The sequence below is a fragment of the Rhizobium sp. Leaf453 genome (assembly GCF_001425605.1).
In the GTDB taxonomy this organism is placed as follows: Bacteria; Pseudomonadota; Alphaproteobacteria; order Rhizobiales; family Rhizobiaceae; genus Pararhizobium.
Window position 1 is genome coordinate 56292 of record NZ_LMRG01000009.1, and the last position, 55937, is coordinate 112228.

At 60.2% G+C, this 55937-nt stretch carries 56 protein-coding genes and 1 pseudogene (1 of these 57 only partly in view); 39 read left to right on the top strand and 18 right to left on the bottom strand.

What is annotated here, in order from left to right; translation table 11 throughout:
- The first annotated feature begins 117 nt into the window (after positions 1 to 117).
- The 5 genes from ASG68_RS12065 (at position 118) to ASG68_RS12085 (ending at position 5073) form a co-directional block, all read left to right on the top strand.
- The gene (locus tag ASG68_RS12065) at positions 118 to 1365 is read left to right on the top strand and encodes an ABC transporter substrate-binding protein (protein ID WP_082499467.1); all 1248 of its coding nucleotides are present in this window, start codon (positions 118 to 120) and stop codon (positions 1363 to 1365) included.
- 1 nt (position 1366) lies between these two features.
- A complete protein-coding gene (locus ASG68_RS12070) occupies positions 1367 to 2248 on the top strand; it encodes a carbohydrate ABC transporter permease (RefSeq protein WP_062578983.1) in 882 nt (293 codons plus the stop codon).
- Positions 2245 to 3066: a carbohydrate ABC transporter permease gene (locus ASG68_RS12075; protein WP_062578985.1), complete on the top strand. Its 822-nt coding sequence runs from the start codon at positions 2245 to 2247 to the stop codon at positions 3064 to 3066. The genes ASG68_RS12070 and ASG68_RS12075 overlap by 4 nt, the downstream gene beginning before the upstream one ends.
- A 78-nt stretch (positions 3067 to 3144) precedes the next feature.
- On the top strand, positions 3145 to 4314 hold the full coding sequence (locus tag ASG68_RS12080) for an ATP-grasp domain-containing protein (RefSeq protein ID WP_062578988.1): 1170 nt from the start codon (positions 3145 to 3147) through the stop codon (positions 4312 to 4314).
- A 3-nt stretch (positions 4315 to 4317) separates the two neighbouring features.
- Positions 4318 to 5073 (top strand): esterase family protein, encoded by a 756-nt coding sequence (locus tag ASG68_RS12085; RefSeq protein ID WP_062578990.1) that lies wholly within the window; start codon positions 4318 to 4320, stop codon positions 5071 to 5073.
- Positions 5074 to 5350: 277 nt separating this feature from the next.
- Here the strand turns inward: ASG68_RS12085 and ASG68_RS12090 are convergent, their stop codons facing one another.
- Together ASG68_RS12090 and ASG68_RS12095 are read right to left on the bottom strand one after the other, a co-directional pair.
- The gene (locus ASG68_RS12090; protein WP_062578992.1) at positions 5351 to 6010 is read right to left on the bottom strand and encodes a peroxiredoxin; all 660 of its coding nucleotides are present in this window, start codon (positions 6008 to 6010) and stop codon (positions 5351 to 5353) included.
- Positions 6011 to 6177: 167 nt separating this feature from the next.
- Complete coding sequence (locus ASG68_RS12095; protein WP_062578995.1) at positions 6178 to 7227, bottom strand: GlxA family transcriptional regulator; 1050 nt, start codon at positions 7225 to 7227, stop codon at positions 6178 to 6180.
- 158 nt (positions 7228 to 7385) lie between these two features.
- Between ASG68_RS12095 and ASG68_RS12100 the strand changes: the two genes are divergently transcribed.
- The 6 genes from ASG68_RS12100 (at position 7386) to ASG68_RS12125 (ending at position 12904) form a co-directional block, all read left to right on the top strand.
- The gene (locus ASG68_RS12100; protein WP_062578997.1) at positions 7386 to 8267 is read left to right on the top strand and encodes an ABC transporter substrate-binding protein; all 882 of its coding nucleotides are present in this window, start codon (positions 7386 to 7388) and stop codon (positions 8265 to 8267) included.
- A 74-nt stretch (positions 8268 to 8341) separates the two neighbouring features.
- The gene (locus ASG68_RS12105; protein ID WP_062578999.1) at positions 8342 to 9094 is read left to right on the top strand and encodes an amino acid ABC transporter ATP-binding protein; all 753 of its coding nucleotides are present in this window, start codon (positions 8342 to 8344) and stop codon (positions 9092 to 9094) included.
- Positions 9095 to 9104: 10 nt separating this feature from the next.
- Positions 9105 to 9764, top strand: coding sequence for an amino acid ABC transporter permease (locus ASG68_RS12110; protein ID WP_062579002.1), 660 nt, complete (start codon positions 9105 to 9107; stop codon positions 9762 to 9764).
- The gene (locus ASG68_RS12115) at positions 9761 to 10423 is read left to right on the top strand and encodes an amino acid ABC transporter permease (protein WP_062579004.1); all 663 of its coding nucleotides are present in this window, start codon (positions 9761 to 9763) and stop codon (positions 10421 to 10423) included. The genes ASG68_RS12110 and ASG68_RS12115 overlap by 4 nt, the downstream gene beginning before the upstream one ends.
- A 23-nt stretch (positions 10424 to 10446) precedes the next feature.
- Positions 10447 to 11676 carry an Atu1372/SO_1960 family protein gene (locus tag ASG68_RS12120; RefSeq protein ID WP_082478627.1) on the top strand — a complete coding sequence of 410 codons (1230 nt, stop codon included), beginning with the start codon at positions 10447 to 10449 and terminating at the stop codon, positions 11674 to 11676.
- 1 nt (position 11677) lies between these two features.
- Complete coding sequence (locus ASG68_RS12125) at positions 11678 to 12904, top strand: FAD-dependent oxidoreductase (protein WP_062579008.1); 1227 nt, start codon at positions 11678 to 11680, stop codon at positions 12902 to 12904.
- Positions 12905 to 12913: 9 nt separating this feature from the next.
- Here ASG68_RS12125 and ASG68_RS12130 read toward each other — a convergent pair whose 3' ends face one another.
- Together ASG68_RS12130 and ASG68_RS12135 are read right to left on the bottom strand one after the other, a co-directional pair.
- Entirely contained in the window at positions 12914 to 14827 is a 1914-nt protein-coding gene (locus ASG68_RS12130) for a diguanylate cyclase (protein WP_062609738.1), read from the bottom strand.
- A 174-nt stretch (positions 14828 to 15001) separates the two neighbouring features.
- Entirely contained in the window at positions 15002 to 16087 is a 1086-nt protein-coding gene (locus ASG68_RS12135; protein WP_062579012.1) for a LacI family DNA-binding transcriptional regulator, read from the bottom strand.
- A 128-nt stretch (positions 16088 to 16215) separates the two neighbouring features.
- Here ASG68_RS12135 and ASG68_RS12140 point away from each other — a divergent pair, with 128 nt between their 5' ends.
- The 5 genes from ASG68_RS12140 to ASG68_RS12160 all read left to right on the top strand — a co-directional run bounded on the left by ASG68_RS12140 (position 16216) and on the right by ASG68_RS12160 (position 22640).
- Entirely contained in the window at positions 16216 to 18540 is a 2325-nt protein-coding gene (locus ASG68_RS12140) for an alpha-L-rhamnosidase (protein WP_062579014.1), read from the top strand.
- A gap of 42 nt (positions 18541 to 18582) precedes the next feature.
- On the top strand, positions 18583 to 19863 hold the full coding sequence (locus tag ASG68_RS12145) for an ABC transporter substrate-binding protein (protein WP_062579016.1): 1281 nt from the start codon (positions 18583 to 18585) through the stop codon (positions 19861 to 19863).
- 68 nt (positions 19864 to 19931) lie between these two features.
- Positions 19932 to 20810 (top strand): carbohydrate ABC transporter permease, encoded by an 879-nt coding sequence (locus ASG68_RS12150; RefSeq protein ID WP_062579019.1) that lies wholly within the window; start codon positions 19932 to 19934, stop codon positions 20808 to 20810.
- Positions 20807 to 21634 (top strand): carbohydrate ABC transporter permease, encoded by an 828-nt coding sequence (locus ASG68_RS12155; RefSeq protein WP_062609739.1) that lies wholly within the window; start codon positions 20807 to 20809, stop codon positions 21632 to 21634. The genes ASG68_RS12150 and ASG68_RS12155 overlap by 4 nt, the downstream gene beginning before the upstream one ends.
- A gap of 4 nt (positions 21635 to 21638) precedes the next feature.
- Complete coding sequence (locus ASG68_RS12160; RefSeq protein ID WP_062579022.1) at positions 21639 to 22640, top strand: ABC transporter ATP-binding protein; 1002 nt, start codon at positions 21639 to 21641, stop codon at positions 22638 to 22640.
- Positions 22641 to 22661: 21 nt separating this feature from the next.
- Here ASG68_RS12160 and ASG68_RS12165 read toward each other — a convergent pair whose 3' ends face one another.
- Positions 22662 to 23360, bottom strand: a complete 699-nt coding sequence (locus ASG68_RS12165; protein ID WP_062579107.1) for a GntR family transcriptional regulator — start codon at positions 23358 to 23360, stop codon at positions 22662 to 22664.
- Positions 23361 to 23499: 139 nt separating this feature from the next.
- Between ASG68_RS12165 and ASG68_RS12170 the strand changes: the two genes are divergently transcribed.
- From ASG68_RS12170 to kduI, 5 genes are all read left to right on the top strand, one after another.
- Complete coding sequence (locus ASG68_RS12170) at positions 23500 to 25020, top strand: aldehyde dehydrogenase family protein (RefSeq protein WP_413814010.1); 1521 nt, start codon at positions 23500 to 23502, stop codon at positions 25018 to 25020.
- 125 nt (positions 25021 to 25145) lie between these two features.
- Positions 25146 to 26096 (top strand): substrate-binding domain-containing protein, encoded by a 951-nt coding sequence (locus tag ASG68_RS12175; RefSeq protein ID WP_062579024.1) that lies wholly within the window; start codon positions 25146 to 25148, stop codon positions 26094 to 26096.
- Positions 26097 to 26178: 82 nt separating this feature from the next.
- Entirely contained in the window at positions 26179 to 27186 is a 1008-nt protein-coding gene (locus tag ASG68_RS12180; RefSeq protein ID WP_113567481.1) for an ABC transporter permease, read from the top strand.
- Positions 27186 to 27923: an ATP-binding cassette domain-containing protein gene (locus ASG68_RS12185; protein ID WP_062579026.1), complete on the top strand. Its 738-nt coding sequence runs from the start codon at positions 27186 to 27188 to the stop codon at positions 27921 to 27923. The genes ASG68_RS12180 and ASG68_RS12185 overlap by 1 nt, the downstream gene beginning before the upstream one ends.
- Positions 27924 to 27953: 30 nt before the next feature.
- On the top strand, positions 27954 to 28796 hold the full coding sequence (kduI, locus tag ASG68_RS12190) for a 5-dehydro-4-deoxy-D-glucuronate isomerase (protein WP_062579028.1): 843 nt from the start codon (positions 27954 to 27956) through the stop codon (positions 28794 to 28796).
- Positions 28797 to 28839: 43 nt separating this feature from the next.
- Here the strand turns inward: kduI and ASG68_RS12195 are convergent, their stop codons facing one another.
- Positions 28840 to 29652: a class I SAM-dependent methyltransferase gene (locus ASG68_RS12195; RefSeq protein ID WP_062579029.1), complete on the bottom strand. Its 813-nt coding sequence runs from the start codon at positions 29650 to 29652 to the stop codon at positions 28840 to 28842.
- 104 nt (positions 29653 to 29756) lie between these two features.
- On the opposite strand from ASG68_RS12195, the gene ASG68_RS12200 reads away from it, so the two are divergent.
- The 4 genes from ASG68_RS12200 (at position 29757) to ASG68_RS12215 (ending at position 33575) form a co-directional block, all read left to right on the top strand.
- Entirely contained in the window at positions 29757 to 30887 is a 1131-nt protein-coding gene (locus ASG68_RS12200; protein WP_062579031.1) for an ABC transporter substrate-binding protein, read from the top strand.
- Between the two features lie 3 nt (positions 30888 to 30890).
- On the top strand, positions 30891 to 31955 hold the full coding sequence (locus ASG68_RS12205) for a FecCD family ABC transporter permease (protein ID WP_062579033.1): 1065 nt from the start codon (positions 30891 to 30893) through the stop codon (positions 31953 to 31955).
- Positions 31949 to 32701 carry an ABC transporter ATP-binding protein gene (locus ASG68_RS12210; protein ID WP_062579035.1) on the top strand — a complete coding sequence of 251 codons (753 nt, stop codon included), beginning with the start codon at positions 31949 to 31951 and terminating at the stop codon, positions 32699 to 32701. Before ASG68_RS12205 ends, ASG68_RS12210 begins: the two co-directional genes overlap by 7 nt.
- Before the next feature lie 277 nt (positions 32702 to 32978).
- On the top strand, positions 32979 to 33575 hold the full coding sequence (locus ASG68_RS12215; RefSeq protein WP_062579037.1) for a 2-hydroxychromene-2-carboxylate isomerase: 597 nt from the start codon (positions 32979 to 32981) through the stop codon (positions 33573 to 33575).
- 179 nt (positions 33576 to 33754) lie between these two features.
- On the opposite strand, the gene ASG68_RS12220 is transcribed toward ASG68_RS12215, so the two are convergent.
- The 4 genes and pseudogenes from ASG68_RS12220 to ASG68_RS31895 form a co-directional block, all read right to left on the bottom strand.
- A complete protein-coding gene (locus ASG68_RS12220; RefSeq protein ID WP_062579039.1) occupies positions 33755 to 34201 on the bottom strand; it encodes a pseudoazurin in 447 nt (148 codons plus the stop codon).
- Between the two features lie 120 nt (positions 34202 to 34321).
- Positions 34322 to 35014, bottom strand: a pseudogene (locus ASG68_RS12225) (Crp/Fnr family transcriptional regulator); the annotation flags it as partial.
- Positions 35015 to 35139: 125 nt separating this feature from the next.
- Positions 35140 to 35829, bottom strand: a complete 690-nt coding sequence (locus ASG68_RS12230; RefSeq protein ID WP_062579041.1) for an NnrU family protein — start codon at positions 35827 to 35829, stop codon at positions 35140 to 35142.
- 10 nt (positions 35830 to 35839) lie between these two features.
- Positions 35840 to 35995: a hypothetical protein gene (locus ASG68_RS31895; protein ID WP_164491918.1), complete on the bottom strand. Its 156-nt coding sequence runs from the start codon at positions 35993 to 35995 to the stop codon at positions 35840 to 35842.
- 115 nt (positions 35996 to 36110) lie between these two features.
- On the opposite strand from ASG68_RS31895, the gene ASG68_RS12235 reads away from it, so the two are divergent.
- The 6 genes from ASG68_RS12235 (at position 36111) to ASG68_RS12260 (ending at position 41697) form a co-directional block, all read left to right on the top strand.
- Complete coding sequence (locus ASG68_RS12235; RefSeq protein WP_062579043.1) at positions 36111 to 36656, top strand: cytochrome c oxidase subunit 3; 546 nt, start codon at positions 36111 to 36113, stop codon at positions 36654 to 36656.
- Between the two features lie 3 nt (positions 36657 to 36659).
- The gene (locus ASG68_RS12240) at positions 36660 to 36938 is read left to right on the top strand and encodes a cytochrome C oxidase subunit IV family protein (protein ID WP_112408147.1); all 279 of its coding nucleotides are present in this window, start codon (positions 36660 to 36662) and stop codon (positions 36936 to 36938) included.
- 165 nt (positions 36939 to 37103) lie between these two features.
- Positions 37104 to 37556 carry a c-type cytochrome gene (locus ASG68_RS12245; RefSeq protein WP_062579047.1) on the top strand — a complete coding sequence of 151 codons (453 nt, stop codon included), beginning with the start codon at positions 37104 to 37106 and terminating at the stop codon, positions 37554 to 37556.
- A gap of 22 nt (positions 37557 to 37578) precedes the next feature.
- Positions 37579 to 38922, top strand: coding sequence for a nitric-oxide reductase large subunit (locus ASG68_RS12250; protein ID WP_062579049.1), 1344 nt, complete (start codon positions 37579 to 37581; stop codon positions 38920 to 38922).
- Between the two features lie 59 nt (positions 38923 to 38981).
- Positions 38982 to 39794 carry a CbbQ/NirQ/NorQ/GpvN family protein gene (locus tag ASG68_RS12255; RefSeq protein WP_062579051.1) on the top strand — a complete coding sequence of 271 codons (813 nt, stop codon included), beginning with the start codon at positions 38982 to 38984 and terminating at the stop codon, positions 39792 to 39794.
- 7 nt (positions 39795 to 39801) lie between these two features.
- Entirely contained in the window at positions 39802 to 41697 is a 1896-nt protein-coding gene (locus tag ASG68_RS12260) for a nitric oxide reductase activation protein NorD (RefSeq protein WP_062579054.1), read from the top strand.
- 79 nt (positions 41698 to 41776) lie between these two features.
- Here the strand turns inward: ASG68_RS12260 and hemN are convergent, their stop codons facing one another.
- Positions 41777 to 43126 carry an oxygen-independent coproporphyrinogen III oxidase gene (hemN, locus tag ASG68_RS12265; RefSeq protein ID WP_062579056.1) on the bottom strand — a complete coding sequence of 450 codons (1350 nt, stop codon included), beginning with the start codon at positions 43124 to 43126 and terminating at the stop codon, positions 41777 to 41779.
- Between the two features lie 245 nt (positions 43127 to 43371).
- On the opposite strand from hemN, the gene ASG68_RS30580 reads away from it, so the two are divergent.
- The 4 genes from ASG68_RS30580 to ASG68_RS12285 are packed head-to-tail and all read left to right on the top strand — an operon-like array spanning position 43372 to position 45805.
- Positions 43372 to 43644: a DUF2249 domain-containing protein gene (locus ASG68_RS30580; RefSeq protein WP_082478631.1), complete on the top strand. Its 273-nt coding sequence runs from the start codon at positions 43372 to 43374 to the stop codon at positions 43642 to 43644.
- Between the two features lie 27 nt (positions 43645 to 43671).
- On the top strand, positions 43672 to 45009 hold the full coding sequence (locus tag ASG68_RS12275) for a hypothetical protein (RefSeq protein ID WP_156384867.1): 1338 nt from the start codon (positions 43672 to 43674) through the stop codon (positions 45007 to 45009).
- A 3-nt stretch (positions 45010 to 45012) separates the two neighbouring features.
- Entirely contained in the window at positions 45013 to 45516 is a 504-nt protein-coding gene (locus tag ASG68_RS12280) for a DUF2249 domain-containing protein (protein ID WP_062579062.1), read from the top strand.
- A gap of 1 nt (position 45517) precedes the next feature.
- The gene (locus ASG68_RS12285; RefSeq protein ID WP_062579064.1) at positions 45518 to 45805 is read left to right on the top strand and encodes a metal-sulfur cluster assembly factor; all 288 of its coding nucleotides are present in this window, start codon (positions 45518 to 45520) and stop codon (positions 45803 to 45805) included.
- Positions 45806 to 45898: 93 nt separating this feature from the next.
- Here the strand turns inward: ASG68_RS12285 and ASG68_RS12290 are convergent, their stop codons facing one another.
- The 7 genes from ASG68_RS12290 to ASG68_RS12315 all read right to left on the bottom strand — a co-directional run bounded on the left by ASG68_RS12290 (position 45899) and on the right by ASG68_RS12315 (position 51840).
- A complete protein-coding gene (locus tag ASG68_RS12290; protein WP_062579065.1) occupies positions 45899 to 46600 on the bottom strand; it encodes a NapC/NirT family cytochrome c in 702 nt (233 codons plus the stop codon).
- Positions 46597 to 47091, bottom strand: a complete 495-nt coding sequence (locus ASG68_RS12295; protein WP_062579067.1) for a nitrate reductase cytochrome c-type subunit — start codon at positions 47089 to 47091, stop codon at positions 46597 to 46599. Before ASG68_RS12295 ends, ASG68_RS12290 begins: the two co-directional genes overlap by 4 nt.
- Complete coding sequence (napA, locus tag ASG68_RS12300) at positions 47061 to 49565, bottom strand: periplasmic nitrate reductase subunit alpha (protein WP_062579069.1); 2505 nt, start codon at positions 49563 to 49565, stop codon at positions 47061 to 47063. The genes ASG68_RS12295 and napA overlap by 31 nt, the downstream gene beginning before the upstream one ends.
- Positions 49540 to 49821: a chaperone NapD gene (locus ASG68_RS12305; protein ID WP_062579071.1), complete on the bottom strand. Its 282-nt coding sequence runs from the start codon at positions 49819 to 49821 to the stop codon at positions 49540 to 49542. Before ASG68_RS12305 ends, napA begins: the two co-directional genes overlap by 26 nt.
- Positions 49814 to 50314 (bottom strand): ferredoxin-type protein NapF, encoded by a 501-nt coding sequence (locus ASG68_RS30585; RefSeq protein ID WP_082478632.1) that lies wholly within the window; start codon positions 50312 to 50314, stop codon positions 49814 to 49816. The genes ASG68_RS12305 and ASG68_RS30585 overlap by 8 nt, the downstream gene beginning before the upstream one ends.
- Before the next feature lie 4 nt (positions 50315 to 50318).
- Positions 50319 to 50531: a periplasmic nitrate reductase, NapE protein gene (gene napE, locus ASG68_RS30590; RefSeq protein ID WP_062579075.1), complete on the bottom strand. Its 213-nt coding sequence runs from the start codon at positions 50529 to 50531 to the stop codon at positions 50319 to 50321.
- A gap of 79 nt (positions 50532 to 50610) precedes the next feature.
- The gene (locus ASG68_RS12315) at positions 50611 to 51840 is read right to left on the bottom strand and encodes an NnrS family protein (protein ID WP_082478633.1); all 1230 of its coding nucleotides are present in this window, start codon (positions 51838 to 51840) and stop codon (positions 50611 to 50613) included.
- Positions 51841 to 52022: 182 nt separating this feature from the next.
- Between ASG68_RS12315 and nirK the strand changes: the two genes are divergently transcribed.
- From nirK to ASG68_RS12335, 4 genes are all read left to right on the top strand, one after another.
- Positions 52023 to 53159 (top strand): copper-containing nitrite reductase, encoded by a 1137-nt coding sequence (nirK, locus tag ASG68_RS12320; protein WP_062609743.1) that lies wholly within the window; start codon positions 52023 to 52025, stop codon positions 53157 to 53159.
- A 73-nt stretch (positions 53160 to 53232) separates the two neighbouring features.
- Positions 53233 to 54132, top strand: coding sequence for an SUMF1/EgtB/PvdO family nonheme iron enzyme (locus tag ASG68_RS12325; protein WP_156373982.1), 900 nt, complete (start codon positions 53233 to 53235; stop codon positions 54130 to 54132).
- 148 nt (positions 54133 to 54280) lie between these two features.
- Complete coding sequence (locus ASG68_RS12330; RefSeq protein ID WP_062579083.1) at positions 54281 to 55186, top strand: LysR substrate-binding domain-containing protein; 906 nt, start codon at positions 54281 to 54283, stop codon at positions 55184 to 55186.
- Between the two features lie 50 nt (positions 55187 to 55236).
- Positions 55237 to 55937 carry the 5' portion of an HPP family protein gene (locus ASG68_RS12335; protein WP_062579084.1) on the top strand. It continues 409 nt past the right edge of the window, so the window shows 701 of its 1110 coding nt (coding positions 1-701); the start codon lies at positions 55237 to 55239; its stop codon lies beyond the right edge, outside the window.

Consider the following 55937-nt stretch of genomic DNA (forward strand, 5'->3'; position numbering starts at 1 on the left):
ATTGCAGGTTCAAGCCAACGAAGAACAGGCGAACCGGCAGAAGCACAGGAACGATAAACATCCCGGCATGCCCAGAGGAAAAGGGCCATCGCGCGGGACCAAGAAGAGGGTAACGCAATGAAATTATTGTATGGCACTGTTCTTTCCCTGCTGTTGTCGGCGCCCGCGAGCTGGGCCGATACCGAGATCACCTATCAGTTCTGGGGCAGCCCGCAGGAGGTCGAGGCGTGGAATGCCGTCGCCCGTTCCTTCGAGGCCGAACACCCCGGCATCAAGGTCAATGTCGAAGCCTCTGACTGGGACAGCTACTGGGAAAAGCTCAAGGTGAAGATGGCGGGCGGCACGCCGCCGGATGTCTTCGCCATGGATGCGCCGCTCTACAAGGATTGGCAGTCGCGCGGCGTCCTGCTCAACCTGCAGCCTTATATCGACAAGGAGAAGGGCATTCTCGACGGCGTCTATCCGATCACGCTGAAGGCCTATGAAACGCCAGAAGGCTACTTCGGCCTGCCGCGCGACTTCCAGACGATCGTGCTCCACTACAACAAGGATATGTTCGACGCGGCAGGCGTCGCCTATCCCACCGACAGCTGGACCTGGGACGATCTGAGGGCAACCGCCGCCAAGCTGACGCTCGACAAGAACGGCGACGGCAAGACCGACCAATGGGGTTTCTGGGCAGAAGCCTATGACATGGAGCCGCTCTGGGGTGCGCTCGTCTGGGCCTTTGGCGGCGATGTCGTCGATCCACCGGCCGGCAAGACGCTGATTTCCTCACCGGAAGCGACGGCCGCCTTCCAGTTCCTCTCCGACATGTGGTTGACCGACAAGTCTCTGCCGACACAACTGCAACTGCAGCAATATGGCACCGACGGCTTCTACGCCGGTATCGCCGCCATGGGCGTTTCCGGTCACTGGACGGTGCCGGATTACAGCCCGCTCGCTTTCAAATGGGATATCGCGCCCATGCCGAAAGGTCCGGCGGGCCGCGCCACATCGGTCAATTCAGCCGGCTTCGTGATTGCCAAGGGCAGCAAGCATCCCGACGAGGCCTGGGCTTTCGCCAAATATGCCTTCGGCGAAAAGGGCCAGACGGAGCTTGCCAAGATCGGACTGGCGATTCCGGTGCGCCAGGCGATCGCCGAAGGTCCCGCCTATCTCCAGCAGACGACCAAGATCGACCACTCCCTCTTCGTCAAGGCGCTCGATTACGCCAAGCCGAAGCCTGTCTTCAAGGGATATGAAGAATGGTCGAGTGCGGTCGGCGATGCGCTGACGATGATCTGGTCGGGCGAGATGGAGGTTGCAGACGGGCTTGCGGAGGCGGTCGCCAACGGCGACGACGTGCTCGCCCGGAACAAGTAATATGGGCTCGCTCCGGCCGATGGGATCGGAACGCTGGTGGGTGCTGGCTTTTCTCCTGCCGACGCTCGCCGGGCTCTTGCTGGCGAGTTTCGGCTCGATCCTGGCGACGCTCGCTCTCAGTTTCACCGACTGGGACCTGCTGACGTCGCCGGTCTCGGCCGGCCTGAGCAACTATGCCGACCTGCCGTCGGATCGCCTGTTCATGAAGGCACTGTGGAACACGCTGGCGTTTGCTGCACTCTACGTGCCGATGACGGTCGTCCTGTCGATGCTGATCGCGATGGGGCTCAACCGTCCGATAGCCGGCATCGGCTGGTTCCGGGTCATGTTCTTCCTGCCGGCTGTCTGTTCGCCGACGGCGACCGGTCTACTGTGGCAATGGATCTATGCGCCGGATAGCGGTGTGCTGAACGCCGGGCTGTCGCTGGTCGGAGCGGACTCCGTCAACTGGCTGGGGCCGCGCATGGCGCTCTATTCGGTCGTCATCGTCAATGTCTGGGGCGCGATCGGCAGCGGCATGATCATCTTTCTCGCCGGGCTGCAGGCGATCCCGAAAGAGTTCTACGAGGTAACGCGGCTCGATGGTGCGACGGCCTGGCAGCGGCTGCGTTTCGTCACGCTGCCGGCCCTGGCGCCGAGCATCTTCTTCCAGAGCGTGCTGACGACGATCAATGCCTTCCAGGCCTTCGACTATATCTTCGTGCTGACCCGCAGCGGCAACGGCAACTCCACGATGCCGACTTTGGTCTTTTCCATCTATCGCAACGGCTTCCGCTTCTTCCGGATGGGCGATGCCGCCGCGCAGGCGATCGTGCTGACGGCGATGATCCTGCTTCTGACCCTCATCTATTTCCGCATCGAGAAGAAATGGGGCGAGCAATGACGCGCATGCGCCGCAACGACTGGGCCGCGTTCCTTGCTCTCTGCCTGGGAGCGGTCGCCATGTTCGGGCCGTTCGTCTGGTTGCTCTCGACCAGCCTCAAGCCGATGGCGGAACAGTTCGACATGCGGCTTCTGCCGCAGCAGCCGACGCTTGGCAACTACACCCGCCTGTTCGAGATCATGCCGTTCCATCTGTTGATCTGGAACAGCCTGAAGATCTCGCTGATCTCGACGCTTGGCCAGTTGCTGACATGCTCCATGGCCGCCTTCATGTTCGCCATCGTCCGCTTTCCGGGACGCAATATCCTCTTTGCCCTGCTGCTGGTCACGCTGATGGTGCCCGCGCAGGTCACGGCGATCCCGCAATTCATCATCTTCAAGACCATCGGCCTCTATGGCACGCAGGCACCGCTCTATATTCCGTCCTTCCTGGGCGGCGCCTTCGGCACCTTCCTGATGCGCCAGTATTTTCGCACCATCCCGCTGGAACTCGCCGAAGCCGCGCGGATGGACGGGGCCTCCTTGGCGCGGATTTTCTTCACGATCTACCTGCCGCTCGCCAAGCCGGCGCTGGCGGCCTTCGCCATCATCGCCTTCATGGTGTCGTGGAACGATCTGTTCTCGGCGCTGATTTATCTGCCGTCCGACGTGGACAAGACGACGCTGACGGTCGGGCTGGCGCTGTTCCAGCAGCAATATTCCGGTCACTGGACGCTGATGATGGCGGCCTCGATCATCTCGATGGCGCCGGTGGTGATCGCTTTCTTCATGGCGCAGAAACAGTTCGTGGCCGGTATGGCGATGACCGGCTTCAAATGATGCCCGGTTGCTGATGGACATCTACGGGGAGATGAGGGAAGAATTGACTATTAAGTCTATGCAATAAAGGGGAATCCCTTGAATTTCATTTTCTTCTCTCCGCACTTTCCCGCCTACAATGCAGAGTTCTGCTATCATCTAAGCCTCAACGGCGTGCGGGTGCTTGGCATCGGCGATACGCCGTATGATGCTCTCTCCGAAAAACTCAGGGCCTCGCTCACCGAATATTACCGCGTCGGCGACATGGAGGATGATGACGAGGTCATTCGTGCCGTCGGTTATTTCATCCACCAGTATGGCAAGATCGACCGCTTCGAGAGCCTGAACGAGCACTGGCTGGAGCTTGAGGCGCGCATTCGGACGGACTTCAATATCTACGGGACCAAGCTGGATTTCATCGACAATCTCAAACAGAAATCCCGAATGAAGGACTATTTCAACCGCAGCGGCGTCGCCACCGTCGCGCATCTGAAAAGCTCGGACAAGGCGAGCGCGCAAGCCTTCATCGATCAGGTCGGATACCCGATCGTAGTCAAACCGGATCTCGGCTCCGGCGCCAGCATGACCTACAAGATCTCGACGGCCCGGGAGTTCGACAGCTTCTTCAGTAACAAGCCTTCGGACATCTCCTTCATTCTTGAGGAATATGTCGACGGGATCATCCTGACCTATGACGGCCTGATCGACAGGTACGGCAATGTGGAATTCGCCACCAGCCATCGCTTCGAGCAGAGCATCATGGAGGTCGTGAACACCGATTCCCACCTCTACTATTTCTGCCTTCCGTCGATCGATCCCGAGGTCGAGGAAGCGGGCCGCAATATCCTGAAAGCCATGGATATCCGCGAGCGCTTCTTCCACATCGAGCTTTTCAAGCGCAAGCGCGACGGCAAAATCATCGCGCTGGAAGTCAACATGCGGCCGCCCGGCGCCTGGATGACGGATGCGATCAACTATACCCACGATATGGATGTCTACCGTGAGTGGGCCGGCATGGTGGCGCTCAATCGTGTCGGCGGGCCGTTCCCCGGCAAGTATTTCACCGGCTATGCCAGCCGCAAGCATCGACTGGACTACAAATACACCCACCACGAGATCGTCGGCCGCTGGCATGAAAAGCTCGTTAAATATCAGGAGGTGGAAACGGTATTCCGACGTGCTATGGGTGATTTCGCCTACCAGTTCCGGTCTGAGGACCTCGACGAGGTACGGGAGATCGTGGCGTTCATTCAGGAAACCAAAGTCTGAGCCATGCGCGTTTCGTACCATAATGATCATAGCGGGCATCTCGATCGCCCGATGGAATACAAGGTCTACGGCCATGCGGGGCGCCCCTTGCTGGTCTTCCCGACGTCCAACGGCCGGTTCTTTCAGTATGAAGATTCCGGCATGATTGCTGAACTGCAGGGTTTCATCGAGGCAGGCAAGATCCAGGTCTGGACCGTCGACGGGATCGACGGCGAAACGTTCTTCAGCAAGGACGATGATCTCCAGCACAGGATCGAACGGCATCAGGCCTATTTTCGCTATATCAGCGATGAGGTCATGCCCGAGATCGCACGGGTCAGCGGCGAGGCGAACGGTGGCAACGATATCCGGCCGCTTTTGACGGGATGCTCGATGGGCGCGTTTCACGCGACCAATTTCCTCCTGCGCTTTCCCTGGCTCGGCGCCGGCGTCATCGCGCTGAGTGGGGTCTACTCGACCAAGCACTTCTTCGGATCCAGCCTCGAGGGCTCGATTTACTTCAATTCGCCACTCGACTATCTCGCCAACCTGCAGGACGGGCAGGTTCTGCGGCAGATCCGCAATCTACGCCTGATATTCTGCTGCGGGCAGGGGGCGTGGGAAGACGAGATGCTGGAAGAGACGCGCGCGCTCGAAGCCGTGCTGCAACAGAAGTCCATCCCGGCCTGGGTCGATTACTGGGGCAAAGATGTCAACCACGACTGGCAGTGGTGGCGCCCGCAAATGTCGTATTTCCTGGAAAGATGGCTGGCGGGTTGATCGGGGCTAACGATGGGCGCCTCTGGTGAGGCGGCAGACTATTGATATTCCGCAGATTCCACCAGGTCCGTCATTCCTGTGCTTGTCACAGGAATCCAGCCAGCTCAAGTCCTTGAGCTGAAAGAGTCTTTTGACCCGACAGACGTCAGGTCGCTGGATCCCCGCCACGAGGGCGAGGATGACGGAGGATGGGGTCAATCTCCGTCAGATAGTCAGCTTTGAATTGTATCAGCAGTTTGAGCCGCTCAGCTTCTTCAAAGCTTCCGTGCGAACCTTCTCAGGCCGCCGGCTGCTTAGTCTTGCGCAGGTAGGGCAGCACTGTTTCGTAAGCGCCGAAGCGGGTGACGGCATCTTCGTTCGAGACGGCGGCGGTGATGATGACATCGTCGCCCTGCTGCCAGTTTGCCGGCGTCGCGACCTGGTGCTTGCTGGTCAACTGGATGGAATCGATGGCGCGCAGGATTTCCGCGAAGTTGCGGCCGGTCGTCATCGGGTAGGTGAGGATCAGCTTGATCTTCTTGTCCGGGCCGATGACGAAGACGGAGCGAACCGTCGCGTTGTCGGCGGGCGTGCGGCCTTCCGATGTGTCACCGGCGGCGGCTGGCAGCATGTCATAGAGCTTGGCGACCTTCAGTTCCTTGTCACCGATCAGCGGATAATCGACGTCGAAGCCGGTGGCGACCTTGATGTCCTGCTTCCACTTCGAGTGGCTTTCGACCGGATCGACGGAAATACCGATGACCTTGGCACCGCGCTTCAGGAATTCCTGCTCCAGACCGGCCATCGCGCCGAGTTCGGTCGTGCAGACCGGGGTAAAATTCTTCGGATGCGAGAACAGCACGGCCCAGCCATCGCCGATCCAGTCGTGGAAGCTGACTTCGCCGATCGTCGTATCGGCGGTGAAATCCGGGGCAATATCATTGATGCGAAGGCTCATAATCCCATCCACTTTTCGGTTGCCGATGCCGGGATCACGGGCGGGTATTCCCGGCATCATCTTGAAATCCGGTGAAAAAATAGCCGCTGCTTCGGCGATGTCAATTTCTATTATTTTTGTAGAGATAGGATGATCGGCTGCTGGAAATCGCAAATTGCCGAGGACGTTCAGCGCAGAGTGCTGGGTGTCGTTCCATATCTTGCGCGGAAGGCCGTGGCGAAATGGGCGGAATCGGAAAAGCCGGTCTCGAAGGCGATCGAGGTCATCGGCATCGTCGTGTTTTCCACGAGGAAACGGGCATAGCGCAGCCGGGTTTCGAGGATGAAGCGTTTCGGCGTCATGTTCGTATGCTGCTGAAACAGACGGGCGAACTGGCGTGGCGACAGGCCAACGGCCTGGGCGGCCTGTTCCGGCGACACGTCACGGCCCTTTCGGCTTTCGATCAGCACGACGGCGCGCTGGATGCGGGTGTCGCTGAAATTGCGGTAGACGGTCGCCCGTTCCTGGTCGAAGGCGCTCATCGTCTTCTGTTCGGTGAGGGATAACTGGTGCACCACCTTGGCGGCACGATCCGGGCCGCAATGGGTGCGGATCAGGTCGGTCATCAACGACAGGACAGAAATGCCGCCGGGCACCGTGATGCGCGCCCTGTCGATCAGGAAATCGTCGCGCGTCGAGAAGCTGAGCCGCGGAAATGCCATGCGGAAGTCCTCGCCGTGGAAGGGATGGACGCTGGCCTTGTGGCCGGCGAGCAGCCCCTCTTGCGCGAGCACGAAGACGCCGGTGCAGACCCCGATGATCGGCACGCCGGCCGAGGCCGCGACGCGCAGATAGGCGCGATGGCGGGGAGGGGCGGCCCGCAGATGCGGCAGGAGACCGCCGATCACCACGATATAATCGAAGTCGTTCGGATTGGTGTAGGCGGCGTCTGCCTGAACGCGGATGCCGCAACTGGCCACAGCGCTCTGGCCGGGCTCGCCCATGATCGACCAGCGGCAATAGAGCGGGCGTGAATTGTCGGCGAAGTCGGCGGCGTGGCGCAGCGGCTCGACGATCCCTGTCAGCGACATCATCGGGAAGGTCGGCCAGAGAAGAATGCCGATAGTGAGATCGGGCTTGCGGTCCCGCGCCGTCAGCAGGCGTTCCTGCCACAGGCCATCCAGCCAATGCACATAGTCGTCGCCGCCTTCATTGGTTGCGTCTTTCTCGGGACCCATCAACTCTCCGCAGACACCAAAGCAGTGTCGATTTTTCAAAGATTATGTCTGATTTTTAAAATTCTGCCAGCGCTTTTACTGCCAGAGTTTGGCTTGTCGAACACGACAATCCGGCGGTCAACTTCCGGATCGGGGAACCAGAAACAGGGATATGAACGATGAAACTTTCTCTCTCGAGAAGGCTGGTGATGCACGCCCTTTTGGCAGCGGCAACGGGCTTGACAGCCTTTTCGCCGGCCGGCGCCTTCGAGCTTGCGCAGGAAAGCAAGCTGACCGTCGCCTTTACCGGCGACATGCCGGGCTCCGGCTGGCAGGACGGCAAGATGATCGGCTATGACGGCGAGATCATGCAGCGGATCGCCGACAAGCTCGGCCTCAAGATCGAACCGGCGCTGATGGAATGGTCCGGCACGATAGCCTCCGTCGAGGCGGGCCGCGTCGATGTCATGCTCGGAACCATGGGCTGGACCGAGAAGCGCACCAAGATCATGACCCTGTCCGAGCCGATCCACTATTTCAAGAACGGCATCATGCAGTCGACCAAGACCAACTGGGACAAGCTTTCGGATCTCGAAGGCAAGAAGGTCGGCACGATCACCGGATTTTCCTTCGTGCCGGAACTGAAGGCGATCAAGGATCTGCAGTTGTCTCTCTACGACACCTCCGATGCCGCCGTCCGCGATTTGATCGCCGGCCGTATCGACGCCGTGATCGGCGATCCGCCGGTGGTGTCCTATGCGATCAAGCAGAATCCGGACTGGAATATGCAGTTCCTCGCCTTCAGCGACACCAACCCGCAGTTTCCACTGCTGACCGGGCTCGGTCAGGTGGTTTACGGCCTCAACAAGAAGAACGACGACCTGCGCCAGAAGATGGACGCCATCATCGCGGACATGTGGAAGACCTGCGAGATGAAGGCGATCGGTGAGCGTTACGGTCTTTCCGCCGATGTCTGGTACCAGCCGGCCGGTGAAAACTTCCGCGCCGGCGTCGATCGCCCCGCCGATTACAAGCTGCCATCCTGTGCGGCAGGCGGCTGAACCCTGGTTTGGGAGGGCTGCCGGTCGGCGGTCCTCCTTTTATCCGACACATAGAAACAAGACGGGGAATGCTGATGGACGCGCTGTTGAGTGTCGCGGGCCTGCGCAAGAGCTATGGGCCGGTCGAAGTGTTGAAGGGGATCGATTTCTCGGTGAAAGCCGGCGAGAAGATTGCCTTGATCGGCCCTTCGGGGTCGGGGAAATCCACCTGCCTGCGCTGCATGAATTTTCTGGAAACGCCGACGGCGGGCGAGATCCGGCTCGATGGCGAGCGGATCGGCATGCGCGATGGCCGGCTGATGAGCGACCGGCAACTGGCACCGCAGCGCGCCGAGATGGGCATGGTCTTCCAGCTGTTCAATTTGTGGCCGCATCTGAGCGTCGCCGAGAATGTAGCGATCGCCGTGCGCAAGGTGCGAGGCCTTCCGGCGAAGGAAGCCCGTGACCTGGCGCTGGAGATGCTGGCCAAGGTGCACATGGCACACCGAGCGAATGCCTCGCCGCTGGAGCTGTCCGGCGGGCAGCAGCAACGTGTCGCGATCGCCCGCGCGTTGGCCCAGAAGCCGAAGCTGATGCTGTTTGATGAGCCGACCTCGGCACTCGACCCCGAACTGGTGCGCGAGGTGCTGACGGTGATCGAGGAACTGGCGGATGAGGGGCGCACCATGCTTCTCGTCACCCATGAGATTGCCTTTGCCCGCGATGTCGCCGACCGCGTGATGTTTCTCGATGGCGGCGTGATTGTGGAAGAGGGGCCGGCGAGCGCGGTGATCAACACGCCACGCGAGGAGCGGACCCGCAGCTTCCTCAAGCAGATCCGGCATTGAGGATCGCGTCATGCCTGATTTTTCAACCTTTCGCCTGATACTCGAAGGCCTGCTCACCGGGCTTAGCGTCACAGTGATTGTAGCTCTTGCGGCGCTTGTCATAGGCCTCGTCCTCGGCTTCGGCCTTTGCCTTCTCAGGGAGTTTACCCGGATAAGGACGGTGCATTTTACCATCGACGCTTATGTCGAACTGCTGCGCAACATTCCGGCGCTGACGCATCTGTTCATTCTCTATTTCGGTCTTGCCAGCCTTGGCTTGAGGCTATCGTCGATCACAGCCGCAATCGTCGGTCTCGGACTGATCGGCGCTGCCGTGACTTGCGATATCTTTCGCGCCGGTTTCCGGTCTTTGCCGAAGGGGCAGATCGAGGCCGCACTCGCCGTCGGCTTGAGGCCCGGCCAGACAATCGTCTCCATCCTCACGCCGCAGGCGATGCGCATCGCGCTTCCGGGCTTAAGCAATTACGCCGTGCAACTCGTCAAGGACACATCGGTCGTCTCGGCCATCGCCGCGCCGGAGATCATGTTCTTTGCCCGCTCCATGGTCACGTCATCGTTCCAGACGACGCTCATCTATGCGACGGCCGCCGGTCTCTACCTGCTGCTGAGCCTGCCCCTGATGCAGGGCGTGCGTGTTCTCGAAAACCATTATGGAAAGCTCAAGGCATGACCGGATTCCTCCAGCCCTATGTCGAATATGGCAGCGAGTGGTGGCCGCTTCTGGCCGAAGCGATGCTGAACACCGCGCTGCTCACCATCGCCGGCTTCGCTTTGTCGGTGGTCTTCGGACTCGCCTTGCTGCTCTGCCAGACATCCAGTTCGAAGGCGTTGCGAGGCTTTGCCACAGTCTATGTGACGACCTTGCGCGGCGTGCCGCTGCTGGCCATCCTGTTCCTGCTCTATTTCGGCCTGCCGGGTGTCGGGATTACTTTCGATGCCCTCACGGCCGCGGTGTTGGGCTTGTCGCTTTGCTTCGCCGCCCAGGTTTCGGAGCTTTTTCGCGCCGGTTTGAAGGCGATCCCGAAAGGACAGCGTGAGGCGGCAATGGCGGTCGGGTTCACACCGGTCCAAAGCTTCACCTTCATCATCCTGCCGCAGGTGGTGCGGGTCATTCTCTCGCCGATGATCGTGACCTTCGTGTCGCTGTTGAAAGACTCCTCCCTTGCCTCGCTGATCACGGTCAATGAACTGGTGCTGACCGGTCGGGCCATGGCGACCGAATACTTCCTGCCGCTGCAGATCTATGTCGCGGTCGGCCTCTGCTACTTCATGATCGGCTGGCCGTTCTCCATCCTCTCCCGTCGCCTTGCCGCACCCGCAGCCCGCTAGAATATCCAAGGAAAGTCATAAGCATGGATACGCAACCGAAAGGCGGCGGTGAAAACCGCGTCCGTTCCCCTGCCGATGCCGGCTCCTCGCGCCGGCCGGTGATCCTGATCACACCCGATCTTCTCCTGAGTGAGGAAGCCGAGACCGAGCATCAATACGCGGTGCGAACCAATTATGCCGAGGCGATCGGCGAGGCTGGCGGACTGGCTCTGATCCTGCCCTATCATTCCGGCGACATCGCCGATGTGCTTGCCCTGTGCGACGGCATTCTTGTGACAGGTACGCAACCGGGCGCGGATGTGCCAACCATTCGCAGCACCTTCGAGCGGGCGCTTGTTCAGCAGGCACTTGCGGCGAGAAAGCCGCTGCTCGGAATCTGCCATGGGATGCAGTTGATCGGCGAGTATCTCGGTGGCTCGTTTGCCAGGGACCTGCCGGACCTTGCCGGTGATGCCACGGCTCATCTTCCGCGTGCAGTTCCGGATCGCCTGGCGCACGAGATCGCCATCACCCCCGGCAGTCTGCTCGCCGGATGGCAGGGTGGCACGACGGCACGGGTCAACAGCCTGCACCGGCATGCGTTGATGGGCGAAGGCCGGTTCAAGGTGCTTGCGACGGCACCGGATGGCGTAACGGAGGCGTTCGAGGCCGTCGGAGATTCGTTCTGCCTCGGCGTGCAATGGCATCCCGAGTACCGGCTGACGGCGCTCGACCGGCAGATCTTGCAGGGTTTCGTGGCGAAATGCGCGGAGCGGGCAGTGCCACCGCGATCCTCAATCAACCCCCCTTCGTTCAAGGCACGTCTCGATGCTCTCGGGTTGTCTTTGCCTGAAGCCCCCACGCCACCGGGCGCCTTTGTCGGCGCGATCCGCAACGGCACTGTCGTCACAGTGTCGGGCCAGGTGCCCCTGCGCGACGGTAAGGTTATTCGTACGGGGCAGGTGGGAACCACCATTTCGATCGATGAGGCGCGGGAAGACGCCCGTTGCGCCCTGCTAAACGGGCTTGCGCAACTGGAAAAATGTACGGGCGGGCTGGATCGTGTCACCGGCTTTGTCCGCCTTGCCGGCTATGTCAGTGCCACGGCGGGTTTCACCCGTCACGGCCAGATAGTTGATGCGGCCTCGGAATTACTGCGCGATCTCTTTCCCGATCACTGGATGCATGCACGTGTCGCCATCGGCGTCTCGTCGCTACCGCGTGGCGTTCCGGTGGAAATCGAATTGTCGGCGACCGTTATGGAGGACCGCTGAGATGAAGCGCGTGGCCGTCATAGGGGCTGGTGTCGTCGGGGTGGCGAGCGCCTATTTGCTCTGTCGGGCGGGCTATGCCGTGACGCTTGTTGACAGGAATCACGGTCCCGCTTTGGGCACCAGCCGCGCCAACGGCGCTCAACTGAGCTATGCCTATGGCGACGCTCTTGGCTCGCCGTCGCTGCTGCGGCATTTGCCGGAAATCCTGATGGGACGTGACCCGGCTTATCGCGTCCGTTTGCAGGCGGACCCGGAATTCCTAATCTGGGGGTTACGGCTTCTCGCCGAATGCCTGCCAGCCCGTTCACTTGCCAACACGCGGCACCTGCTCGGGCTTGCCTCCGCCACGCGCCGGTTGCTGGAGGATGTTCTCGCCGAATTCGACCTGTCCTTCGACTATCAGGTGTCGGGCAAGATGATCCTCTATTCGACGGCAAAAGCTTTTGAGAGCGGTGCGAATGTGCACCGGCTGAAGCAATCGATGGGAATCCGGCAGGAAGTGCTGGACCGCGACGAAGCGACCGCAATCGAGCCTGCACTCGCGCTCTATCCCGATCCTATCGGCCGGGTCGTCTACAGTCCCGACGACCCTGCAGGCAGGCCCGACCGGTTCTGTGCTGGTCTGGTGGATGGACTTGTCCGGCGTTATGGCCTGCAGACCGTATTCGGGGAGGAGGTGCGCGGTATCCGGAGCCTGAAGGGTCAGGTTACCGGTCTGTCCTTTGCCACGCGTGAGCCGCTGGATTGCGATCTCGTCGTCATGACGACTGGGGGCGGGCTCGACTTATTGCCTCGGGGGGATCGCCCGTTCGCAAGCATCTGGCCGGTGCAGGGATATTCGATGACGGCGAGGGCAAGTGCTTCTGCCATGCGTGTTTCGATCACCGACCTGAAGCGGAAGCTGGTCTTTGCAAGACTGGGCGCTGACGTGCGGATCGCCGGTCTTGCGGATATTGGCGTAAAGCGCCTGCGCTTTTCGGGGGGGAGGTTCGTCACATTTCGATCCGCCTCTATCGAGGCCTTTGGCGGCACGTTCGACCATGGGGCCGATGATGTCTCTCCATGGTCCGGGGCAAGGCCCTGCACGCCGTCGTCCCGACCGATTATCCGGCCCGGGCATTTGAAAGGCCTCTATCTCAATCTTGGCCACGGTACGCTGGGCTGGACGCTGTGTCTTGGATCGGCGCAGTACCTGCTCGATCTGGTGACTGCCGGTCAGGGTGGGTGACCTTGCCCTTCAGCCGTTGGATTTTGCGCGAACCAGCTTCGGTTTCGCGGGCTCCCACGTCCTGACGAGGTCGCGACCGGATGCCTTTGCCAGATAGAGGGCTTCGTCGGCGCGGACGACAAGACGTCCGGCATCGGGGCCGATCGTATGATTGGCAAGCGTCGCAACGCCGATGCTGGCGGTGACGATGCCTTTCTCGCTCCCGGTATGCACCATATCGAGTGCCCTGATACGGTTGCGCAATTCATGCGCCAGCGCGACGGCGCCTTCTTCCGATGTATTGGGCAGGATCAACACCATCTCCTCGCCACCATAACGCGCGGCGCGGTCACCGGCGCGCCGCGCGACGGCACGCAGGCACTCGGCGATCGCCCGCAGGCAATCGTCGCCGGCGGTATGTCCATAGGTATCGTTGAAGGCCTTGAAACGATCCACATCGAGTAGAAGTAGGCTCAGCGCGCCTTCACCACGTCCAACCCGAGCGACTTCCTCCGTCATGACAGCATCGAAGGCGCGGCGGTTGAGAAGGCCGGTCAGGCCATCGGTTTCCGCCAGTTCTGCAAGGCGCATGTTCAGGTCTCGCAGGGCTTGCTCGCTCTGCTTGCCCTTGGTGATATCGGAGCAGACGACGAAGCAGGTGCCATCGGCCGCCGGGCTCGTTCGGGATTCGATCCAGCGGCCGTCGAACAGCGGAAACTGCACGGTACCGGGCTGGCGCAATCGAGAGCAGGCAGCGTTGACCCACTCGGTAGCCTTGTCGGCGGGAATGTTGATCAGTTCGCCGCGGGCGATCGAGGCGTAGAGGATGGATGCGGCGGGTGTGCCGGGCACGCGCAGGTCCGCCGTCAGCGGGAACATCGCGCGGTACTGTTCGTTGCAGAAAACGACGCGGAGATCCTTGTCGAACATGATGATGCCGTCGGCCATGTTGGTGAGGGCGGCGGTGGCCTTGCGCTCGCTTTCGGCGAGTGCCGCCTCCAGGTGAACCTTGGCGGTGATGTCGCGATTGTGTGTGATCAAACCCGTGGCGCGGCCCGCGTCGTCGCGCACCGGCGATTTCAAGGTGGACAGCGTCGCGGTCGAGCCGTCACGGTGCGTCACCTGTTGCTCGATGACTTCAGCTGTGCCCTGCTGCAACGCCTTCTGCTCATCCGCGCGGAATGCTGCCGCGATATCTGGCGGGTAGAAGTCGAAATCGGTCTTGCCAAGCAAGGTGTCCGCATTCGCGGCCTTCATCAGAGCCGCCGTGGCTGGGTTGGCGAGAATGAAACGGCCTTCTGTATCCTTGACGTTCAGGCAATCTGGAAGGCTGTCGATAACCGTCTTGTAGATGTGGTTTTTCAAGACCGCGTCACGCCGCCGCGTCTCGTTGGCGACGGCAAGCGAGACGAGTAGTGTGGCGGCAAAGGCGATGATGGCGATCGGGATAAGCGTTCCGGGTGCGAGCATCGACAGCTTCGCGTGCGGCAGGGCAAGAAAGCTGAGAGGGCCGACGGCGGCAATGCAGGCCGAGAAAAGCACGATGCCGCGCGTGGAGGGACGATCGTTCTTTTTCAGGGCGTGGGCGAGAACACCGATCGCAGCGGCAAGTCCAATGCCGGTCAATCCCGCAAAGACGCCGGCACCGCCGAGATAAACCCGAAAAGCGGCTGCACAGAAGGCGGTGACGATCAGCGCCACGGGACCGCCGAACAGGCCGGAAACCGCGACTAACGTTGTCCGCGAATCGATGAAGACGCCCGGTTCAATCTCGAATGGTCGGAGCATGACGATGATGGCGCCGATTCCCAGCAGCAATCCGAAGCCGAGCTGGCGAACGATCTGCGGGCAGACGATATTCGGAAGCCGCGCGTTGCTCCAGATGAGAACGAGCATCGACAGGATCGCCAGATTGGCGAGAAGTTCATACCAGGGGCTACTCAAACACAAGGTCTCCCCGGCGCAAACGCAAGAAACCGGCCGGAACGGTACAGCTTACCATCGCCCGGCAGGGCGAAATTTCAGTTAACAGACAACTGAAAAGCCCCGAAAACATGACTTTTGCCGCGCAAAGCTGACGGCAAATCTGGGGATGGCGGTTTCAAGGTTTATTTAAGCTTATTGTGAACTGCTGTTTTGCGTCGTTCTTGAACCCGTTTCCAATCCGGCAATGCGGCCAAGGCTGCGGCGCGTGATCAGAGATGGAGCGGTTGAATGGGCAAGATGCGTCTCGCGGCCTTCGATCCGCGACAAAAGTGTCTCGGTGGCGAGAACGCCCAACGCATGGCCGGATTGATCGATGCTGGCGAGGTTGACGAGGCTAAGCGCGGCGGTCGGCGAATTGTCATAACCGATGACGGCAAGGTCTTCCGGCACGCGGATTCCCATCTCGGCCGCCATATTCAGAAGCGTTATCGCGTCGAGATCACTCCAGCAGAAGACAGCTTCGGGACGATCCGGCCGCAGCAGAAAGGCTTTGAGGCTTTCCTCCCGTACGGGCGAAGCGACGGGGATGCTGTGGATGTCGATGGCCTCGCCGAGGCCGGCCATTTGCATCGCTTCCGAATAGCCGATCTCGCGCTGGCGGACGACCGAGACCCTGTGGCCCTCGCGGGAGCCGAGGGTCAGCATGCCGATTTTGCGATAGCCGCGCTCGATGAAAGCCTCGACAGCCACTGCGGCGCCGCGCTGGTCGTTGCAATTCACCGTGTCGAAATTTTTTGCATCCGGATCGTGATAGCCGATGGCCACGATCGGAATCTGGGCGGCGAAACGGGCGATGATTTCCGAAGGTAGTCGCGGCGCAATCAGAATCAGGCCGTCCATCTTGTAATCGATCATCGATTCAATCAGCGATGTTTCGAGTTGAATGCGGGCTTCGCTGACACCGATCATGGCGCGGTAGTGGGAGGGAGCGAGAATGCCGTTCACCCCGTCGATGATTTCTGGCAGGAACGGATTGCGGATATCGACCAGCAGCAGGCCGATTGTGAAAGTGCGGCCGCGGAGACCGCGCGCCGCCCGTGAAGGCCGGTAGCCAAGGGCTTCGATCGCGGCTTCGACCTTGCCGCGTAGAGCCTCGCTGACGCCGTAGGCGTTCCGCAAGACCTTGGAGACGGCGGCCACGGATACGCCCGCATGGGCGGCGACCGTTCGGATGGTCACGCGCCCGCTGGTCGTCGCCGTCTCGTCTCTTTCCAACATAATTTTCCCCGGTTTTTCAACTGCAAGGACCACCATGGCAGATGCCGCGAAAAATTTCTATTGCATCCCGGCAAAAAATGTAGAACGTTATACATAGAACGTTCTACACGACGTCAGGGAGGACATTGATGAACATGCACGCCACCCCCAATCGCAAGGGGCTGACGCAGCGCCACTGGTCCGCAGCCATGATCGCGCCCTTGGCGGACGAGGGCGCCGGCCGCCCGGCAAGCTTCGTTTCCAAAGTGTTTGCGCTCGACAGCGTTCCGCCCGTTGCTGACCTGTTCATTTCCGCGCAAGGGCTCTATCGCTGCTTCATCAATGGCAAGCGCGTCGGCGAAAATCCGCTGACGCCCGGCTGGACCAATTACGATCACCGCATCGCCTATCAGCAGTACGATGTTTCCTCACTGCTGACCGTTGGTGACAATCGCATAGAGGTCTGGCTGGCCGACGGCTGGTATCGTTCGCCGATGATGTGGGGCAAGCATGCCATCCCGAATTGCTGGGGCGACCGGATCGGGGCCGTTGTCGAGATCGTGGCCGGAGGCCGGACGCTGCTTGCCACCGATGCAAGCTGGAAGAGCGGTGCCCTGCCGATCGTTAAATCCGGCATCTATTTCGGCGAAATCTACGATGCCCGCCTCGATAAGCTCAGCGAAACTCATGGCACAGAAGCGATCGACTTTGACAAGGCGCTTCTTGTCGCCCAGGAAACGGCTGCCGTGCGCGAGCTTGCTCCGTTAGCACCTGTCGAACACTGGCGCGACGCCGAAGGACGGCTTGTCTACGATTTCGGCCAGAATGTCGGCGGTTATGTCCGTTATACTGTGCGGGGCAAGGCGGGCGCGCAGGTCCGCGTCGAACATTCGGAAGTCCTCGGACCCGACCGCTATTTCGACAACCGCAACTACCGCACCGCCGTCGCTGAGACGCTATACACACTTTCGGGCGAGGGCGACGAGATCTACTCGCCCTATTTCACCTTCCAGGGCTATCGTTATGCGCGGCTGACCATTTCCGGAGAAGCCGAGATCGTTTCAATCGCCTCGGTGCCGATCAGCTCGGTGCCGGATGTCAAGGGTGGCTTCGAGAGCGGCTCCAGCCTCGTCAACCGTCTTGTTCTGAACACGGTCTGGTCACAGCGCGGCAACTTTATCGAAGTGCCGACCGATTGCCCGCAGCGCGACGAGCGCCTGGGCTGGACCGGGGATGCGCAGGTCTTTGCATCGACGGCTTGCTGGCTGGCCGACAGCGAAGATTTCCTGCGCAAATATCTTCGTGACGTGATGTCCGACCAGCGCCCGGATGGCGCAATCCCGCATGTCTCGCCGGACCCGACGCGGCGGCATCCCGAGCATTTTCCGGGCTATGCCGGATCGACCGGCTGGGGCGATGCAATCGTCATCATTCCCTGGGTTCTCTACACGCATTACGGCGATCGCGCTGCGCTCGATGAGTGCTTCGATGCGATGGTCCGCTGGGTGGATTTCCTCTGGTCAATTTCGGACGGGCCAATCGTTCGCCCGCCGCCGCATTGGGGTGATCGCGGCTTTACCTTCGGCGACTGGCTGCAGCCGGTGGGCGACAATCGCAAGCCGCGCCCGACCATTGCCGACGACTGCGCGGCAACCCTCTACCATTTCATCTCGACGGCGCTTGTGGCGCGTATTGCGGGCGTATTGGGGCGTGACAACCTGCGTCAGGCGATGCAGCGTCGGGCAGCCGACATCCGCCAGGCCTTTGCCTTCGAGTTCATCTCGCCATCCGGCCGGATCGCCCATAACGACCAGACATCCTATGCGCTGGCGTTCCTGAACGATCTGATTCCGGTCGAGCATTTCGAGGCCGCGAAAGGTCATTTCCGCCGGGTCGTCGAGGATGCCGATTATCGGATCGGCACGGGTTTCATCGGTACGCCGGCGCTCTTGCCATCGCTGACCAAGCTGGGCATGGACGATCTGGCCGAAAAGGTCTTCCTGCAGGAAGAGGTTCCGGGCTGGCTCTATCAGGTCAAGCAGGGCGCAACGACGATCTGGGAGCGTTGGGATTCCATGGCGCCGGACGGGACGATCTACGAGCCCGACATGAACAGCTACAACCACTATGCCTATGGCGCCGTCTGCCAGTGGCTGTTCGAAAGCGTCGCCGGCATCGCGCCCGATCCGGAACATCCCGGTTTTGCCCGCGTGAAAATTTCGCCTGCGCCGCTTCCCGGACTCAATCCGGTCTCGGCATGGCATGAAGTTGCCAAGGGCCGGATCGAGGCATCGTGGACGATTGCCGAGGGCAAGGTCGAATACAACGTCAGCCTTCCCGAAGGCTGCGAAGGGCTGTTCGTGCCGACCGTACGGCATGTCCATCCCACGCTGAACGGCAAGCCGGTTCATGGCGAAACCCTGATGGCGGCCGGCCGCCATTTGATCACCTTCGAAAGTCCGAAAAGCAACTAGTGCATTCCATCGTGTCGTCTTACTGTTCGGAGGAGGAACATCATGACACTGCGTATGAAGACAAGACTGACGGTCGCAACCGCGCTGACGGCGCTTCTGCTGTCGGGCACGGCCTTTGCCGATACCACGCTCACCTTTCTGGTGGATAACAACGCCGACTCGGTTGCAGCAGCCGAAGCGCTCGCCACGGCCTATTCGGAAAAGCATCCCGATGTCACCGTCGAGGTCGAGCAGCGTCCGGGCGGCGGCGAGGGCGACAACATCGTCAAGACGCGGCTTGCGACCGGCGAGATGACCGATGTGTTCCTGTACAATTCCGGATCGCTGCTGCAGGCGCTGAAGCCGGAAAGCTCGCTGCTGGATGTCAGCGACCTGCCGTCGCAGGCGAAGGTCGCCGCCGGCTTCAAATCGGTGGTTTCCGCGGATGGTAAGGTTTATGGGGTGCCCTACGGCACGACCATGGCCGGCGGCATCTTTTATAACCGGAAAATCTATGCCGAACTTGGCCTGACGCCACCCAAGACATGGGCCGATTTCATGGCCAACAATGAGAAGATCAAGGCAGCCGGCAAGGTCGCTGTTGCCCAGACCTATCGCGACACCTGGACGTCGCAACTCTTCGTCCTGGCGGACTATTATAACCTGCAGGCGCAAGTGCCAAACTTTGCCGCCGATTACACCGCCAACAAGGCGAAATATGCCACCACTCCCGCAGCCGTGAAAGGGTTCGAGCGCCTGCAGGAAGTGCATGACAAGGGGCTGCTGAACGAGGATTTCGGGGCCGGCACCTATGATGACGGCCTGCGCATGGTGGCGTCGGGCGAAGCTGCCCATTACCCCATGCTGTCTTTTGCCATCGGTGCCCTGAAGCAAAATTATCCAGACGAACTGGCCGATGTCGGCTTCTTTGCGCAGCCGGGTGACGATGCCGCCAACAATGGGCTGACCGTCTGGATGCCGCCGGCCGTCTATATCCCGAAGACCACGTCGAATGCAGAGGAAGCGAAGAAATTCGCCGATTTCGTCGGCAGTGTCGATGGCTGCAAGGCAATCATGGCGGTCAACACCGTTCAGGGGCCGCCGCTGATCGACGGCTGCGATCTGCCGGCGGATGTGCCTGCCGCGATCAGCGACATGCTGCCTTATTTCAAGGACGGCAAGACTGCGCCCGCGCTGGAATTCCTCTCGCCGATCAAGGGGCCGGCGCTCGAACAGATCACTGTCGAGGTCGGCTCCGGCATGCGTCCCGCTGCGGAAGCCGCTGCCCTCTATGACGAGGATGTGCGCAAGCAGGCAAAGCAACTGGGTATTCCCAACTGGTAAGCCAGTCTGCTTTAAGACAAGGCCGCCCGCGATAGCGGGCGGTTCCCCATGCCGTGGAAGGAGGTCCGATGGTCGAGGCGCAGAGACCAAAACGAAAATCACCCTATCCGCTCTGGTTCTTCCTGCCCGCGGCCATCATCTACGGCGTCCTTTTCCTGGTGCCGACCGCAACATCCTTCTGGTACAGCCTGACGCGCTGGGACCTGATGACGGCCGAATATATCGGGCTTGAGAATTTCCGGCAGTTCTTTTCCGAGCCGTTTCTGGTGCAGGGCCTGATCAATACGCTCATCTACGCCGTGATGACCTCCGGCCTGAAAACCATTTTCGGTCTCTTGCTGGCCGTGCTTTTGACCAGCAACCTGATTGCGCGCGGCTTCCTGCGTACTGTCGTCTTCTTCCCGGTTCTGGTCTCGACCATCGGGATAGGCATCACCTTTACCGTGATGATGCATCCGACACGCGGCATCATCAATGTGGCGCTGGAGGCCATCGGTATCGATGGGCCGGGGTGGCTGACCGATCCGGCGCTTGCCCTGTTTTCCGTCGCGTTGGTCGACCTCTGGAAGGGCGTCGGGCTGGCAACGCTGATCTTCATTGCCGGGCTCGCCGCCATCAGCCCGGATTATTATGAGGCTTCCCGTATCGATGGTGCAACGCGCATGCAGCAGTTCCGGCGCATCACACTGCCGCTTGTCTGGCCGGCGACGGTGACGGTCATCACTCTGTCGCTGATCGGCGGTCTGCGGTCGTTCGATTTGATCTGGGCGATGACCAAGGGTGGGCCGGGCTTCTCGTCCGACGTCGTCGCCTCGGTGATCTACAAGCAGTATCAGGCTGGGTTCTACGGGCTTTCGACCGCGGGAAATGTCATCCTTTTCGGGTTGATCGCCGTGATCATGGTGCCGCTGACGGTCATGTTCAATCGCCGGGAGGTCGAGCAATGAGGCGTACTCGTCCGGTCGTCGTCGGTGGCATTTCGCTGGCTGTCGCCGCCATCATCTTCATCGTGCCGTTCTTCTTCATCTTCCTGCAGGCAGTGAAGTCCCGTTCAGAGGCTTCGCGGCTGAATTTTGACCTGCCGAAGGAATGGCTGCTGTGGGACAATTTCCTGGCCGTCGTCGAGGCGCGCAACTACCAGCTTCTGCTCGCCTATTTCAATTCGACCCTGATAACCGTATTTTCGGTGACGATCCTCGTCGTGCTGTCGGCAATGGTCGGCTATGTCATGCAAAGGCGACGGTCGCGCTGGAACGGCGTGGCGCAGGTGGCGGTGTTGATCGGGCTGATGATGCCGCCGGCGGTGGTGCCGACCATCGGGCTCCTGCAGTCGATCGGCCTGTTCAAGACCATGACCGGCATGGTGCTTATCCAGGTTGCCTACAATCTTTCCTTCTCGACGCTGCTCTATCGCTCGTTCATCGGCACCATCCCGCGCGATCTCGACGGGGCGGCGCTGATCGATGGTGCAAAGCCCTGGCAGATCTTTTTCCGGGTGGTGATGCCGCTTTTGAAGCCTGTGACGGTGACCAATATCGTCGTGCAGTCGATTGCCATCTTCAACGATTTCACCAACCCGCTCTATTACCTGCCGGGCAAGGAAAACGTTACGGTGCAGCTGACGCTCTACAATTTCCAGAGCATGTATACGAGCCAGTACAATCTGCTGTTCATGAACATCCTGCTCGTGACGATTCCGCCGCTCATCGTCTTCATCTTCTTCAATCGACAGATCGTTGCCGGCATGACCGCCGGTGGTGTGAAAGGTTAACTGCATGTCAGGTGTGGAACTCAAGGACATCCGCAAGAGCTTCGGCGCGCTAGAGATCATCAAGGGCATCGACCTCGACATCAAACCGGGCGAATTCGTCGTCTTCGTCGGCCCCTCCGGCTGTGGAAAGTCGACGCTGCTGCGCATGATCGCCGGTCTGGAGGATGTGACCTCCGGCCTGCTGACGATCGGTGGGAAAGACGTAACCTACGCCGAACCGTCCCAGCGCGGCATCGCGATGGTGTTCCAGTCCTATGCACTGTATCCGCATATGACGGTCGCGGAGAATATCGGTTTCGGCCTGTCTCTCGCCGGCCGCCCGAAGGCGGAGATTGCCGCCAAGGTGCGGGAGGCAGCCGCTTCCCTGCAACTGACCCATCTTCTCGATCGCAAGCCAAAGGCTTTGTCCGGCGGCCAGCGTCAGCGCGTTGCGATCGGCCGCGCCATCGTGCGCAATCCTCAGGTCTTCCTGTTCGATGAGCCGCTGTCCAACCTCGATGCATCGCTGCGGGCGCAGATGCGGCTCGAAATCACCGACCTACACAAGCGGCTTGGCGCGACGATGATCTATGTCACCCATGATCAGGTCGAGGCGATGACCATGGCCGACAAGATCGTGGTGCTGAACGGGGGACGGATCGAACAGGTCGGCAGTCCCATGGATCTCTACAATAAGCCGGCAACGCCATTCGTGGCCGGATTCATCGGCAGCCCGAAGATGAACATCTACAGCGGAGCAGCGGCCGAAGGGCTGGGATGCAAGACCTATGGCATCCGCCCGGAAGACCTGACGTTGTCATCGGAGAGCGGCCGCTGGAGCGGCAAGATCCGGCATGTGGAGAGGCTGGGCGCCGACGCGCTGGTCTATTTCCGCGTCGAAGGGTTTGGCGACATGGTGGCCCGCACGATCGGTAGCGCTGCGTTCCAGCCCGGCGAGACGGTCTGGGCTACGCCGCAGGCCGGTGCCGAACACCGGTTCGACACTCCCAATCCGGTCGCGGCCTGATCCGGCCCGGCTGGGTCGCCGCTATTCGAACAGATCGGGGTTATGCGCCTCGATCTGCGGTAGCTGGGACAGAATTCCGTTCAGATGCCGCCGCATGGCATTGGCCGCTGCCTCTGCATCCCGGCTGTCGATGGCGACGATGATCGCCTCGTGTTCGGAAATCAGGTTCTTCATCGAGTCGGGATCCCTAAGCTGCAGATTGCAGACGCGGTCCATGTGAGACTTAATGTCGGCGATTGCATTCCAGGCCAATCCGCATCCGGCACCTTCGGCGATGGCGATGTGGAACTGTTCGTCCTCGCGCCGGAAGGCATTGTGGTCGTGAATTTCCTCGGCCGCCCGCTGGCGCGCCAGGATCATGTCGACCTTGCGCCGCGTCCAGCTGTCAAAGCTCTCGCTGGCGCGGCGGGCGACCGCGACTTCGATCGCCTCGCGCACGAACCGGGCTTCCATCATCTGGCGTGCCGAAATGCGCACCACGACGGTTCCGCGATTCGGGCGGATTTCGACCAGCTTTGACTTTCCAAGCGCGATCAGCGCCTCGCGGACCGGCTGGCGGGAAACGCCGAGACGGGAGGCGATTTCCTGTTCGGAGAGCCGGGAGCCGGGCGCCAGATCGAGGCGGATGATCGCTTCCCGCAAATCCCGCTCCACCTGAGCCGCCGTCGTTTCCCCTGTCTCGATCTTGGACGGATCGATCTTCAAACTTTCAAGGCTCATGCTTTTCGCCATCGTTGTCTCGTTGACATTCGAATTTAACCACCATACAGTACCATACAACTTGAGGACAACACAAGCGCGGCGCTCGCAACGCCGGCCCAGGATGGAGGAGCCGGGACGTGAAAATCCCGGTTAGCTGATGACGATTCATGCCAATTTCATAAGCCCGGACTCTAGTGATCCGCGCCTGCAGAGTAAATCCCGCTACAAGATGCTTGTCGACGGCAAGTCGGTCGACGCTGCCTCGGGAAAGACCATCGACCGGGTGAGCCCGGGCCATGCCGGCGTGATCGTCGGCACCTGGCCGGAAGCGTCGGCCGATGACGTTCGTCTGGCGATTGCCGCTGCCCGCCGCGCCTTCGATACCGGTCCCTGGCCGCGCATGTCGGGTGCCGAGCGCTCGCGTCTGATGTTCAAGACGGCCGAACTCATTCTATCAAAGGTCGAGGAACTGGCCCTTATAGAAAGCCTGGAAGTGGGCAAGCCGATCGCCCAGGCGCGCGGCGAAATCACCTTCTGCGCCGATCTCTGGTCCTATGCGGCCGGTCAGGCCCGCGCGCTCGAAGGTCAGACGCATAACAATATCGGTGACAACCGCCTCGGCCTCGTTCTGCGCGAACCCGTCGGCGTCGTCGGTATCATCACGCCCTGGAACTTCCCCTTCATCATCGCGTCCGAGCGGGTGCCGTGGGCGATCGGCGGCGGCTGCACAGTGGTTCTGAAGCCGTCCGAATTTACCTCCGGCACGTCGATCCGTATGGCGGAACTGGCGCGCGAGGCCGGCATTCCCGATGGCGTCTTCAACGTCGTCACAGGGTATGGCGACCCGGCCGGTCAGGTCCTCGCCGAAGATCCGGGCACGGACATGATCGCCTTCACCGGCTCGGGCCGAGTGGGCGTCAAGCTCGGTGAAATCGCCGCCCGCAGCGTCAAGCGCGTCGGGCTTGAACTCGGCGGCAAGGGGCCGCAGATCGTCTTCAATGACGCGGATATCGAAGCGGCTGCCGACGGTATTGCCTATGGTGTCTATCACAATGCCGGTCAGTGCTGCATTTCCGGAAGCCGTCTGTTGGTGCAGGAAGGCATTCGCGACGCCCTGCTCGATCGCCTGCTCGATATTTCCCGCAAGGTCACCTTCGGTGATCCGCTGAACGAACGCACGAAGATTGGCGCAATGATCTCCGAAGCGCATGCCGCCAAGGTTCATTCCTATGTCGAGGCGGGGCAGGCGGCCGGCGCCGAACTGCTGCTCGGCGGATCGCGGGTTGGCGAGGGTTCGGGGCTCTATTATGCGCCGACGGTGTTTTCCAGCGTCACCGGCGATATGTCGATTGCCCGCGAAGAGATTTTCGGGCCGGTCCTGTCGACGCTCACCTTCAAGACGGCCGACGAGGCGGTCGCCTTGGCAAATGCATCGGAATTCGGCCTTTCGGCCAGCGTCTGGTCCACCAATCTCGAAAACGCGCTGCAAAGCATCCGCCGGATCCGGGCCGGACGCTGCTGGATCAACAGCGTCATCGACGGTGCGCCGGAACTGCCGATCGGCGGTTACAAGAAGAGCGGTCTCGGCCGGGAACTCGGCCGCTACGGCTTTGATGAATATTCGCAGTTCAAGGGCATTCACGTGACCTTGGGACGACCGGATCCTTGGTTCGGGTGAGGTCTTTCACCGGATACTGAGGCAGAGGAGGAAAATCTCGGCTGGCGCGATCTTTGGTCGGAGCTCGCCAGCCGAGACATGGGTCTTTCGACCCCGATTGCACATCCAAAGGGAGGATACGCAAAATGAAATTGACCAGACTGAAAACCGCAATGCTTGCGGCGTGCGCAGCTATGGCTTTCACAACGTCCGCCGTGGCGGCCGATGTCAAGGCGACGATGATCATCTACCTTGATCCGAGTGTGCAGTTCTTTAACCCCGTCGTGAAGGGTGCACAAGATGCTGCAGCGCAGTTCGGCGTCGATCTCGACGTCCAATACGCCAATAACGATCCGGTGCGCCAGAACGACCTGATCGAAAGCGCGACAGCGACGGGCGTTGACGGCATTGCCGTTGCCATTTCCTCGTCGGACGCTTTCGACGACAGCATCTGCAAGGCCGTCAAGGCCGGCATCATCGTCATCGGTTTCAACAATGACGACCTCGAAGGTGCCAAGGGCAATTGCCGTCAGGCCTATGTCGGCATGGACGAATTCGCTTCGGGTTATGAACTCGGCAATCGCATGATCGAGCAGTTCGGCCTCAAGGAAGGCGACATGGTGTTCAACCCGCGCGAAATTCCGGAAGCCAGCTTTGCTGTCGCGCGTGGCGGCGGCATCGAGAAGGCGATGAAGGAGCATGGCATCAAGGTGGAGACGGTCAAGTCCGGTCTCGATCCGGCCGAAGCGCAGAATATTCTGGCTCAGTTCCTGATCGCCAACCCCAACACCAAGGCTCTGTTCGGTACGGGCTCCGTGACGTCCACGGTCGGCGCGGGCGCCATCAAGGATGCCGGTGTCAACATTCCGTTCGGTGGCTTCGACCTTGCGGTTGAGATCGTCAACGCTGTTGAATCCGGCGCCATGTTTGCGACGATGGATCAGCAGCCCTACCTGCAGGGTTATTATCCGATCGCACAGATCGCACTGGCTAAGAAATACGGCCTGACGCCGACCGACGTCGACACCGGCCAGGGCGCGTTCCTCGACAAGTCGCGCATCTCGTCCGTCAAGCCGCTGATCGGCAGCTACCGGTAAGCGAGACGCATAAAGACCTTCCGGCGACAAGCCGGAAGGTCCCCGCGATCCCTTGAACAGAGTAACGACAGTGACCTACGCCATGACCGACACAGCCGTGCCGAAATCGCGCACGAAAAAACAATCGCTGCTGAAGCAGATCATGACCATGCCGGCCGGCGCCATTCTCCTCGTCTTCGTGACGTTGCAGATCGTCTGCATCGCCGGTGCGCTGATCTATCCCGACAGCTTCCGCTATCTTTCGCCGCAGAATCTGACGATCCTGATGAAGGCCATACCGGTTCTCGGTTGCCTGGCGCTCGGCGCCGGCGTGCTGATGATCGCCGGCGAGTTCGACCTGTCGATCGGCTCCGTCTACACACTGACGGCCGTGCTGATGGCGAGCCTCGTCGACAGCGGCATGAGCGCTTTCATTGCCGCGCCGCTCGGCATCCTGCTGGGCGTGATGATCGGCTTTCTCAACGGCGCGATCACCCTGCGATTCGGCCTCCCATCCTTCATTGTGACGCTCGGCGGTCTCCTGTTCTGGCGCGGCGCCGTGCTGCTCTATAATGGCGCTGTGCAGGTGCGTTTCGATCCGGAGCCTGCCTTTTCCAGCCTGTTCGCCGGCACGCTTTTCGGCATCAACGCCGCCTTCATCTGGGTTGTCCTGTTCGTCATCGCCTTCTATCTGCTGATGCACCGCCACAAGTTCGGCAACCATGTCTTCGCCACCGGCGGCAACCCCGCGGCGGCAACGGCGATCGGCATCAACACCGACCGCGTCAAGATGATCGCTTTTGCCATCGCCGGCGGCATGGCGGCTGTCGCCGGCATCATCGCCACGGCCCGCGTCGGCAGCGTCCAGCCGGGACAGGGCGCGGGTCTGGAACTGCAGGCGATCGCTGCCTGCGTCATCGGCGGGCTTTCTCTTCGGGGGGGGCGCGGCTCGATCATCGGCATCTTCCTCGGCGTCATGCTGATCCACACCATCACCGACGTTCTCCTGCTTCTCCGGGCACCCGGCTTCTACCTCGACATGTTCATCGCAACCCTGATCGTCGTCGCAGCCGCCTTTAATCATCTCATCGAACGCCGGGGGGCTGCGTGATGTCCGCGTCCAATCTTCTCGAACTGCACAATATCTCGAAAAGCTTCGGCGCATTGACGGCCCTTCGGGACCTTTCCTTTCACGTCGGCCCAAGCGAAGTCGTCGGTCTTCTCGGTGACAACGGTGCCGGCAAATCGACCACGGTCAATCTGATCTCCGGCATCCACAAGCCGACCTCCGGCCATCTGAGCGTCGATGGGCAGAAGACGCTGTTCACCTGCCGGTCCGATTCCGCGGAGGCTGGTATCGAGACGATCTATCAGAACACCGCCCTGGTGGATTCGCTGTCGATCACCCGCAATATCTTCATGGGCCGCGAGCGCACCAATGCCTTCGGCTTCCTGAAGCAGGCGGAAATGCGCGATATCGCCATGGAGGTGCTGAAGAAGGCTGTCCACATTTCCGGTATCGACTCCCCCGACAAGCTGGTGGGTGATCTTTCCGGCGGGCAGAAGCAGGCGGTCGCCATTGCCCGCGCTGTTTTCTTCAAGCGGCGGGTCCTGCTGCTCGACGAGCCAACATCCGCTCTCTCCGTCCGCGAAACCGAGGCTTTGCTGTCGCAAGTGCTGAAGCTGAAGGCGGAGGGCGTCTCGAGCGTGCTCGTCACGCATAATCTCTATCACGCCTACCAGGTGTGCGACCGGTTCGTGATCATGAGCCATGGAACCAAGGTTTTCGACGTGAAGAAGGCCGATACGACGATCAGTCAGCTGACTGAATATGTCGTTCTCACCTGACAATCCCATCCAACGCCAAGAGGCAAATCCGTGACAATTTCCGTAAATGTGCGCCAGGTCATCGGACCTGAAGACGCTGCCAAGCGTGATACGCAAGGCCTGCGCGACGGGTTCCTCATCGAGGGACTTTTCTCCAGGGGGCGCGTCAACCTCACTTACAGCCATCTCGACCGGATGATCGTCGGTGGCGTCGTCCCGATGGGCGAGGACCTGACGATCGGCCAAGTCAAGGAAACCGGCACCGACCGGTTTCTCGAACGGCGCGAGGCCGCAATCCTCAATATCGGCGGCAGCGGCAAGGTTCTTGTCGGTGAGACCGAATATGCCCTCGGTTTCCAGGAGGCGCTCTATGTCGGCATGGGGGAGGGGGATCTGACGTTCCGGAGCGACGATCCAGGCAAGCCTGCAGAGTTCTATCTGCTCAGCGCACCTGCCCATCGCACATGCCCGACCGTGCTGATCACGCTCGACATGGCAAAGAAGGTGCGCACCGGCTCTGCTCAGGAAGCCAATGCCCGCACGATCAACCAGTATGTCCATCCGGATGTCTGCGAAAGCTGCCAGTTGCTGGTGGGGCTCACCATGTTCGAGCCGGGCTCCGTCTGGAATACCATGCCGGCGCATGTCCACGACCGGCGCATGGAAGTCTATCTCTATTTCGGCATGGAAGAATCGACGCGAATCTTCCATTTCATGGGGGAGCCGCATGAGACCCGGCATCTCGTCCTGAAAAGTCATGATGCGGTGCTGTCGCCGGGGTGGTCCATCCACTCCGGTGCCGGCACCGGTCGGTACTCCTTCATCTGGGCGATGGCGGGCGACAACATGAGCTTCACCGACATGGACAAGGTGCCGATGGACAGTCTGCGATAAGCCTGTTCAATCGTTCCGGCCTGCGCCATCTTCAGGACTAGGCTCAGGCCTCCGGCTTTTCGGCGATGATGGCGTAGCGGTGCTGGAGCCCGCGCGCCAGGCCTTTCAGCAGGCTGAAATTGCGGGCCTGCGTCTTGTGTATCTGGCGCAGGTTCTCATCGACGCTGACAGGCGAAAACCCCGTTTCACGCAAGAGTTTTGCGACACTGTCGGCGCGGGCGCCGTCGGAGAAATGCACGCGCGAGAGAATCCTCTGATGCGTGGTCATCATGTCGGCCGGTGGATGCGGCGGCTCTTTATTCGCGCCATATTGCTCGAGCCGCGTTGCCAGCCATTTGACGATGCGCTCGGCGAGACCAGCATTGACGAAATCGCCGTCGATCACCAGCAGTTTCCCGCCGGGTTTCAACACGCGCCACCATTCGCGAAAGCAGGCCTGCGGATCGACCAACGTCCACACCAGGTGCCGGGTGACGATCACATCATAGCTGTCATCGGGTTCGTAGGTGTTTTCCGCGTCGCCAAGCTGGAAGCGGATGGAGCGTTTGCGCGTCGCCGCCTTGGCTCGCGCCTTCTCCAGCATCGCCTCCGACCAGTCGATACCGGTGACCTTGTAGCCGAGATCATCCATCAGATGCGAGATCACGCCGGTACCGCTTGCAAGATCCAGCGCCTTGCGGCCGTATCCGTCGCCCAGATGCCGCCCGATCAGCGCGTGCCAGGCCGCTCGCTCTTCTTCGGAAAAGATTTCATGACCGGGCGACAGATCGAATGTCGCGGCGCGGGTCGACCAATAGGCCTTGATTTCATCCCGCAAGGTAAAGTTGGCGCTCTCGGCCCTATGGTTGCTCTGCATCTGTCATTCCCCGGCTCAGCTTTGAATGCTTCTAAAAGATAAAACTTGACTATGAAAGTCATCAAATAATAAGTGCGGCCCAGTTTCCACCGGAGATAAATCTCATGCGCTTTTCTGGCAAGCTGGCGATCGCAGCCCTTGGCCTTCTGGTTTCAACCGTTCTGCCCGCGATGGCCGATCCTGTCGTCATCAAGGATGTGACCGGTCGCGATGTCGAGATCAACGTGCCCGTCAAGAACGTGATTCTCGGCGAAGGCCGCCAGATCTATTTCCTTGCTGCGCTCGACAAGGAAAACCCGTTCGAGCATGTCGTCGGCTGGCGCGATGACCTGCCGAAGGCCGATCCGGAAAGCTACGAGGCCTATCTCGCCAAATATCCGGATATCGCCAAGCTGCCGACCTTCGGCGGCATGAAGGACGGTACTTTCAACATCGAGCAGGCTGTCGCGCTGAAGCCCGACGTCATCCTGATGAATGTTGACGCCAAGACCGCAACGGAAGAGGCCGGCTACATCGAGAAACTCGGCAAGGTCGGCATTCCGCTCGTCTATGTCGACTTCCGCGAAAAGCCGATGGAAAACACAGAGCCGAGCATGCGCATCATGGGTACGCTGATGGGCAAGGAAAAGGTTGCCGAGGACTTCATCACCTTCCGCGCCGATGCCATTAAGCGCGTCACCGATGTCCTGGCCAAGAGCGATGCCAAGAAGCCTCTGGTCTTCGTCGAGCGCGCCGGTGGTTATTCGGAGGATTGCTGCATGTCCTTCGGAAACGAGAATTTCGGCAAGATGGTCGAACTCGCCGGTGGCGTGAATATGGCGAAGGACATCATTCCCGGCACGTTCGGAACAGTGAATCCCGAGCAAATCATCGCCTCTAACCCCGATCAGATCATCATCACCGGCGGCAAGTGGGAAGCTTACGTTCCCGGCGGTAACTGGGTCGGCGTCGGTTATGGCGCGGATCTGACGGAAGCGCGCCGCAAGCTGGAAAACCTGACCAAGCGCCCGGCGTTCACCGGCGTCGAGGCAGTCAAGCAGGGGAACGTTCACGCCATCTGGCACCAGTTCTACAACAACCCCTACCAGTTCGTGGCCATCCAGGAGATCGCCAAGTGGCTGCATCCGGAGCTTTTCCCGGATCTCGACCCGGAAGCGACGTTCAAGGAACTGCATGCGAAGTTCCTGCCGCTGGACTACAAGCCCGGCTATTTCGTCTCGCTGAAAGACAAGTGAGCCATGGCTGTGGCTTCAACCGAAACCAGGGCATCGGGGCGCGATCAGTATCGCGCCCTTGCCTTTCGTCGCATCGTTATCCTGGTTGCGCTGACGGCGGCGCTTGCGCTCAGCATCGCCATCGACATGGCACTGGGGCCGGCGAATTACACGCTGTCTGAGGTGCTTTCGGCGCTTGCTGATCCCGCCGCCGCCGGCGACCAGTTGCGTGTGGTCATCTGGGATATCCGCATGCCGATCGCGTTGATGGCGGTGACGGTCGGCGCATCGCTTTCGGTCGCCGGTGCGCAGATGCAGACGATCCTGTCCAATCCGCTCGCCAGCCCATTCACGCTCGGGATTTCGGCGGCCGCCAGCTTCGGCGCGGCACTGGGTCTCGTTGCGGGTGTCGCGATCTTCCCGGGCGCTGTCCAGTACATGGTGCCGATCAATGCCTTCATCATGGCGATGATGGCGGCCATGTTCATCCATTTTGCCTCGACTCTGCGTGGCGTCACGGTCGAGACCATCGTGCTCCTCGGGATCGCGCTGGTTTTCACCTTCAACGCGGCGCTGTCGCTTCTGGAATATCTCGCCTCCGAACAAGCGCTGGCTGCCGTCGTTTTCTGGACGATGGGAAGCCTGACCAAGGCGACCTGGGACAAGGTCTACATCACCGCCGCGATCCTCGTGGTCACGTTGCCGATGTTCATGCGCAACGCATGGGCGCTGACGGCGCTGCGTCTCGGTGACGACAAGGCGGCGAGCATGGGCGTCAACGTCCGGGGTCTGCGGCTGCGGACCATGCTGACTGTCAGCCTGCTGGCGGCCATCCCGGTTTCCTTCGTCGGGACCATCGGCTTCGTCGGTCTCGTCGGCCCCCATATCGCCCGCATGGTTGTCGGCGAAGACCAGCGCTTCTTCCTGCCCGGTGCCGTCATCTGCGGCGCGCTGCTGCTGTCGGCAACGTCCGTGGTCAGCAAGGTGCTCATCCCCGGCGCGATCCTGCCGATCGGGGTCATCACAGCGCTGGTCGGCGTTCCCTTCTTCTTCGTTCTGATTTTCTCCAACAGGAGGCGCGCATGGTAGCGCTGGTGCTCAAGGATGTCGGTGCGTCCTACGGCCGAACGACGGTTCTTTCCAATGTCGGTATCGATGTGCTGCAACCGGGTACGGTGACGGCCGTCATTGGCCCGAATGCAGCCGGAAAATCGACGCTGTTCAAGCGGATCGCGGGTCTGATCTCCGGTCCGGGTCTGGTTCAGGTTTCCGATGCCACGCGGGGTGACCGGGCGATCTGTTACATGCCGCAGGACACCGGCGCCAATGCGGTGCTGACAGTCTACGAATCCCTACTACTCTCCGCCAAGCAGGGCGGTGGCTGGCGGGTGCATGACGATGAATTGTTCGAGATCGACGCGATCCTCAAAGCCTTGCGCATCGAGGACCTTGCCTTTCGCGGTCTCGAGGCCCTGTCGGGTGGCCAGAGGCAGCTTGTTTCCCTCGGCCAGGCGCTGGTACGAAAGCCGGAAGTCCTTTTGATGGACGAGCCGACGTCAGCGCTCGACCTGCATCGCCAGATCGACGTGCTCGAATTCGTGACGGATCTTGCCACGCGCACGGGCATGATCGTGCTGATCGCGCTTCACGATCTCAACCACGCGCTCCGTTACTGCGCCAACACGATTGTCATCGCGGATGGAACGATGGCGTCCAGCGGCGCAACTGGGAATGTCATAACGTCGGATATGCTGCGGGAAATCTATCGCATCGAAGCCCGCATTGAAGCCTGCTCGCGCGGCCGGCCGATGGTCATCGTGGATGGCGCGCTGTAGGCAGCGTGTCGCTGTGATGGAAGACCGGTTCGCGGAAACGCATGGAGGCTCACGGGCGTTCTCGTCTCGATAGGCTGGTTAGCCCGTTGTACCGAAGACAGTTTTTCTTTGCTCCGAATTGCAAAAGGAATGCCATTTCTTCCGAGTAAAGTTGTCTACTGATTTTATAGACTAAGTTTTTCAGCTTGGTGGAACCATCGGTGGGCAATCTTTTCCGCATCTTGGCCAGAATTGTGGCGATCAGCTTTGTGGCTCCCGTTTCGGGCGGCGATCTTCTATGACCAGGATTGTCGATTATTTCTTCTCGATCGGCTCGCCATGGTCCTATATCGGCTTCGATTCGTTCATCGCCCTGGCGGCAAAGGGTGGTATCGAAATAAAGCCATACCTGACGACCGTCGTTGAGGAGAATGGTGGCATCTTTTCGCGTAATCGCCCGGAAATTCGCCGGAGCTACTGGATGCGGGACCTGAAGCGTTGGTCTCGGCTGCGCGGGAAGGATCTGATCCTGGAAAACCGCCCGGAACTCAGTGATCCGGCACCGGCATCGCTGATCGTCATTGCTGCCTATCTCGATGGCCGGGACTGGATCGGCCTGACCCGCGCCCTGCAACATGCATTCTGGAGTGAGTTGAAGGATATCGGTCAACCGCATGTCCGGTCAGCGGTTGCCTCTGCAGCGGGATTTGACGGGGCAGCCCTGCTTCGCCGTCAGGCGGACGACGATGTGCGGCGCAAATGGATGGCGGATCGCCAGCATGCCGTCGAAAGCGGCGTGTTCGGCTTTCCGACCTTTCTATACGATGGTGAAATCTATTGGGGCCAGGACAATCTGCCGTTCCTGGAGCGCCATTTTCTGGGTGACAGGCCGTAGCGCCACCGCGAGATCGCCCGTGAAGTCGATGCGTATGCTGGCGTTTTCGGTTTCACTGATTGCAGAACTGGCGCGACGGAGGAAACTTCTCCGTCGTGCCAGTTCCGCCGCAGGCGAGGTGGCTTGCCGTACTCTCGCCTTACAACGCCGCGCCCCCTTCCGGGCACCGCAGATTCAGGTCAGACACCTGCGGCAGAAATCTCCGCGTCGAGTCTTTCACGGGCTTTCTTGGGCAGTTTTGCGTCTTTCACAGCTCCGAGATTGGCGGGTGCGTCTCCGACGACAACCAGCCCGATCATACCCATGCCGACATGCGGCGCGCATTTGATGGCGTAGGCGCCGGGTACGTCGAATGTCACCTTGACGGCCTCGTTCATCTTGCCCTTGAAGGGCTCTGCGCCATCGGGGATCAATCCTTTAATCGTTTCGGCATTGTGGGATTTGTCGGTCGGAATGAACGTCACGGTATCGCCCTTGGCGATCTTGATCGAACCCGGTTCGAACACCATCGTGCCATCCGCGCCCTTGTTGAGCATGTGCACTTCGAAATCCGCAGCCGCTGCCAGGGAACCGGCGGTCATGCTGAGGATTGCAGCGCTAACAAGGGTCTTAAGGATCTTACTCATTTTCTTGCTCCAACATCAGAAGCGCTCTGGCTTCGTTGGCAGCAGAATATGCCCTTTCGCCCCGATCTCTTTGACAAGGCGCAAAGATGAAGCGCTTTCAGCAGAAAATCGGCCTTCTCTCTCCTTCCCATGCGCCGCGAGCAGCGCCAAACCATGCGGGTCGCTCACGAGAAGCTTTTGCCGCCCACCTTCAACCAGACCTTTTGCTTCCCAGGCGCTGAGAATGCGCGACACGGTATGAAGCGTCGTGCCGGTCATTTCGGCGATATCCTGGCGTGAGATCGGAAAATCGATCCTGATTCCGGTGCCTTCCTTCTTGCCCGCTTGATCCGCCAGCCGTAGCACCGCGTGCGCCACACGGCGTTCGACTTCCTGAGTGGACATTTCGCGAATGCGGGCATGAGCCTCTTCAAGCCTCTGTCCGATCGTCTGCATCGCCGTGACCGCGAGCCGAGGATTGGTGTCGATGAACTGAGGCCAGAGTTCCGTCGGCCAGCTTAACGCAACGCTTTCGGCAACCGCGAGGGCTGTTCCCGGATAGTCTGAGCGTTGCAATGCCTTGGCGAAGCCGAACAGGTCGCCTGGATGTACGACCCGAACGATAATCTGTTGCCCGTCTTCCGTAACTTGGGTCACTTTCAACCGGCCGTGTAACAGCAGGAAGAATTGGGACGCCGGCGCACCCTGCTCGAAGACGGTATCGCCTGCTGGAACCCTCCGTGACGTCGAATGGGACAGCAGGTTTTCAAGATCCGTCGCGCTCATCTTCTCGAAGAGCGGCAGGGATCGCACAACACTTATGTCAACCTTCATCGTGTCCTACTCCATTTGTCGCTCCATTATCACGTCGTCAAAATGAAGCGAAAGGGCAAAAGCTCCCTGTTGTGCGAACCTGCCGCGTCTCCAAGCCGCTGCCGGTAGAATCTCAATGACTGCCTCTACAGCGCATTGAGCGTTGCGATCGGATCTGCGCCGAAAAGTGCGGCATGGCCACCATGCAAGAGCCAGCCCGCCACAGCAATGGTCGCAACCGCACTGAGCAGCATGATGGTGTCAATTCTCACGGCTCGAGGTTCCGCAGCGATTGCCAGGAGCGGCACCACCGATGTCCCCGCAGTTGCCTGGTTCCATGTCGCGCCGAACATGCGCCGGGCTCTTCGTTCCGCCATCAGCATGCCACCCAGCGAGAAACAGGCGAAGCCACCAAACAGGATCAGCGATCGAAGATCACCATTGGGGGGAACATGACCTGCTGACCATAGCCAGAACCCCCAAAGCACGGGATGTCTGGTGATGTCGACAATTGCACCGACGCGAGGTCCATCGCGCCTCAACGTCACGGAGAAGGGATTGACGCTGAACAGGCCGGCCAGCACCAGGAACAGCCCGAGAGGCGCTGCCACGAATGTCGCGTGAACCTGCCAGGAGGAAAGGCTCCAGAGTTCAACATAATCGGTATTGAGTGCTTCATAAATCAGCCAAACCAGCACAGCGGTGGAGACAGCCGAATAGGCAATCAGATAACCGGTTCTGCCCATCGCTCCGATGATCCTGGTCCTTACCGGCGGCATGGCGGGGATGGAGTGCAAGCCGATAAACAGCGCAAGGGCGGCGATCATAACTGTCATGTCTATGTGATCACTGTTGCAGAAAAAGGACTGCGGCGATGACGCAGGACGCTGCCACAGCGACGGTGGCACTATACCGCTGCAATACGCCCATCCGGTAAAGCGCAATCGAGAAACCGACGATGATCGGGGCGGCCACGACGAGGCCTGCTTGTGCATCTGACATGGAAGTCTCCTTTGAGGCCTTGTCTCATGACACACGGTCAAATTCTTTGATGAAGCGCAAAGAACGATTCCCCGCCAAGCCGATACGTCTGCGCTGAAACGGAGAGGCAAAACATATGGCGGTGATCGGAGAAACGGTCAAAGACGAACCGGACGGCGGCGACCTGATCCTCTGGCTGCTGGTCTGGAGCGAGCTTGCCGCATTCGGTGTGCTGCTCTGCGGCTTTCTTCTCATGTCCTATCTTCATCAGGACAGTTTTTCTCTGGCGAAGATCCATCTCGATGGCCGTCTTGCCAGCATCAATACGCTTGTCCTGATCGCGAGTGGTTGGCTTGCGGCCGAAGCTGCACGAGCCAGCGTCATGCGAACGCGCCAGCTGGCTCTGGTTGGTGCGGCGGTGCTCGGGTTTCTTTTTGCGGCCATCAAGCTCCTCGAGTATCGCGAGGAGTTGCGGTTTGCCGGTGATGCGACGTTCAACGCGTTTTTCGAACTCTATTTCATGATCACGGGCTTCCATCTTGCCCATGTCGTGTTTCTCGGCCTGATCATGCTTCTCGTGGCGCGCAAACCGGACAGATCGAACGTGGTGATCGTCACGACCATCTGGCACATCGTTGATGTTGTCTGGCTGGTTATCTTTCCCGTCGTCTATCTGGGGTGAACCATGCAATACGATAAATCGAAGTGGTTGATGGGGGTTGCCGCCGGGCTGTTGCTGATTGCGATCGTGACGGCACTCATCGCGGCGCAATGGAAACACGAGGCCGTGCCGTTCGTGGCCTTCTGCGTCATCCTTGTGTTGACGGTGGTCAAGGCGCGGATCGTCGTGCTCGACTTCATGGGGCTCCGCGGTCCGCGGCGAGGCCTGTCCATTGCATTGATCGCCTGGCCGTTAGTGTTCGCGATTGCCGCCGCCACCAAGGCCGGGCTTGCATCCCTGTGAAACCCTGGGGCCGATCGGGGTTATCTCGCATCTGTTTGCATTTCAACAAAGAAGAGCCTCCCGCATTCGGGCAACCCTCTCCAGGAAGCCAAGACAGGTCACCCACCTTGGCTTCCGCAACACACGATCCTGCGCCTTGAACGCGGGAAGCGAGAGGGACATCGAATGTCAGAACACCTGACCAAAACAGGAGCTCGAAATGTCTTCTATGGCGGATCGGCCTTCTTCTTCGCGATCTTCGTGGGCCTGACCGCCCACAGCCACTATTACATGCGCACGACCTCCACCAACGAGACGACGCTCACCGACTCTGTCGCGCGGGGCAAGCATGTCTGGGAAAAGAACGCCTGTATCAATTGCCATACCCTGCTGGGTGAAGGCGCCTATTTCGCGCCGGAACTGGGCAATGTCTGGACACGCCTGGGGGGTGACGAGGACGTCGAAGGTACCCGTGAGACATTCAAGGCGTGGATGCAGGCCCAGCCCACAGGAATAGAGGGCCGGCGGCAGATGCCGCAATTCAACCTGACCGATCAGGAGCTTAACGACCTCGCGGATTTCCTGCGGTGGACGAACACCATCAAGACCCAGAAGTGGCCCCCGAACGACGCGGGCTGAAGTCCATCAGGGAAACGACATCATGAAATATCAAACGCAAAAAGTCGCGATGCTGTACTTCTATGGCGCGCTCGGCCTGTTCATCGCTCAGGTCCTGTTCGGCGTGCTTGCCGGCACGATCTACGTGCTGCCCAATACGCTATCCGAATTGCTGCCCTTCAACATCGTGCGGATGGTCCATACCAACGCGCTGATCGTCTGGCTGCTGATGGGCTTCATGGGCACCACCTATTACCTGCTTCCCGAGGAAGCCGAAACGGAACTCTATAGCTCCAGGATCGCCATAGCCCAGTTCTGGATTTTCCTGGTCGCAGCGGCGATCGCCGTCGTCGGCTACCTCTTCCATATCCACGAGGGCCGCGAATTTCTCGAGCAGCCGTTCGTCATCAAGGTTGGTATCGTCGTCGTGGCGCTGATGTTCCTCTACAATATCACGCTGACGGTGCTGAAGGGCCGCAAGACGGTGGTGACCAACATCCTGATCTTCGGGCTGTGGGGTGTGGCGATCTTCTTCCTGTTTGCCTTCTACAATCCGGCAAACCTGGCGCTCGACAAGATGTACTGGTGGTATGTGGTCCATCTCTGGGTCGAAGGCGTCTGGGAACTGATCATGGCGTCGATTCTCGCCTTCCTGATGATCAAGCTTAACGGTATCGACCGCGAGGTCGTTGAAAAGTGGCTCTATGTCATTGTCGGCCTGGCACTGTTCTCGGGCATTCTCGGAACCGGTCACCACTTCTACTGGATCGGTGCGCCCGGTTACTGGCAATGGATCGGCTCGATCTTCTCGACGCTCGAAGTCGCGCCGTTCTTCACCATGGTGATCTTCACATTTGTGATGACCTGGAAGGCGGGCCGCAAGCATCCGAACAAGGCCGCCATTCTCTGGTCGATCGGCTGCTCGGTCATGGCCTTCTTCGGCGCCGGTGTCTGGGGCTTCCTGCACACTCTGTCGTCGGTGAATTACTACACACACGGTACGCAGGTGACTGCTGCCCATGGGCATCTGGCCTTTTTCGGAGCCTATGTGATGATCAATCTGGCGGCGATGGCCTATGCGATCCCGGAAATCCGCGGCCGGGCGCCCTATAACCAGATGCTCTCGATCGTCAGTTTCTGGATCATGTGCACCGCCATGTCGGTCATGACCTTTGCTCTGACCTTCGCCGGCGTCCTTCAGGTCCATCTGCAGCGTGTACTGGGCGAGGGCTATATGGATGTCCAGGACCAACTGGCGATCTTCTACTGGATCAGGCTCGGCTCGGGTGTCTTCGTGCTGATCTCGGCCCTGATGTTCCTCTGGGCAGTGTTCGTGCCGGGCAGGGAACGCGCGGCCACGCTCGGCTCGCTTCATCCGGCTGAGTAAACCAAACGGCCCCACCGCAGGGCGGGGCAGTCTTTCCGAAGGAAACACGGAGCCTGGCCATGACCTTGCACACGATCCCCGGCGCGGGAACGCGCGTCGAAATCCCCTCCTATATCCCGAGCAGCAACGAGTGCCGGCTGTTTGAAACGGCCTGGACAAGGCAGCTTCCTCTCCTGCTCAAAGGGCCGACCGGCTGTGGCAAGACCCGGTTCGTCAGCCATATGGCGGCTCGGCTCGGCTTGCCTCTCGCGACGGTCTCCTGCCATGATGACCTTGCGGCTGCTGACCTCACCGGTCGTTATCTCCTCAAGGGCGGTGATACGGTCTGGGTCGACGGGCCGCTGACAAGGGCGGTTCGCGAGGGCGGAATCTGCTATCTCGACGAGATCGTCGAGGCCCGCAAGGACGTGGCCGTCGTTTTGCACCCGCTGACCGACGACCGGCGCATCCTGCCGCTGGAGCGCACTGGCGAATGCCTCGAAGCGCCACCCGGTTTTATGCTGGTCGTCTCCTATAATCCCGGATACCAGAATATTCTCAAGGCGCTCAAACCCTCCACCAAGCAGCGCTTCGTGTCGATCGAGTTCGATTTCCTTCCCAAGGCGCAGGAGGTGGCGGTTGTATCGGTCGAAAGCGGTCTGGACGAGGCGCGCGTAGCGCCACTGGTCGAACTGGCCAGGCGGCTTCGCGCGCTCAAGGGGCACGACATCGAGGAGGGCGTTTCCACCCGGCTGCTGGTCTATTGCGCCTGCCTGATCGATAGCGGCATGGACCGCAAGGACGCTGTTCGCGCTGCGCTCATCGAGCCGTTGACGGATGATCCGGATGTTCGAACCGCCTTGATCGAAGTCGCAAACGGCATCATCGGATAAGCCCGTCATGCTCGAATTTCTGGAGCTTGAAGAAACGGTCGGAAAGTTTTGGCATGGTCTTGTCGGATCGACGGCAAGCATGCCGCGTTATCCTGACGAAGCGGTGACCTTCGATCAGGTGAAGCCGTATCTTGCCACGTGCTTTCGCGGATTTGGCGGCGAGGTTGCAGCACAGCTGGGACCGGCGCACGCAAAGACGGCACGTCACAGGCTGAGATTGCGGCAACTGATCGGACTGGGAGAAGAAAAGGTGGCCGGTGCCAGCAGGGACGGAGGATCTGTCCTGCTCCCGCCGGTCGCTGACCTGTTTCCCGACCGGAACCTCAATCGCGATTTCTATGTTTGGCTTTCCGCCTACATGGCGACGATGCTTGCTGTTGTGCCGACGACAAGCGACCCGATGCTGGCAGACATCGAAACACTCGATATCGCCAGTCTTGCGGTTGCAAGGGTGCTCGGTCAATTCCCGGGCCTCGCATCCCGATACCGTGCACTTTGTGGGGCATTGCTCCTCGAACGCCGCCGCGGCATTCTTCCGCCGGTCGAAAGGCTGATGGAAAACCGGATCATCAACATGCTGTCGGCCGGTGCTGGCCTTGCGGACGGCGCTCCGCCATCGATCTTTCCCAGGAAAGCACCGGCCGGCTATCAGGGCATGCTCGCGGTGCCGCTCTGGCCAGTCTACACCGTGCGCGCTGAAATCCGTTCAGGCACGGGCGACGAAGACCAGGCTGCCGTGAAGATCAACACCCTTGCGGGAAGCGGGAGATTTAACGCCGAACGGGAGACTGCGCGGTCGACGACCGATCGAAGCCCTTTCATCCTCAATCGCTTCGAGAAGATTCTGGCGATGGCGGAGATGGTCAGTGTCGACCGTCCGACGAACGACAAGGATGATGGCGACAAGGATGCGGCGAACAATCTCGACGAGGTCAGGCTCGGCCGTCGCAAGGAGCGGCCTTCAGCCAAGTTCCGGTTCGATCTCGACCTGCCGCCCGAAGCCGCCGACCCAGCGTCGATTGAAGGGGAGGCGACGTACCCCGAGTGGAATTATCGCAAGGGCGCATATATGCCTTCCTACTGTCGGGTGATCTGCTCGGCAGCCTCGATCGACCGCGAGCCTCAAGAGCCCTCCGCCGATAGCAAGGCATTGGTGCGGCGCGTGCGTAAGCAGTTCGAAATCCTCAGGCCGAGGAACGAAACCCTCCGCAGCCAACTGGACGGCAACGAACTCGATCTCGATGCAGTCGTGAGGATGAGAGCCGACCTTGCCGCCGGTGGCGAAGGGACCGAAAAAATCCAGCTTCTGTCGAGGCCGCAAGGACACGATCTTGCGGTGACGATCCTTGTCGATGTTTCCTTGTCGACGGATGCCTGGTTCGACGATCATCGCGTCCTCGACGTGGAAAAGGAGGCGCTGAGCGTCATCGCCAACGGACTTTCGGCCTGTGGGACCAACCATTCGATCCTGACCTTCACCTCGCGGCGCCGCTCCTGGGTACGCATCGAGACGGTCAAGGCGTTTGGCGAGGAGATGAGTGGCGACGTGGAGCGCCGCATCGCGTCGTTGAAGCCGGGCTACTATACCCGCATTGGCGCAGCCATCAGGCACGCTGCCGCTGACCTCAACAAACAACCGAACCGGACGAAGCTGCTTCTTGTGCTGACGGACGGCAAGCCGAACGATATCGACCACTATGAGGGGCGTTTCGCGCTGGAGGATTCGCGCAAGGCGGTTGCGGAGGCCAGGCGGACCGGGCTGTCGGTTTTCGCGGTCACCGTCGACAAGGATGCCGGATCCTACCTGCCGGCCATGTTCGGCCGAAACGGATTCGCCATCGTTGGCGATATTGCCAGACTTCCGGCCGCCTTGCCGGCAATCTATCGCGGTCTGACGCGCTGACGAGGCAGCGCGTCGCAGAAACGCCCGGTGGAAGGCGGCCACCGGGCGTTTCGTCATTTCTCGAATCTTGGCGCCGCCGCTACGCGGCCTTGCTGAAAGTCCGCGTCATGTCGTTCAGATAAGCATCGAAAGCCGACGCGACAGTGCGCACAAGGAAGCGCTCTTCGGGCTTGACCCTGACGACGCCTTCCTCCATCACGATAACACCGTCGTCTGCCAGCGCGCGCAAGCGCTCGTTCCCGGTCATCAGGACGTCCGGACCGAAACCGTGACGAGCAGAGATTGCCGCGACGTCCGCGACGAAGTCGCACATCAACCGTTCGATAACCTCGGCCCGCAGCCGATCCTCTGCCGTGAGCCGATAGCCCTTCGCGCTGGGTAGAGATCCCTCCGACACGCGCCTGGCATATTGGCCGGGGGGAACCTCGTTCTGGACATATCCCTCGTGAAACCGCCCGATGGCAGAGGCGCCAAATCCGATGAGACTGCTACATTGATCGGTTGTGTAGCCCTGAAAGTTCCGGCGCAGCGTTCCATGACTTGCGGCAAGCGCCAGGTCGTCTTGCGGCAAGGCAAAGTGATCAAGGCCGATGCGGACATAACCAGCTGCAACGAGTGCCGCGGCGATGGCCTCCGCCTGTTCGTTGCGAGCTTGCGAACCGGGCAGCGCTGTTTCGTCGATCAGGCGCTGGTGTTTCTTGAATGTGGGAACATGTGCGTATCCGAACACCGAGAAGCGGTCGGGCAACATTGTCAGCGAAGCCTGCACTGTTGCGATACAGGATTCGATGGTCTGATGCGGCAAGCCGTAAATGAGGTCGAAATTGATCCGGCCTATGCCATTGCCGCGCAGGCGGCTAACAGCCTGCTGTGTCGTCTCTTCCGATTGGATGCGGTTGATCGCCTTTTGCACGATGGGATCGAAGCTCTGCACGCCGAGGCTTGCGCGCGTCACACCAGACCGTCCCAGTGCGTCAGCCATGGCTTGGGTGAGAGTGCGCGGATCGATTTCGACGGAGACGTTCGTGCTCGCGCCAAGCCGGAACCGTTGCCCGAGCAGTTGCATCAGGGATACGAACTCCTGCGGTTCGATGATTGTCGGCGTTCCGCCGCCAAAGTGAACTTCCCGTACATCGAGTGGTGACGTGGCGGTCTGGGAAACCAGTTCGATCTCGCGGCGCAGCACGTCGAGATAGTCGAGGATCGGCTGGTCTCGTTCCGTGATCGTCGTGTGGCAACCACAATACCAGCACATCGATCGACAGAAGGGAATGTGCAGATAAAGCGAGACGGTCTGTTCCCCGATGCGTCGAATCCAGTCGATCGTGTCTTGCGTTCCGACGTGATCGGAGAATTTCGGTGCGGTCGGGTAGCTGGTGTATCTTGGCAGGCGGGCATCGCCATACTTGATCACAAGGTCGCTGGACATCGTGTTTGATCCTTCAGGTTATGCCGCAGCCTAGCAGCGAGAACGATCGCGCTCTTTGTCTTGGCTCAAATCTCGGTTCGCATCGTCTTGCCGGTTTTTGCGACGTCTCGCCGCACCGCGCTGGCATCGCTGACGACAAACAAGGCAATGTTTGTTCCCCGACAAAGTAAGGGCGAGCCAGCTTTCCTATTCTCGAAACCATCGGCGCGATGCGTCGGATCAGTCGAAAAACACGAGGAAGCGACATGTTGAATTCCGCGACCATCCCCGAAATTGACGTGCGGCAGATACCGCCAAGCCACCGCCATCCAACCATTTTCGGGGTGCTCACCAGCCTGGAGCCCGGCGGTGCCATGCACATCACGAGTGACCACGACCCACGCCCGCTGCATCATCAGATTGATACCCGTTATCCCGATGAGTTCGGCTGGATCTATCTCGAGCGGGGGCCAGAGGTCTGGCGCGTACAGATTACCCGGGCAGAAAGCTCTGGCTGCGACTGCTGCTGCGGACACTAAGGGAGTTCCATGATGTACGGAGCGTCGATGTCGCGTTGGACGATGACATACTTTTCAGCATCGATCGCTTTCCTTTTGTCGGGGCTGGTTTCGATCGGCTCCGGTTATGGAACGCTGTCTGCGGTCGACGCTCCGGATAATCTGGCGATCATCCACCTGATCGTCATCGGCTGGTTGGGTTTGCTGTTCTGTGGCGCACTGCTTCAGTTCGTGCCGGTACTGTCCGCAACGCATCTCAGGCTGCCATGGCTGGCGGCACCCGCTCTTTTGGCGCTGTGTCTTGGGCTTGGCCTGCTGACCATGGGCTTCCTGGCATTGGGCGGCCGGTTACCGATTGATGCCACGATCATGTCTGTCGGCGGAATGCTGCTGGGCATCGGGTTCCTCTGCATAATGGCAATGCTCGCGACCACCATCGTTGCGCAACGAGCATTCGGTATTTCGGGATTTCTTGTGCTGGTTGGTCTCTGCGCGCTGGGGGTAACGATCGTGCTTGGCAATATGTTCGCAAGCCTGTTGGCAGGGGTCCTGGATATCCCGCTGCTTGCCACGCATCTGGCAGAGCTTGCACCCTATCATGCCGGTTTGGGGATTCTTGGATGGATGACCGTTACGGCCATCGGTGTCAGTTATCGTCTTTTCGCCATGTTCATGCTTGCACCCGAGCGGACCGGAGCCAGAAATCCGATTGCGATTGCGGTCCCTTGTGCGCTGGCGGCGCTCTTCTCAGCCATTGGGCTTCGTTTCCTGGACGCCGCATGGGCTCAGACAGTCACCATCGTCGCTGTGATACTGTTGGCGCTGATTGTCGGCCTCTATGGCCAAGATGTTTGGCGAATGTTCAAAGCGCGTCGACGCAAGACGTTGGAGCTCAATTCCTGGACCGGCCTTGCCGCCTTGGGGTTCCTTGCTCTCGCAGCAATGCTTCTGGTTGGCGCAGTCTCGTTTTCCACCAATATGGCTCTTGCCACCGCTGCGTTCTATCTCCTGATCATGGGCTGGTTGACCGGACTGGGGCTGGGACAGCTCTACAAGATCATCCCGTTTCTGACCTGGCTCGAAACCTACGGGCCAGTCATGGGGCGACGGGAGGTGCCACGCGTGCAGGACCTTGTCGACGAACGGCACGCACGACCTTGGTTTGGCACCTTCTATGTCTCCGTCCTGGTCGGAGCCGCCGCCATCCTGTTCGGGTCGGACCCGCTGTTCAGGGCCGCGACCTGGATTCAGTGCGCCGCCGTCGCCGCCTTGGCACTCGAATACCTGCGTGCAAGACGCCTGAGTTACGCGCCGCTTCACGTGCGGCTCCCGCCCGGCGCGGTACGGCCTCATACCATTTGCGTCACGACACAGACAAAGGAGTAATCCATGGGACTCGAATTCAAGGAACTGGATGTGCGACCGATCCTTGCCGCTGGAGGGGAGCCGTTTCAGGCGATCATGGCAGCCGTGGAGGAACTGGAGCCGGGGCAGGGATTGACGCTGCTTGCGCCATTCCAGCCACAGCCGCTCTACTCCGTGATGCAGCGTATGGGCTTCCTGCATCAGGTCAATCGACTGGAGGGTGGTGATTTCGAGGTTCGGTTTTCGCCGCGCGCCACCGAGGTCATTACCTCGGACGGCGCTCAGGATGCCGGCTCCTGGCCGGAGCCCACCCGGTCTTTCCATCTGTCTGACCTTGCGCCGCCGCAACCCATGGTCCGCATCCTCTCCGAGCTTGAAACGATGGCGCCCGGGGAAGTTCTCTTTGCGGTTCTGGCCAAGGAGCCTCTGTTCCTGTTTCCGGAACTGGTGAAGCGCGGCCACAGATGGGCCGGCAACTTCGACAGCACCGGAACGGAGTTCCGTATCATGATCAGGCGTGGAGCCTGAGATGCAGGACACCGCACTTCAACGGCAGGTGGACGCCGCCCTGGCGCAGGTACTCGATCCGGAGCTTGGCAAAAGCATTGTCGATCTCGGGCTCATTTATGGTGTTGTGAAACGGCAGAACACCGTGCATGTCACGATGACGACGACCAGCCGGGGCTGTCCCGCTGCCGACTTTCTCGTTGATGCGGTTCGTGAGCGCGTCCACGCAGCGGTCGGCCACAACAATGTCGAGGTCGAGTTGACCTATGATCCGCCCTGGTCGCCAGCCATGATGCGGATCAAAGCCTGACAGATGCCTCGGCGGAAGCTGTCTCGTTGCATCGTTTGCCGCACGGTATTGCGCGGGTCTGTTCGGTGTCAGGCCACTCCGATCTGTCCGGGTTCAATCGAAAACCGGGTCGCCGAGATAGGCCTGGAGGCGCGCGGTATCAGCGTCCCAGCCATGATAGGAAGCGGTTTTGCCGCTGAGTTCCGCGGGGACTTTCCAGCCGGGATCGACGCCATCCATGTTGGGTAGCTCGTGCGCAATACCCTTGTGACAATCGATACAGGTCGCCTTGCCGGATAACAGGTACCGGGTGTGGATTTCCGCAGCCCGCTCCGTCTGCTTCGAAAGATCCATCGCCATCGACGAATGGCAGTTCCTGCACTCAAGGCTGTCATTGGCCTTTAGCCGTGCCCATTCGTGCTGGGCGAGTTCGAGGCGCATATCGAGAAACTTCTGCCGGGTGTCGATCGTGCCGAAGATTTTGCCCCACACCTCCTTGGAGGCTTGCATCTTGCGGGCAATCTTGTCCGTCCACTGATGCGGCACATGGCAGTCGGGGCACGAGGCCCGCACGCCGGAACGATTGGAGAAATGGACAGTTCTCGTCAATTCCTCGTAGACATTGGTCTTCATCTCGTGACAGCCGGTGCAAAAGGCCTCCGTATTGGTCACTTCGAGCGCAGTATTGAAGGCGCCCCAGAACATGACACCGCCAACAAAACCGCCAAGCGTGAGAAAGCCAAGACTGAGCGTCGCAGCAGGCGTGCTCAAAATGCGCCAGGCCCAGACGACAAGCGCTTTGAGTTTGCCGATCATGGTTCGGATCCCGCGGGCTTGAACCCCAGTTCGCTCATATCCTTGAACGTCGAATCGACCAGCGGCCTGACATCCGCTTGCGGAACGTGGCAGGCGGTACAGAAATAGCGGCGTGGCGAAACGTCCGCCAGCATCTGCCCCTCTCGCGTCATGTAATGGGTGACGCTGATCATCGGCGCGCCCGAGCTTTCCGTCAGTTCGCGCTTGTGACAGGAAAGACAGCGATTGGTGTTGACGGAGAGCTGGTAACCCTCGATCGAATGGGGAATGATTGGCGGCTGGTCGGGATAATTCCGCATCTTGCGGACATCGTCGACCACCCATTTCGGCAGAACCTTCGTCTGTTCGCTCTCCATCGGATTCGTGTTTCCGGAAAGCTGTGGGACCATTTGCGCGAGCGCGACGGTCCCCGAGACGAGCAGGAGGGCGACCCCGACAAGCGCCCGGGAGCGCTTGGCGATCAGGCGACGGGAAGGATCTTGACTGCGCATTTTTTGAAATCCGCCTGTTTGGAGATAGGATCGGTCGCGTCCAGAGTTACCTTGTTGATCAGCTGACTGGCATCGAACCACGGCACGAAAATCACGCCATGCGGCATGCGATTGCGGCCGCGGGTATCGACGCGGCTGATGATTTCGCCGCGACGCGATTGGATGCGGACTTCGGCGCCCTGGTTGATGCCCATGCGCCGCGCATCGTCGCCATTCATGAAGCATCGTGCGCCGGGAAACGCCTTGTAGAGTTCGGGAACACGCATTGTCATCGATCCCGAATGCCAATGCTCGAGCACGCGGCCCGTGACCAGCCAGAAGGCGAATTCGTCGTCGGGAGATTCCGCCGGCGGCTCATAGGGAACGGCAAGAATCACGGCACGACCGTCCTTCTGTCCGTAGAATTTCAGGCCTTCGCCAGCTTTGACATAGGGGTCATAGCCCTCACGATAACGCCAGAGCGTTTCCTTGCCGTCTACCACCGGCCAACGCAATCCCCTGACCTCGTGGTAGCGATCGTACGGCGCCAGATCATGCCCATGGCCCCGGCCGAAGCTCGCATATTCTTCGAACAAGCCCTTCTGCAGATAAAAGCCAAAAGCCTTTGACTCCAGATTTTCGTAGTCTGGGGATAGTTCGCTGATCGGGAATTTGTCGACCTGGCCGTTCTGGAACAGGACCTGATAGAGCGTCTTCCCGCGATATTCCGGGTTCTTGTCAAGGATTTCAGGAGGCCAGACTTCGTCGGTCGTGAACCGCTTGGAAAACTCCACCAACTGCCACAGATCGGATCGCGCCTCGCCCGGCGCGTTGACCAGTTGATGCCAGACATGGGTGCGTCGCTCCGCATTGCCGTAGGCACCTTCCTTCTCGACCCACATGGCGGCGGGAAGAATGAGATCGGCGCTCATCGCGGTCACCGTCGGATAGGCATCAGACACGACGATGAAGTTGTCGGGATTCCTGTATCCCTTGTAGGTTTCGTTGCTGTTGTTCGGCGCAGCCTGGACATTGTTGTTGACCTGCACCCAATAGAAATTCAGCTTGCCATCGTGCAGCATGCGATCCTGCTGGACTGCATGGTAGCCGACCTTGTCCGGCAGGAGGCCGTGCGGCAGCTTCCAGAGTTCCTCAGCATGGGTCCGGTGCTCCTCGTTGGTCACGACCATGTCCGCCGGGAGGCGGTGTGCGAACGTGCCGACCTCGCGCGCCGTGCCGCAGGCGGAAGGTTGGCCGGTGAGCGAGAAGGGGCTGTTGCCGGGCTCGGAGATTTTGCCGGTCAGAAGGTGGATGTTGTAGACCATCTGATTGGCCCATACACCGCGAACATGCTGGTTGAAGCCCATGGTCCAGAGCGACATGACCTTCGTCTTCGGGTCGGCGTAAAGTTCGGCCAACTGCTCCAGGAAGGCGCTATCGACGCCGGAGAGTTCCGCTGTCTTTTCCAGCGTGTATTCCGATATCAACGTCTTGAAGGCCTCGAAGTCGATCGGCTCCATCTTGGCCGCATCGGCGACGCCTTTGGCTTTCATCTCGAGCGGATTGTCCTCTCGCAGGCCGTAACCGATATCGGTCGTCCCCCGCATGAACTTGGTATGCTTGTCGACGAAATCCTGATTGACCCGGCCCGTCTGGATAATGTGATTGGCGATATAGTTGAGGATCGCGAGGTCCGTTCCCGGCTTGAAGATCAGCGGGATATCGGCCAGATCCATGCTGCGATGGGTAAACGTCGAAAGGACCGCTACCTTGACATGCTGATGTCCCAGCCGCCGGTCGGCAACCCGCGTCCATAGGATCGGGTGCATCTCGGCCATGTTCGAGCCCCAGAGCACGAAGGCGTCGGCGTGTTCGAAATCGTCATAACAGCCCATCGGCTCGTCCATGCCGAAGGTGCGCATGAAGGCCACGGCAGCCGATGCCATGCAATGGCGGGCATTGGGGTCGAGATTGTTGGATCGGAAGCCGGCTCTCATGAGCTTGGTCGCGGCATAGCCCTCGAAGATCGTCCATTGCCCGGATCCGAACATGCCGACGGCGGTCGGTCCTTTCTCCTTCAGGACACGCTTCGCCTGGGCCGCCATGACATCGAATGCCTCCTCCCAGGTCACCGGCTCGAACTCACCGTCCTTGGCATAGGCACCGTCGCGTTTTCGCAAGAGCGGCGTGGTCAGCCTGTCCTTGCCGTACATGATCTTCGACAGGAAATAGCCCTTCACACAGTTGAGGCCGCGGTTGACCTCGGCTTCCATGTCGCCGTGTGTTGCGACAACCTGGTTTTCCTTGACGCCGACCATGACGCCGCAGCCGGTCCCGCAAAACCGGCACGGCGCTTTCGACCATTTGATTTCCAGAGCCTGAACCCCGCCCGGCACTGATTGGGCGGCCGCAGGCAGCGCGATGCCTGCAGTCGATGCGGCAATGGCCGCGGCCTGTGCCTTCAAGAGATTACGCCGCGTGAGTTCGACCGTCATCCGATACCTCCTCATCCGAAATTGCCTGCTCGAAAACCATATGCGCACCGAGAACGTCCTCCATCGCGGAGATGCCCAGCAGCGTTTCACCGAGATGGCCGGCAGTTGGCCCTTCAATCACGATCACAATCTTGCCGGAACCCGATCCGTGCACTTCAACGCCGTCGATGCGGCTGAGCCGGTCCGAGATCGTCTCGGCCATCTCGGGGCGGGTCATGACGATCGCACTCGATATGTGATGACGGATATCAGGCATGTTCGACCTCACGGGTGCGGTCATGCATCGATATGCAGCCGTTCGGACATACGCTGACGCAGGCCCCACAACCGCTGCAGGTCTCGGTATCCAGATGCGGAAGAAATGGACCGCCGATCCGGGGGAGGAAGCGGATGGCGGTGGTGGGACAGATCTCCCGACAGGACTGACAATCGACGAAATTCACCGCGAGACAGTCATCGCCGATGACCGCATGATGATAAAACTGCCTGGGATTGTCAGGCGGGAAAACCCGCTCGGGACACCGATCCGCGCACAGTCCGCAGAACGTGCATTCGCCGAGATTGAAGTCTACCGCCGGAACGCCCGATTGAAAGACGATTATTTTCTCGGGGCAGGCATCCAGACAGTCCCCGCACCCGGTGCAATCCTTGATTGTCGTGTCCGTTGCGCCGGGAGGTAAGGGAAGGCGCCTTGTGTTCAGGTGCCTGCCGGTCAGAAAATCACGACGCGTGCCAGATGCAATGCTCATGGCATCATTCCGCCGAATTCGGTGGGGCTGGCACGACATCATGGGGGCCAGGCGGTCCGTAAACGATCTGGTACATCCATACCAGAAAACCGTAACCTCCGACGGCCCCGACGGCGACAACCGGCCAGATTCCGAACGCGAGAACGACAAACGTCAAGAGCTCTCGTCGACGTTTTGCTCGAAATCCGCTGCGATCGTCAGCAATGGTGTCTGACATTGCCTGCCTCCCCAGATTGAGGAAGCCTAGCCCACGTGTATCGAGACGTAAAGCTATGATTGCAAAAATACGCGAGTATTCAAAATGGTGCGCGTGCCGATGGTTTACGTCGCGCGATCAGCATCGGGCCGTATTCCACGAGGTAAAGTCCGAAGCAGGCAATCCACAGCAATCCGGCGATCGGGTAGGTCGAACTGACCGAATTCGGGAAAAACCCGGCCAGGGACCTCACCAGGGCACACAGAAAAATCGCCACATAACTCACGTTCGTCATGGCGGACGCCCGTAACTCGCAGCCCGTGTGGCCGCGTGTCGCGCGCGTCATCACCGCTATCATCATCGCGGCGACGGTGCCGACAGTCAGGACATGGGTCGCGGAGGCTGTTTCCAGCCAGCCCGCTGCAGAAAATGCAATGGCCAGGAAGCCCAGTGGCACAAATGCATAGGCGAGGTGAAGCACAAGAACGAGCGGTTCCCCGACGGTCGTCCAGCCGCGCCATCTCCACAACCGCAGGGCTTGCACGACAGCAGAAAAGCTTGCAACTGCAACTGTCAGGGGACCGGCCGGGGCGATGATCCATGCCGCGAAGGCCGGAATGGCAACAACGATTGCCACCACGTCGAACCGGTTATAGGCAACGGGAAAATCCGTTCTCCCCATCCTGTTCAGCCAGTTGCGCGTGAAACTGGGAAGCATCCTGCCACCGACGACGATGATCATCATGATGAGGCCGGCAAGAGCCAGGCGCACGGAGTGATCGGGACCACCCAGAGCGATCGTTTCGAGGTGGAAGCATCCGTTGGCCAGCGTCAGGACGCCGAGACCTGCGACAACCTTGAGGTCGGCCCATTTCCGGCCGGCTACGATTTCCCGTACGCAGACGGCGAGCATTGTCGGCAGGAACGCTGCCTCGATGACGACGGAGACGCCAAGCCCAAGCCTATCGGGAGACGCGAGAGCGAGGCGACCGGCGCACCATAACAGGAACAGAGCGATCAGAGGCCGACCGGAAACCGGAAGCCGTCCTGTCCAGTTGGGAACTGCTGTCAGCAGAAAGCCGGCCACGATGGCCGAACCGAAGCCGAAGAGCATCTCGTGCGCATGCCAGGCGACTGCTCCGTATGTTCCGCCGATTTCGATCATGCCGGAGACTGCAGCCACCCATGCGACCATTGCGACACACGCCCATACCGCGCCACCAAGGAAAAAAGGCCTGAAGCCGTAGGAGAAAAGGACTGGTCCTGTTGCCGATAGACCTCTCGGGATTCCGCCTTTGGGTCGTTGCGGGACTGCCATGCCACGTATCATTGGTCGCTCCTGTCGTTGCGACCAAACCTAATCAGGCAAACTGCCCGGCTCTTTGTTGAAAGGCAAATCGCCGGTTGAATTGTGGCGGCAGATTGCTCCAGCACAAAGAGGGTTCTTCAGAAGGGGCGTAATTTCCGCCCCAAGAGAACGGAAATGCTCCGTTCCGAACCAGGAGAAGTCCTATGAGCACTACATTTCCCGTCACACGACGCTCGATTCTCGCTGGAGCCGCTTTCGCCGGAGCCCTGGCTCCGTTGGTGGCCGCCTCGGCGGCAAACGCCAGCGCCGAAGCCGTCAACGTGAAGGCCGCCCCTGCGGATCTGGCGAACCTGAAGCGGGTCAAGCTCGAACTCGTCAATCCCCCCTTCGTGCATCCCCATAGCCAGACGGCTGAAGGCGACCCGCGCATCTATGAAGTGACGCTGACCATCCAGGAAAAGAAGATCGTCATCGACGATGCCGGCACCGAGGTGCATGCCATGACTTTCAACGGATCGGTACCCGGCCCGATGATCGTCGTGCATCAGGACGACTATGTCGAAATTACCCTGGTCAATCCAGAAACCAACGAGTTGCAGCACAACATCGATTTCCATTCGGCGACAGGCGCGCTGGGCGGCGGTGCGCTGACCGCGGTCAATCCCGGTGAAAAGGCGGTGATGCGCTTCAAGGCCACCAAGGCCGGCGTTTTCGTCTACCATTGCGCACCTCCCGGAATGGTGCCGTGGCATGTCACCTCGGGGATGAACGGCGCGATCATGGTCCTGCCGCGTGACGGTCTCAAGGACCACAAGGGCAACAACCTCGTCTATGACAGGGTCTATTATGTCGGCGAACAGGACTTCTATGTTCCGAAGGGCGCCGACGGCCAGTACAAGACGTACGAGAGCGCCGGCGAAGCCTATGGTGAGGTCCTGGAGGTGATGAACACGCTGATCCCCAGCCACATCGTCTTCAATGGCGCGGTGGGCGCGCTGACCGGCGAGAATGCCCTTCAGGCGAAGGTGGGTGAAAAGGTCCTCATCCTGCATTCGCAGGCCAACCGCGATACCCGCCCACATCTGATCGGCGGTCATGGTGATTATGTCTGGGCAACGGGCAAGTTCGCAAACGCGCCGGAACTCGACCAGGAAACCTGGTTCATTCCGGGCGGTGCGGCCGGCGCGGCATTCTACACGTTCCAGCAGCCGGGCATCTACGCGTACGTCAACCATAACCTGATCGAAGCCTTCGAAAAGGGCGCTGCCGCCCATTTCAAGGTCGAGGGCGAATGGAACAATGACTTGATGACAGGGATCGTCTCGCCCAACAACCACTGAAGCGAACGAATGTCCGCGCGGCATCCGGCCGCGCGGACCGACCGTCCCGATCCTGCGCCAGGCGAGGATTGCCATGCCCGCCACCAGCACACACAACCGCATTTCACTCTTGTCGATCACGCTCCCTGCCGCCGTTCTGCTTGCCTGCGCAACCGGAATCGCCAGTCAATTGGGGTATTTCGAGCCAAGCGCCACCGTCACCGCTGAAGCGCCGCGTGTCGTGACAATCGCCGGGCGGGCGTTCGAGTACCGGAATTACGGCGAGTTCTATCGCAACGGGTTTGCCGTCGATGGGCCGATGATCAAGGTGCATCACAGCCAGTCGCTGACGATCATGAAATACCAGGTGAGTGAGAAAGAATATGCTCGTTGCGTTCATGCCAAGAAATGCCCTGCGGTGGAGGCCGCCGATGTCCATGGAGCCGATTTCCCGGTTACGGGTGTCAGCTACGATGATGCGCAGGCCTACGCGCGATGGTTAACCGCCGAGACGGGCCAGGTCTGGATGCTTCCAAGCCACGAGCAGTTCGCGTTTGCCGCCGGCAACAAGTTTATTGACGACAGTCTTGGCGTGGATCCGGACAGCCGCAATCCGGCGCTGCGCTGGCTTGCCGATTACGAGCGTGAAACCCGCAGGAAGGCCGAGATGGATCCTTCGCCGAAGAAAAGCGGAGACTTTGGCGAGAACGAGTACGGACTGGCCGATTTCGCCGGAAACATCTGGGAGTGGACTTCGACTTGCCAGCGTCGCATCGATCTTGCCGGCAGCCGCCGCGCAGCACAGTCGATCTGCGGAATCTACGTCACGGTCGGCAAGCACCGTGCTCCGATGAGTTCATTTGTTCGTGACCCGAAAACGGGCGGCTGCTCGGTTGGCGCACCGCCGGCCAATCTCGGTTTCCGCCTGGTTCGGGATGATCGTTGGCATGCTGATATTCTGCGGCGCCTGCGGGACCGCGGGATAATTTCGTGAAGGCGCTCGCGCATGTTGAAGGCTGAGAAGAGCGTCGCTACGACTGTTCAAAGTTCCAAAAGATGACCAGTTATCGCGCTTGAGCGTCACAAGTGATTTCTGTATTGAGAATGAAATCTCTCCATCATTCAGAAATTGAGATATCTGCTTGGACCTCTCGTCGATCGAAATATTCCTCGCCGTAGCGCGCGACCGCAGCGTCACGAAGGCGGCAAAGGTGATTGGACGTGCGCCGTCCAATGTCACGACACGCATCCAGCAGTTGGAGGAAAATCTGGGTGTCGCTCTCTTCAGTCGGGATGGCAAGAAGATGACCCTTACGCGGGAAGGGGAGGCTTTCCTCTCCTACGGCCAACGGCTCGTGGCGCTAGCGCTTGAAGCGCGGCAGGCAGTGAAGCCGCTTCCTCCTTCCGGCACATTGCGCGTCGGAACAATGGAAAGCACGGCGGCGAGCCGGTTGCCGGCGGCCCTCGCGCAATTCAACAGGATGTGGCCGGACGTCTCGCTTCGGCTGACGATGGGTGCCTCCCGCAATCTGACTCACGATGTTCTGACCGGTGCCCTGGACTGTGCGCTGATCGCCCGCCCGCCCCAAACCATGCTGGAGCAGGACGAAGCCTTCGATGCGGACCTCAAGCAACTGGAAGCGGAGGCGGCATTCGTCGAGGACCTTCTGATTGTCCTCCCTGCCGGCCATCCGCAAATTGCATCCGCGGCCGAGCTTCGGGTGGGCGCGCTCGCCGCACTCGAACCGGGTTGCACCTATCGCCGGATCGCCGAACATTGGGCGAAGCAGTCTTGTGATCTCGAAACCAGCCAACTCGGCTCCTATCACGCGATCCTGGCGAGCGTTGCCACAGGCGCTGCTGCGGGGGTGGTGCCAAAATCTGTTCTCGACCTCTTGCATTGGCCGGCAGATGTCCAGACGCATCACTTGGGAACGGTGGAAACGCTGCTCGTTTATCGCAACAGTGATCGTACCAGCGCCTTCAGCGCGTTTCAGGAGGTCCTCCGCCTCACAACGGTCAGGACCTTCAGGGGAATGATGCACTAGCCATCCCCTCCCGTTTCATTCGAAATCATCCAGACAAGATACGGACTATCATGCAACCTTCCGTTCCCCCCAAGGCCGGCTCGAAATCCACTCGCCGGTTTCGCCTGTTCTCCCCGATCCTTGCCGGGGCGACCCTGCGCGAACGCCTGATTGCCTGCATTGGAGCGCTGGTAAGCATCGGCCTGACCGGCTTCATCAGCGGCTATCTGTTTGGACAGGGACCACACCTGCCGCTGATCGTGGCGCCCATGGGCGCTTCGGCCGTTCTTCTCTTCGCGGTGCCAGCAAGTCCGCTCGCCCAGCCCTGGTCGATTATTGGAGGCAACACCATTTCGGCGATGATGGGCATGATCGCAGCCTATTTCATTCCCGATCCAATCATCGCGATCGGCGTCGGCGTTTCACTGGCCATCGGCGTCATGTCGCTGACGCGCTGCCTTCATCCGCCCGGCGGTGCCGCCGCCCTGACTGCCGTTCTCGGCGGTCCTGTGGTCGCGTCTTGGGGCTTCCTGTTTCCCTTCGTCCCGGTGGGTCTGAATTCCTGTATTCTGGTCGCGCTTGGTCTCATCTTCCACAAGCTGTCCCGGCGTAACTATCCGCATGTTGCACCCAAGCCGGCGGAAAACGCGCATCAGACGGTCGATCCGCCGTCCGCATTGCGGGTCGGGTTTCGCGAGGAGGATGTGGATGCAGCACTTGCCGCAGTCCACGAAACGTTCGATATCGATCGAGGAGACCTGGGCCGACTGCT

What these genes read in the sequence shown, in the direction of transcription:
- ASG68_RS12325 (WP_156373982.1), top strand. Translation starts at nt 53,233, where the DNA reads ATGCCCGCCACCAGCACACACAACCGCATTTCACTCTTGTCGATCACG.
- napE (WP_062579075.1), bottom strand. Translation starts at nt 50,531, where the DNA reads ATGTCAGACACCATTGCTGACGATCGCAGCGGATTTCGAGCAAAACGT.
- ASG68_RS12280 (WP_062579062.1), top strand. Translation starts at nt 45,013, where the DNA reads ATGGGACTCGAATTCAAGGAACTGGATGTGCGACCGATCCTTGCCGCT.
- ASG68_RS12115 (WP_062579004.1), top strand. Translation starts at nt 9,761, where the DNA reads ATGACCGGATTCCTCCAGCCCTATGTCGAATATGGCAGCGAGTGGTGG.
- ASG68_RS12070 (WP_062578983.1), top strand. Translation starts at nt 1,367, where the DNA reads ATGGGCTCGCTCCGGCCGATGGGATCGGAACGCTGGTGGGTGCTGGCT.
- ASG68_RS12175 (WP_062579024.1), top strand. Translation starts at nt 25,146, where the DNA reads ATGAAATTGACCAGACTGAAAACCGCAATGCTTGCGGCGTGCGCAGCT.
- ASG68_RS12150 (WP_062579019.1), top strand. Translation starts at nt 19,932, where the DNA reads ATGGTCGAGGCGCAGAGACCAAAACGAAAATCACCCTATCCGCTCTGG.
- ASG68_RS12315 (WP_082478633.1), bottom strand. Translation starts at nt 51,840, where the DNA reads ATGATACGTGGCATGGCAGTCCCGCAACGACCCAAAGGCGGAATCCCG.
- ASG68_RS12215 (WP_062579037.1), top strand. Translation starts at nt 32,979, where the DNA reads ATGACCAGGATTGTCGATTATTTCTTCTCGATCGGCTCGCCATGGTCC.
- ASG68_RS12075 (WP_062578985.1), top strand. Translation starts at nt 2,245, where the DNA reads ATGACGCGCATGCGCCGCAACGACTGGGCCGCGTTCCTTGCTCTCTGC.
- ASG68_RS12095 (WP_062578995.1), bottom strand. Translation starts at nt 7,227, where the DNA reads ATGGGTCCCGAGAAAGACGCAACCAATGAAGGCGGCGACGACTATGTG.
- ASG68_RS12205 (WP_062579033.1), top strand. Translation starts at nt 30,891, where the DNA reads ATGGCTGTGGCTTCAACCGAAACCAGGGCATCGGGGCGCGATCAGTAT.
- ASG68_RS30580 (WP_082478631.1), top strand. Translation starts at nt 43,372, where the DNA reads ATGTTGAATTCCGCGACCATCCCCGAAATTGACGTGCGGCAGATACCG.
- ASG68_RS12260 (WP_062579054.1), top strand. Translation starts at nt 39,802, where the DNA reads ATGCTCGAATTTCTGGAGCTTGAAGAAACGGTCGGAAAGTTTTGGCAT.
- ASG68_RS12250 (WP_062579049.1), top strand. Translation starts at nt 37,579, where the DNA reads ATGAAATATCAAACGCAAAAAGTCGCGATGCTGTACTTCTATGGCGCG.
- hemN (WP_062579056.1), bottom strand. Translation starts at nt 43,126, where the DNA reads ATGTCCAGCGACCTTGTGATCAAGTATGGCGATGCCCGCCTGCCAAGA.
- ASG68_RS31895 (WP_164491918.1), bottom strand. Translation starts at nt 35,995, where the DNA reads ATGTCAGATGCACAAGCAGGCCTCGTCGTGGCCGCCCCGATCATCGTC.
- ASG68_RS12180 (WP_113567481.1), top strand. Translation starts at nt 26,179, where the DNA reads ATGACCGACACAGCCGTGCCGAAATCGCGCACGAAAAAACAATCGCTG.
- ASG68_RS12245 (WP_062579047.1), top strand. Translation starts at nt 37,104, where the DNA reads ATGTCAGAACACCTGACCAAAACAGGAGCTCGAAATGTCTTCTATGGC.
- ASG68_RS12230 (WP_062579041.1), bottom strand. Translation starts at nt 35,829, where the DNA reads ATGACAGTTATGATCGCCGCCCTTGCGCTGTTTATCGGCTTGCACTCC.
- ASG68_RS12210 (WP_062579035.1), top strand. Translation starts at nt 31,949, where the DNA reads ATGGTAGCGCTGGTGCTCAAGGATGTCGGTGCGTCCTACGGCCGAACG.
- ASG68_RS12100 (WP_062578997.1), top strand. Translation starts at nt 7,386, where the DNA reads ATGAAACTTTCTCTCTCGAGAAGGCTGGTGATGCACGCCCTTTTGGCA.
- ASG68_RS12235 (WP_062579043.1), top strand. Translation starts at nt 36,111, where the DNA reads ATGGCGGTGATCGGAGAAACGGTCAAAGACGAACCGGACGGCGGCGAC.
- ASG68_RS12240 (WP_112408147.1), top strand. Translation starts at nt 36,660, where the DNA reads ATGCAATACGATAAATCGAAGTGGTTGATGGGGGTTGCCGCCGGGCTG.
- ASG68_RS12085 (WP_062578990.1), top strand. Translation starts at nt 4,318, where the DNA reads ATGCGCGTTTCGTACCATAATGATCATAGCGGGCATCTCGATCGCCCG.
- ASG68_RS12170 (WP_413814010.1), top strand. Translation starts at nt 23,500, where the DNA reads ATGACGATTCATGCCAATTTCATAAGCCCGGACTCTAGTGATCCGCGC.
- ASG68_RS12110 (WP_062579002.1), top strand. Translation starts at nt 9,105, where the DNA reads ATGCCTGATTTTTCAACCTTTCGCCTGATACTCGAAGGCCTGCTCACC.
- ASG68_RS12290 (WP_062579065.1), bottom strand. Translation starts at nt 46,600, where the DNA reads ATGATCGGCAAACTCAAAGCGCTTGTCGTCTGGGCCTGGCGCATTTTG.
- ASG68_RS12105 (WP_062578999.1), top strand. Translation starts at nt 8,342, where the DNA reads ATGGACGCGCTGTTGAGTGTCGCGGGCCTGCGCAAGAGCTATGGGCCG.
- ASG68_RS12165 (WP_062579107.1), bottom strand. Translation starts at nt 23,360, where the DNA reads ATGAGCCTTGAAAGTTTGAAGATCGATCCGTCCAAGATCGAGACAGGG.
- ASG68_RS12160 (WP_062579022.1), top strand. Translation starts at nt 21,639, where the DNA reads ATGTCAGGTGTGGAACTCAAGGACATCCGCAAGAGCTTCGGCGCGCTA.
- ASG68_RS12220 (WP_062579039.1), bottom strand. Translation starts at nt 34,201, where the DNA reads ATGAGTAAGATCCTTAAGACCCTTGTTAGCGCTGCAATCCTCAGCATG.
- nirK (WP_062609743.1), top strand. Translation starts at nt 52,023, where the DNA reads ATGAGCACTACATTTCCCGTCACACGACGCTCGATTCTCGCTGGAGCC.
- ASG68_RS12285 (WP_062579064.1), top strand. Translation starts at nt 45,518, where the DNA reads ATGCAGGACACCGCACTTCAACGGCAGGTGGACGCCGCCCTGGCGCAG.
- ASG68_RS12090 (WP_062578992.1), bottom strand. Translation starts at nt 6,010, where the DNA reads ATGAGCCTTCGCATCAATGATATTGCCCCGGATTTCACCGCCGATACG.
- ASG68_RS12065 (WP_082499467.1), top strand. Translation starts at nt 118, where the DNA reads ATGAAATTATTGTATGGCACTGTTCTTTCCCTGCTGTTGTCGGCGCCC.
- ASG68_RS12185 (WP_062579026.1), top strand. Translation starts at nt 27,186, where the DNA reads ATGTCCGCGTCCAATCTTCTCGAACTGCACAATATCTCGAAAAGCTTC.
- ASG68_RS30585 (WP_082478632.1), bottom strand. Translation starts at nt 50,314, where the DNA reads ATGAGCATTGCATCTGGCACGCGTCGTGATTTTCTGACCGGCAGGCAC.
- ASG68_RS12145 (WP_062579016.1), top strand. Translation starts at nt 18,583, where the DNA reads ATGACACTGCGTATGAAGACAAGACTGACGGTCGCAACCGCGCTGACG.
- ASG68_RS12275 (WP_156384867.1), top strand. Translation starts at nt 43,672, where the DNA reads ATGTCGCGTTGGACGATGACATACTTTTCAGCATCGATCGCTTTCCTT.
- ASG68_RS12125 (WP_062579008.1), top strand. Translation starts at nt 11,678, where the DNA reads ATGAAGCGCGTGGCCGTCATAGGGGCTGGTGTCGTCGGGGTGGCGAGC.
- ASG68_RS12305 (WP_062579071.1), bottom strand. Translation starts at nt 49,821, where the DNA reads ATGCCTGATATCCGTCATCACATATCGAGTGCGATCGTCATGACCCGC.
- ASG68_RS12155 (WP_062609739.1), top strand. Translation starts at nt 20,807, where the DNA reads ATGAGGCGTACTCGTCCGGTCGTCGTCGGTGGCATTTCGCTGGCTGTC.
- ASG68_RS12140 (WP_062579014.1), top strand. Translation starts at nt 16,216, where the DNA reads ATGAACATGCACGCCACCCCCAATCGCAAGGGGCTGACGCAGCGCCAC.
- ASG68_RS12295 (WP_062579067.1), bottom strand. Translation starts at nt 47,091, where the DNA reads ATGCGCAGTCAAGATCCTTCCCGTCGCCTGATCGCCAAGCGCTCCCGG.
- napA (WP_062579069.1), bottom strand. Translation starts at nt 49,565, where the DNA reads ATGACGGTCGAACTCACGCGGCGTAATCTCTTGAAGGCACAGGCCGCG.
- ASG68_RS12120 (WP_082478627.1), top strand. Translation starts at nt 10,447, where the DNA reads ATGGATACGCAACCGAAAGGCGGCGGTGAAAACCGCGTCCGTTCCCCT.
- ASG68_RS12195 (WP_062579029.1), bottom strand. Translation starts at nt 29,652, where the DNA reads ATGCAGAGCAACCATAGGGCCGAGAGCGCCAACTTTACCTTGCGGGAT.
- ASG68_RS12200 (WP_062579031.1), top strand. Translation starts at nt 29,757, where the DNA reads ATGCGCTTTTCTGGCAAGCTGGCGATCGCAGCCCTTGGCCTTCTGGTT.
- ASG68_RS12135 (WP_062579012.1), bottom strand. Translation starts at nt 16,087, where the DNA reads ATGTTGGAAAGAGACGAGACGGCGACGACCAGCGGGCGCGTGACCATC.
- ASG68_RS12255 (WP_062579051.1), top strand. Translation starts at nt 38,982, where the DNA reads ATGACCTTGCACACGATCCCCGGCGCGGGAACGCGCGTCGAAATCCCC.